The following is a 43213-nucleotide window of genomic DNA, read 5'->3' on the forward strand; positions in this document are numbered from 1 at the left end:
GGCCGACGTGGTGCTGAACAACCTGTTCAAGCAGACGCAGCTGCAGGATACCTTCGGCATGAACATGGTGGCGCTGGTGGATGGCAAGCCACGTCTGCTCAATCTGCTGCAGATGCTCGACTGCTTCCTCGCCCACCGGCGCGAGGTGGTGACCCGTCGCACCATCTTCGAACTGCGCAAGGCCCGCGAGCGTGGTCATATCCTCGAAGGCCTGGCGGTGGCCTTGTCCAATGTGGATGAGATCATTGCCCTGATCAAGGCGGCGCCGACACCGCCGGAGGCCAAGAAAGCCCTGATGGCGCGGCAGTGGCGTTCGGCTCTGGTGGAGGAGATGCTCTCCCGCGCAACGGCGGACAGTTACCGGCCCGATGGCCTCGCGCCGGAGTTCGGTTTGTCGGCCCAGGGATATCGCCTTTCCGATGCTCAGGCCCAGGCGATCCTGGAGTTGCGCCTGCAACGTTTGACCGGTCTTGAGCAGGACAAGATCGTTGCCGAATACAAGGAGGTGATGGACAACATTGCCGACTTGCTGGACATCCTCGCGAAGCCGGCGCGGATCACTGCGATCATCGTGGATGAGCTGACCCTCATCAAGCAGCAGTTTGGTGATCCCCGGCGCTCCGAAGTGGTGATGAACACCGCCGACATCAATATAGAAGACCTGATTGCGCCTCAGGACATGGTCGTGACCTTGTCCCATACGGGCTATTTCAAGCGCCAGCCCCTTACCGATTATCGCGCCCAGAAGCGCGGCGGCCGTGGCAAACAGGCGGCAGCGGTGAAGGATGACGACTTCGTTGACCAGTTGTTCGTGGCCAATACGCATGACCACATCCTGTGCTTCTCCAGCCGCGGCCGCCTCTACTGGCTGAAGGTGTATGAGGTGCCCGAGGGCACGCGCAATTCCCGCGGCAAACCCATCGTCAATCTGTTCCCGCTGCTGGAGGGCGAGAAGATCACTGCCGTGCTGCCGGTCAAGGAGTTCGATGAAGGCCATTTCGTGTTCATGGCCACGGCTCAGGGTACGGTCAAGAAGACGCCGCTCACCGATTTCTCCAACCCCCGCAAGGCTGGAATCATCGCCGTGGGGCTGGACGAGGGGGACTATCTGGTGGGTGTGGCCATTACCGATGGTCAGCACGACGTGATGATGTTCTCCGACGCAGGAAAGGCCGTGCGCTTCAGCGAGAACGACGTTCGACCGATGGGGCGCCAGGCCCGAGGTGTGCGCGGCATGATGCTGGAGGACGGCCAGACCGTGATTGCCATGCTGGTGGCGGGCGACGAGGAGCAGAGCGTGCTGACGGCCACCGAAAATGGCTTTGGCAAGCGTACGCCGATTGGGGAGTACACCCGCCATGGTCGTGGCACCAAGGGCATGATTGCCATCCAGACCTCGGATCGGAACGGGCGTGTGGTGGCGGCGACGCTGGTCACCGAGAAGGATCAGATCATGTTGATCACCACGGGGGGCGTGCTGGTGCGGACGCGGGTTGCCGAGATTCGCGAGATGGGCCGGGCGACCCAGGGGGTCACGCTGATTTCCGTGGATGAGGGCAGCACGCTGTCCGGTGTGCAGAAGATTCTCGAAGGCGAAGAGGAAGAGCAGGATGTTGCGGGTGACGAAGGCACCCAGCCCGACGCCTGAACCGACTGAACAAGGATTCACACGATGCGGATATTCAATTTCTCAGCGGGTCCGGCGGTCTTGCCGACCGCGGTTCTGGAGCAGGTGCGCGATGAACTGCTCGACTGGCACGGAACGGGCATGGGCATCATGGAGATGAGCCACCGGGGCAAGGATTTCTCCGGAGTCATCCACGAGGCCGAAGCCGACCTGAGAGCGTTGATGGGCATTCCATCCAACTACCGGGTGCTGTTCCTGCAGGGCGGGGCGACCCAGCAGTTCGCGCAGATTCCGATGAATCTCCTGGACGGCCGCTCGGCCGATTACGTCGTCACCGGCGCCTGGTCGAAGAAGGCTTACAAGGAGGCGCAGCACGTGGGCAACGTGCGGCTGGCGGGATCCACCGAGGGTGATGGATTCAGTCGCCTCCCTGTTGCCCATGAGCTGAAACTTGACCCCCAGGCTGCCTATCTGCATGTCTGCACCAACGAAACCATTCATGGTGTCGAGATGTTCGATCTGCCCGAGGTGCCTGCCGGGGTTCCCCTGGTGGCGGACATGAGCTCCCACATCCTGTCACGTCCGATGGACGTCAGCCGTTACGGGCTGATCTACGCCGGTGCGCAGAAGAACATCGGTCCGGCCGGCCTCGTCTTGGTCATCGTGCGGGAAGATCTTCTCGGCAGGGCATCGACGATCACGCCCAGCGTGATGAACTACGCGACCATGGCTGACAATGGTTCCATGCTCAACACGCCGCCAACCTTCGGAATCTACCTTGCCGGATTGATCTTCAAGAACCTCAAGGCCCAGGGCGGCCTTGCGGCAGTGGAGGAAGCCAATGTCGCCAAGGCGAAGCGCGTCTATGACACCATCGATGGCAGCGGCGGCTTCTATCGCAACCCGGTCGCGGTGGAATGCCGTTCCCGGATGAACGTACCGTTCACGCTGTCCGACCCTGCCCTTGATGCGGCGTTTCTGGCAGAAGCCGCAGAGCGCAAACTGGTGGGCCTCAAGGGGCACAAGTCGGTTGGTGGTATGCGGGCATCGATATATAACGCCATGTCCCTTGAGGGCGTGGAGGCCCTGGTGGCGTTGATGCAGGATTTCGCCGCACGCAAGGCGTGATCGGGCAGGGTTTTGGGTTCAGGAGAAGGCATGAACGAAGGGATGCTGCAGGAGCTCGGCGTGGTGAGAGAGCAGATCGACGCCATTGATGCGCAGATGCTGGCCTTGCTCAATCAGCGTGCCAGATGCGCTCAGCACGTTGGTGAGATCAAGGCCCGATATGGCGACGCGGGCTACATCTACCGGCCGGAGCGTGAGGCACAGGTACTGCGCCGGATCCAGGGGCTCAACACCGGCCCCCTTCCCAACGAAAGCGTCACCTTCTTCTTTCGGGAGGTGATGTCGGCTTGCCTGTCCTTGGAGACGCCGCTCGGGATCGCCTTCCTCGGGCCCTTGGGTACATTCTCCGAGAGTGCCGCGGTCAAGCATTTCGGTCATGCCGCCCGTCTTGCGCCCCAGGGCACCATCGACGATGTTTTTCGTGAAGTGGAAGCGGGCCATGCCCACTATGGCGTGGCGCCGGTCGAGAACTCCACCGAAGGTGCGGTTGGCCGCACCCTTGATCTGCTCCTCGGCTCGCCCCTTAAGATCTGCGGTGAGGTTGTGTTGCGCATTCATCAGCATCTGATGACGCGTGAGGTGGAGCTTGGCCGCATTACCAAGGTGTATTCCCATGCCCAGTCCCTGGCCCAGTGTCATGAGTGGCTGAACCGGTCGCTCCCCGGCGTGACGCGTGTTTCGGTGGGTAGCAATGCCGAAGCGGCGCGCCTTGCTTCCCAGGAGCCCGGAGCGGCGGCCATCGCCGGTGAGGCTGCCTCGGAGCGCTATGATCTGCCGCGCCTGGCGGAGAGTATTGAGGATGAGCCCAACAACACCACCCGCTTTCTGGTACTAGGGCGTCATGATGCGGGACGGACCGGGGCGGACAAGACCTCCCTGATCATGTCCGCAGCCAACCGCCCCGGGGCCGTCCATGAATTGCTGGCGCCTCTGGCCGAGGCGGGTGTGTCCATGAGCCGCCTTGAGTCCCGGCCCGCCCGTGCCGCCCTGTGGGAGTATGTTTTCTACGTGGATATCGAGGGCCATCGGGATGATCCGGCCGTAAAGGTGGCGCTGGATGCGCTGGCCAGCCGCGCTGCTTATCTCAAGATCCTGGGATCCTATCCCCAGGCTGTGTACTGATCCCCTGGAGTTGTCCATGAGTTTGTGTGATCTGGCGCCCGCCTACATCCGGGCGATCTCTCCCTATCAGCCCGGCAAGCCGATCTCGGAGCTGGCCCGGGAGATGGGGCTGGAGGAGGCGTCCATCGTCAAGCTGGCCTCCAACGAGAACCCGCTGGGCATCGGTGAGCAGACCCGGGCGGCCATTGAGTCGGCGCTGGCAGACATCGCCCGCTACCCGGACGGGAATGGCTTTGAGCTGAAGGACGCCCTGCGCCGGCGTTACGGCGTGGCCATGGACCAGATTGTTCTCGGCAACGGCTCCAATGACATCCTCGAGCTGGCGGCGCGGGCTTTTCTCGGTCCGGACCGGGAGGCCATCTACGCCCGCCACGCTTTCGCCGTCTACCCCCTTGCCACTCAGGCGACGGGTGCCCGTGGTGTCGAGGTGCCGGCGCAGGACTTCGGCCATGATCTGGATGCCATGCTCGCGGCAATCACCCCTCTCACCCGGGTGATCTTCATCGCCAATCCCAACAATCCGACCGGCACCTTCCTTCCCGGCGACAGGATCGAAGCCTTCCTGGGCAAGGTGCCCGCCGACGTGCTGGTGGTGCTCGACGAGGCTTACACCGAATATCTTGGGCCGGAGCAGCGTTACGACGCCATCGCTTGGCTCTCCCGTTTCCCCAATCTGCTCATCAGCCGTACCTTCTCCAAGGCTTACGGCCTGGCCGGTCTGCGGGTGGGCTATGGCCTGGGCAGCGCGGCTGTCATCGATCTGCTGAACCGTGTCCGGCAACCGTTCAATGTCACCAGCGTCGGCCTTGCAGCCGCAGCGGCGGCGCTTTTTGACAACGACTTCCTGGCGCGCAGCTACGCCTTGAACCGGGCCGGGATGACCCAGCTGACTGCCGGTTTTACCGCCCTAGGCCTGGAGTGGATTCCCTCCGCCGGCAACTTTGTCACCTTCAAGGTTGGCAACGGGGCCAAGGTCAATCAGGGCTTGCTGCGTCAGGGTGTCATCGTGCGCCCCATTGGCGGATATGGCATGCCTGAATGGTTGCGTGTGTCCATCGGCCTGGAGAGCGAGAACACCCGCTTCCTCGAGGCTCTGCCTGTCGCCCTCGGCTGAGTGAGGCCCGCCGTGCGCAAGATCGAGAAACTTGTGGTGTGCGGCGTTGGCCTGATTGGCGGGTCGGTTGCGCTGGCCCTGCGCCAGGCAAGGCTGGTTGAACGTGTGGTGGGCATCGGTCGCCGCCCCGGCCCCCTCGCCGAGGCACGGCAGCTCGGTGTGATCGACGAGATTTCCACCAACTGGGCCGAGGCCCTAGATGGGGCGGACATGGTCTTGCTGGCCATGCCCGTCGGCCAGATGGAGGCGGTGGCGCAGGCCATGGCGCCCCACCTGGGTCCGAATACCATCGTGACCGACGCGGGTAGCACGAAACGGGATGTGATCGAGGCGATCTATCGTCATCTGGGCGCCCATCTGGTCCAGGTCGTACCCGCGCATCCCATTGCAGGGGCCGAGAAAAGCGGGCCTTCCGCCGCCCGTGCCGATTTGTACCGCGGGCGCAAGGTGGTGGTAACGCCGCTGCCCGAGAATGCGCCCGAGGCCGTGTTGCGGGTGCGCGAGCTATGGGCCGCCTGTGGTGCGGTGCTGCACGAGATGAGCCCACAGGAACACGACCGTGTGTTTGCTGCGGTCAGTCATCTGCCCCACCTGCTGGCCTTCGGTCTGGTCCATGATCTGGCCGGCCGGGCCAATGCCGAGCAGCTTTTCAGCTACGCGGCGAGTGGTTTTCGCGACTTCACCCGAGTGGCGGGAAGTCATCCGGAGATGTGGCGCGACATCTGCGTGGCCAACCGCCATTCCCTTGTGGCCGAACTTGATGCTTACCTGTCCGAGCTGGCCTATCTTCGAGCGCTGCTCCTGGCAGGCGACGGACCCGCGCTCGAAGCCGTCTTCGACGAGGCCAGCCGGGCCCGTAACGAATGGGCCGACAAGGCTTTCCCAGCGACGCCTTCGGGCGAGTGATACAAGGATTTTTCATGGAATTCATTGATCTGCCGCCGATGCGCAAGGCCGCCGGCACGGTACGTCTTCCCGGTTCCAAGAGCATCTCCAACCGCGTCCTGCTGCTTGCAGCCCTGGCCGAGGGAGAGACTCTGGTCGAGGATCTGCTGGACTCCGATGACACCCGGGTGATGCGCAATGCCATCTCCGCCCTGGGCGTGTGCGTCATGGAGGAGGGGGCCGCGCTGCGCGTGGTCGGTTGCAACGGGCGCTTTCCCCAGTTGCGAGCGGATTTGTTCGTCGGTAATTCCGGGCTGAGCATCCGTACCCTCGTTCCGGCCATTGTCGCGTCCCTCTCCGGCTGCGGTGATGCCCAGGCAGAGGTGCGCCTGTCCGGCGTGCCGCGCATGCACGAGCGTCCCATCGGCGACCTCGTGGATGGTCTCAAGCAGCTTGGAGCCCGGGTTGTGTGGTTGGGGCAGGAGGGCTATCCGCCTCTGGCGCTGCAGCCTGCCGAGCTTGACGCCGATCGGGTCAGCGTGCGGGGCAATGTGTCGAGCCAGTTCCTCACCGGGCTGTTGCAGGCCGCGCCACTGGTGGCGCGGGACAAACCCCTCGTCATTGAAGTGGAAGGGGAGTTGATCAGCCGCCCTTACGTGGAGATTACCCTCAACCTCATGGAGCGTTTCGGGGTGCTGGTGCAGCGGGATGGCTGGAGCCGCTTCGTCGTGCAACCGGGCCAGCGCTATGTCTCGCCGGGCCGGATCTCGGTGGAGGGGGACGCGTCCACCGCCAGCTATTTTCTTGCTGCCGGTGCGCTTGGCGGCGGTCCGGTGCGCGTCGTCGGCGCGGGGCGGCGCAGCATCCAGGGGGATGTGAAATTCGCCGACGCCCTGGCCGTCATGGGTGCGGAAATTACCTGGGGTGAAGACTGGATCGAGGCACGTGCGCCGGCATCCGGTCGCCTCAAGGCCTTTGATCTGGATCTCAACCACATTCCCGACGCGGCCATGACCCTGTCGGTAGCCGCCTTGTTTGCGGACGGACCGTGTACGCTGCGCAATATTGGTAGCTGGCGGGTCAAGGAGACGGATCGCATCGCCGCAATGGCGGCCGAGTTGCGCAAGCTGGGTGCGACCGTGGACGAATTTCCGGAAAGCCTCCGCGTCATACCGCCGGAGCGCCTTCAGTCTGCAGTCATCGACACCTATGACGACCACCGGGTTGCCATGTGTTTCTCGCTGGCGACCTTGGGTGGGCCCTATGTGCGGATCAATGATCCCAAGTGTGTGAACAAAACTTTCCCGGAGTATTTCCAGACTTTCTCCGGCATTGCCACACCGGTTCCTGTCGTGGCCATCGACGGGCCGTCCGCGTCCGGTAAGGGAACGGTCGCCGCCCAGGTGGCCCTGGCCTTGGGCTTTGATCACCTCGACAGTGGTGCCCTCTACCGGATCGTGGCCTTGGCCGCCCTGCGTAAGGGCCTCGCCTTCGATGCCGAGGTTGAACTGGCTGCGTTGGCTTCAACGCTGCCAGTCCGTTTCCAGGATGATCGTGTTCTGCTGGATGGGGATGATGTCACGGACGCGATTCGCAGCGAGGCCTGTTCGGCGGGCGCCTCTCGCGTGGCAGCTCTTCCGGCGGTGCGGGACGCCCTGTTTGCCCGTCAAAGAGCTTTTCGCCGCGGGAGCGGTTTGGTTGCCGAGGGGCGGGACATGGGGTCGGTGGTGTTTCCCGACGCCGCCCTCAAGATCTTCCTGACGGCCTCGGCGGAGGCGCGTAGCGAACGCCGCTATAAGCAGTTGATCAGTAAAGGAATGACTGCTAGTATGGACGATCTCCTCAGAGACCTGCATGAACGGGATGCGCGGGATTCCCAACGCTCCGTGGCGCCTCTGAAGAGAGGCGAAGATGCTTTGCTGCTCGATACCTCCGAAATGACTGTCCAGCAGGCTGTCGATTTCGTTGTAGAACGGGCCTCAGTACTTCGCAATTAAGGTCTTTCGTGCCCGCCCGGGCACGGAAGGTTTGTCAACCAGGAGCCGTCTCGCGACGGTTGTAAGGTTCTTTTTCACATATGTCCACTGCCACCCCTATTTCCTTCGAGGAAAGCTTTGCCGCCCTGTTTGAGGAGTCCCTCAATCGCCAGGAAATGCGCGCCGGTGAAGTCATCACCGCCGAAGTCGTGCGGATCGACCAGAACTTCGTGGTCGTCAACGCCGGCCTCAAGTCCGAGAGCTACATCCCCATCGAGGAATTCCGCACCGATCGCGGCGAACTGACCACCGAAATCGGTGATTACGTTCAGGTCGCCATCGAGCAGCTCGAAGACGGCTACGGCGAAACCCGCCTGTCCCGCGACAAGGCCAAGCGCATCGCTGCCTGGAACGACCTCGACAAGGCACTCAACGACGCGATCCTCGTCAAGGGCATGATCACCGGCAAGGTGAAGGGCGGCCTGACCGTCATGGTCAATGGCATCCGTGCGTTCCTGCCGGGTTCCCTGGTGGACATGCGTCCGGTCAAGGACACCACCCCGTTCGAAGGCAAGGAATTCGAATTCCGCGTCATCAAGCTCGACCGCAAGCGCAACAACGTGGTCGTGTCCCGTCGCGCAGTGCTTGAAGCTTCCATGGGTGAAGAGCGTCAGAAGCTCCTCGAAACCCTCAAGGAAGGCACTGTCGTCAAGGGTATCGTCAAGAACATCACCGACTACGGCGCATTCGTGGATCTGGGCGGCATCGATGGTCTGCTGCACATCACCGATCTGGCCTGGCGCCGTGTCCGTCACCCGTCCGAAGTTCTCGCTGTGGGCGACGAACTCGAGGCCAAGGTGCTCAAGTTTGACCAGGAAAAGAACCGCGTCTCCCTGGGTCTCAAGCAGCTGGGCGAAGATCCGTGGGTCGGCATCTCCCGCCGTTACCCGCAGGGCACCCGCCTGTTCGGCAAGGTGACCAACATCACCGACTACGGCGCATTTGTCGAAGTCGAGCAGGGTATCGAAGGCCTGGTTCACGTGTCCGAAATGGACTGGACCAACAAGAACATTCACCCGACCAAGGTTGTCCAGCTGGGCGACGAGGTCGAAGTGATGATCCTCGAAATCGACGAAGATCGTCGTCGTATCTCCCTGGGCATGAAGCAGTGCATGTCCAACCCGTGGGACGATTTCGCCATCAACCACAAGAAGGGCGACAAGGTCCGTGGTCAGATCAAGTCCCTGACCGACTTCGGCGTGTTCATCGGCCTGGAAGGCGGTATCGACGGTCTGGTGCACCTGTCCGACCTGTCCTGGTCCCTGACCGGCGAAGAAGCCGTTCGCCAGTACAAGAAGGGCGACGAAGTCGAGGCCGTGGTGCTGAACATCGACGTCGAGAAGGAGCGCATCTCCCTCGGCATCAAGCAGCTCGATGGCGACCCCTTCACCAACTTCATCGCCACCCACGACAAGAACACCCTGGTGAACGGTACTGTTCGCAGCGTGGATGCCCGTGGTGCCGTGATCGGCCTGAACAACGACGTCGAAGGCTACCTGCGTGCGTCCGAGTTCTCCCGTGATCGCGTTGATGATCTGTCCCTGCTGCTGAAGGTTGGCGACACCGTCGAGGCGATGATCGTTAACGTTGATCGCAAGACCCGTGGCATCAATCTGTCCATCCGTGCCAAGGATCAGGTCGAACAAACTGAAGCAATGAGCAAGCTGGCGTCTGACAGCGCGTCGGCTGCCAGCGGCACCACCAACCTCGGTGCGCTGCTGAAGGCCAAGCTCAACGAGCAGAAGTAAGCGGTTCGGGCATGACCAAGTCGGAGCTCATCGCCCGGCTGGCGGAGCGTTTTCCCCAGCTGGTCGCGAAGGACGCCGAGTTCGCGGTTAAGATGATTCTCGATGCGATGACCGACGCCCTGTCGCGGGGTGATCGCATCGAAATCCGCGGCTTTGGCAGCTTTGCCTTGAATTACCGTCCTCCCCGCGTCGGGCGAAATCCCAAGTCGGGGGAGAAGGTTCAGGTGCCGGAGAAATACGTTCCGCACTTCAAGGCCGGCAAGGAATTGCGAGAACGCGTCGACATGATGGGGTAATCCCCTTGTCGGGCGTTTCCGGTTCCGGAGGCCGAAGGCTCGATCCTGAAGGCGGCGAAAGCCGCCTTCTTTTTTTTGTCCACGTCGGGGATAATTTCGGGCATGCGCGCGCTCATATGGGTCTTACGACTCTTCCTGTTTCTGTTGCTTTTCGGCTTCGCCGTCAAGAATGACGATGTCGTCGTTTTGCGTTTCTTTTTTGGAGCCCAGTGGCAGGTCCCGCTGGTTCTTGTCATTCTCCTGTTCGTGGTTGTCGGCGTGCTGATCGGTGTCACTGCAACCCTCACCGCCGTCTATCGTCAGCGCCGCGAAGTCGGGGTGCTGAGTGATCGGGATGCATCCCCGCCGGCCGACCCCCGCGCTCGGGTGCCCATCGCCCACGGTCCCGATTTGCCGGAGAGCTACTGATTCCATGGAATTCGAGCTGTGGTGGTTGTTGGCTTTTCCCCTTTTCTTTGCACTGGGTTGGCTGGCTGCCCGAATCGACATCAAGCACCTGGTCAAGGAGTCGCGGGCGTTGCCCCGTACCTATCTGACTGGTCTCAATTTTCTGCTCAACGAGCAGCCTGACAAGGCGATCGATGCCTTCATCGAAGCCGTCAAGATCGACAATCAGACAGTCGAGCTGCATTTCGCCCTGGGTAGCCTGTTCCGGCGGAGGGGGGAGACGGATCGCGCGATCCGCATGCACCAGAACCTCATCGACCGTGACGACCTTTCGGAGGATCAGAGACTGCAGGCCTTGTCGGAACTCGGCCTCGACTTTCTGAAGGCCGGGCTCCTCGATCGGGCGGAGGCGGTGTTCCTGCAGTTGAGAGGGAGTCGCCTTAACGATTTTGCCCTCAAGAATCTCCTCGATATCTATCAGCAGGAGAAGGACTGGCGCAAGGCCATCGAGACGGCCGAGGCACTTCCCGGACACGAGAGTGCTCTGTGGGAAAAGGAGATGGCGAATTTCCATTGCGAACTTGCATCGGCGGACATGGCCAACTCGCGGTTTGAGGAGGCGCGTTATAGCTTGATGCGGGCCTTGGAAACGAACCGGAAATGCGTGCGTGCGAGCATGTTGCTCGGCGATCTGCATGTTGCCCAAGGTGACGACCGGGCTGCGTTGGAAGCCTGGAAGCGCGTCGAGAGCCAGAACCCCGTCTATCTGGCCCTGGTGGCCGAACGGCTGATGGACGCCTATCGCCGTCTTGGTGAGCTTGATCAAGGAATGCAGCTACTGCGCAGCTATCTGGAGCAATATGCCTCCCTCGATTTGCTGGATGCCCTGTTCCAATGGGAGCTGCAGAAGGAGGGCCCAGTGGCTGCCTACCAGCTCGTGAGGGACGAATTGCGTCGCAATCCGACGCTCCTTGGGCTCGACAAGCTCCTTGAGGCCGCCCTGCTGACGGCGCCCCTTGAACAGCGCACGGACATCGAACTTGTCAAAGGTCTCGTGCATGGACACACCCGACGCGTTGCGCGCTACCGCTGCGACGCCTGTGGATTCAAGGCTCGGCAGTTTTACTGGCGGTGCCCGGCCTGCGGTGGGTGGGAGACCTACCCGCCCAAGCGTACCGAGGAGTTCGATCTGACGCCCTGAGTCCATCGGGCTTACATGAAGTCCGGTGCCCGTCTTGCCGGGGTGGGCAAGATTGAGCCGTGCCTTGAAGAAGCCGAAGAGTCCGGTCATCTTCGATGGGGGCAACCTTATTGATCTGCAATCATCCCGCGATGGGGGCACCTGTTTGAGCATTGGACGCCCCTGAGGCCTTCCGTGTCCGGGTATGCGGGGACGTCCGCAGGGTGCTTTTTTTCATCATGCAGGGAGTGATGGCCCGTTCAGTTTCAGGCTGTATCGTCCATCGCCGCAACCCCCTGCGCCGGCATTCGGTATTATCTTCCCATTCTCCAATCCGACATCCGGTGGATCGAAACATGGAATTCAAGACTCTCGAAGACTACGTGGGCCAGACCCCGCTGGTCAGATTGAAGCGCATCACGGCGGGGCGCAACAACGTGATCCTGGCCAAGCTCGAAGGGAACAATCCGGCAGGTTCGGTGAAGGATCGTCCGGCTTTGTCCATGATCCTTCGCGGTGAGGCCCGGGGAGATATCCAGCCTGGCCAGACCCTGATCGAAGCGACCAGCGGCAATACGGGGATCGCCCTTGCCATGGCCGCCGCGATCCGGGGATACGGCATGATTCTCGTCATGCCCGAGAACCAGAGCATCGAGCGCCGCCAGACCATGCGAGCGTTTGGTGCAGAGCTGGTGCTCACACCCAAGGAAGGGGGGATGGAGCTTGCACGGGACGTGGCGGAGCGCATGCGCGACGAGGGGCGGGGCGTCATCCTCGATCAGTTTGCCAACCCGGACAATCCCCAGGCCCATGTGGATGGAACCGGCCCGGAGATCTGGGAGCAGACCGGTGGCACCATCACCCACTTCATCAGCAGCATGGGTACGACGGGAACCATCATGGGTGTTTCCCGCTACCTGAAAGACCGGAATCCCGCCATTCGCATTATTGGCTGCCAGCCCACTGACGGTGCCCAGATTCCCGGCATCCGCAAGTGGCCGGAAGCCTATCTGCCCCGGATCTACGACAAGGCCAGGGTTGATCAGCTGGAATACGTGGCCCAGGCCGACGCGGAAGAGATGACACGGCGTCTGGCCCGGGAAGAGGGCATTTTCGCGGGAATTTCCTCCGGAGGTGCGCTGCATGTGGCCTTGCGGCTGGCCGAACAGGTCGAGAACGCGGTTATCGTATCCATCGTTTGCGACCGGGGCGATCGTTACCTGTCCACTGGCGTGTTCCCCGCCTGAAGATGACGATGGCTGCAACGCTTGTCTTTGATATCGAGACCATCCCCGATGTGCAGGGTATCCGTTCCCTGCACGGACTGCCCGACGAGCTAAGTGGCGAGGAAGTGGCCGAGTACGCTTTTCAGTTGCGTCGTGCATCCGGTGGCTCCGACTTCCTGCCACACCACCTCCAGCGCGTCGTCACCATCTCCTGTGTTTTGAGGGATGCGAACCAGTTTCGGGTCTTCTCCCTATCCGAACCCGAGTGCAGTGAAGGCGAGATCATCCAGCGCTTCTTCGACGGCATCGAACGTTTCACCCCTCAGCTGATTTCCTGGAATGGGGGTGGTTTCGATCTGCCGGTTCTTCACTACCGGGGAATGCTCCATGGGGTGTCGGCACCGCGCTACTGGGATCTTGGTGACGGGGACTATCACGACTCCCGGGATTTCAAGTGGAACAACTACATCGGGCGCTACCATACTCGCCACCTCGATCTGATGGACCTTCTGGCGCTGTATCAGCCCCGTGCCAATGCGCCTCTTGATGATCTGGCGAAGTTGATGGGCTTTCCGGGTAAGCTCGGAATGGATGGCTCGGCCGTATGGAAGGGCTATTGCGAAGGCCGGATTGGCGAGATACGTGATTACTGTGAAACCGACGTTGTGAACACCTATCTTGTTTACTTGCGTTTTCAGTGCATGCGGGGCGCTCTCGACAAGGTTGCCTGCGCGGCCGAGATCGAATTCGTCCGGGAGGCCCTTGGCCGCATTGATGCCCCCCACTGGAAACGATTTCTGGCGGCATGGCAGACCATCGGGTCAGTAAAATAAATCTAAGTAATCGTTGACAAACTATAGGGCTCGTCTATAATGCGGGCTTCTTAGGCGCGTAGCTCAGCTGGTTAGAGCACCACCTTGACATGGTGGGGGTCGTTGGTTCGAGTCCAATCGCGCCTACCAAACACCTGAGAAGGAAAGCGAATGTCTCGAACTTGCAGCGGCCAAGACAAGCATTGACGAGTCTGCTGTAAGGCGTTTTCCAAAAAGAAAAAGTGCGGCTCGTCCGCACTTTTTTTTTGCCCAGAATTTTTCCCCCGAGCGAGTCATCATGCCCAACATCACCTTGCCCGACGGTTCCGTACGCAGTTTTGAGCAGTCCGTGACGATCGCCCAGGTCGCCGCTTCCATCGGTTCCGGTCTGGCCAAGGCGGCCCTCGCCGGCAAGATTGACGGCAAGCTGGTGGACACCTCGTTCCTTATTGAAACGGATGTGGCGCTGGCCATCGTTACCGACAAGGATCCGGAAGGTCTCGAGATCATCCGTCATTCCACGGCGCACTTGCTGGCCTATGCGGTGAAGGAGCTCTTTCCGGACGCGCAGGTGACCATCGGGCCGGTGATCGAGAACGGCTTCTATTACGACTTCTCCTACAAGCGTCCATTCACGCCCGAGGATCTCGAGAAGATCGAGGCGCGCATGCTTGATCTCGCCAAACGCGACATCCGGGTTGAACGCAGCGTGCTGCCGCGGGATGAGGCGGTGGCCTATTTCAAGTCCATCGGCGAGCACTACAAGGCCGAGATCATCGCCTCGATCCCTGCGGACCAGGATGTCTCGCTGTATCGCGAGGGTGATTTTGTCGATCTGTGTCGTGGGCCTCATGTGCCGTCCACCGGCAAGCTCAAGGTCTTCAAGCTGATGAAGGTGGCCGGCGCCTACTGGCGTGGCGACTCGAAGAATGAGATGCTGCAGCGCATCTACGGTACCGCCTGGGCCAGGAAGGAAGAGCAGGAGGCTTATTTGCACATGCTCGAAGAGGCCGAAAAGCGTGACCATCGGCGTCTCGGCAAGCAGCTGGATCTGTTTCACTTGCAAGAGGAGGCGCCGGGCCTGGTGTTTTGGCACCCCAACGGGTGGACGGTCTGGCAGGCCGTTGAGCAGTACATGCGGGCGGTCTATCGCGACAACGGCTATCAGGAGGTGCGCTGCCCCCAGATTCTGGATCGCTCCCTCTGGGAGAGGTCGGGGCATTGGGAGCATTACAAGGCCAACATGTTCACCACCGAGTCGGAAAGTCGCGACTATGCGGTGAAGCCCATGAACTGCCCGGGTCATATCCAGATTTTCAATTCCGATCTGCGTTCCTATCGGGAGCTGCCCCTGCGCTATGGCGAATTCGGCGCGTGCCATCGCAACGAGCCGTCGGGGGCACTGCACGGCATCATGCGGGTGCGAGGTTTTACGCAGGATGATGGTCACATCTTCTGTACCGAGGATCAGATCGAGGCCGAGGTCACCGTCTTCAATGCCCTGGTGCGCAAGGTCTATGCGGACTTTGGTTTCAAGGATGTGGCGGTCAAGCTGGCCTTGCGCCCGGATAGCCGGGTGGGGTCGGACGAGGTCTGGGACAAGGCGGAAAATGCGCTGCGCGCTGCATTGCGTGCCAGTGGCCTCGAGTGGGACGAGCTGCCTGGCGAAGGGGCCTTCTACGGCCCGAAGATCGAATTCCATATCAAGGACGCCATTGGCCGTTCCTGGCAGTGCGGCACCGTCCAGGTGGATTTCTCCATGCCGGCCCGCCTTGGTGCCGAATATGTCGGTGAGGACAACGGCCGGCATACCCCGGTGATGCTGCATCGGGCGATTCTCGGCTCTCTCGAGCGTTTCATCGGCATCCTGATCGAAAACTACTCGGGTGCGCTGCCCTTGTGGTTGGCGCCGGTGCAGGCGGTGGTGCTGAATATCTCGGAAGCCCAGGCGGATTACGTCACGGAAGTCGTCAAAACCTTGCGCTCGCGTGGCTTCCGGGTTGAGGCCGATTTGCGCAACGAGAAGATTACTTATAAAATACGCGAACATAGCGTTCGTAAGCTGCCTTATCTGCTGGTTGTCGGCGACAAGGAAAAGGCAGCAAATGTAGTGGCCGTCCGCGCTCGGGGTAATCAAGACCTCGGTCAAATGTCCCTCGATAAGATTGTCGAGCGTTGGCAAGACGAAGCGAATTCGTTTGCCGGCACGGCCTGATATTTTTTGTTTTCATGGAGAATTGAACCATCGCTCAGGATAAGAAGCTGCGCATAAACGGCGAAATCAGTGTGCCGGAAGTGCGCTTGACGGGTGAGGACGGTGAGCAGATCGGCATCGTCACTCTGCGTGCTGCATTGGAAGCGGCGGAAGAAGCTGGCGTTGATCTCGTGGAGATTGCGCCCATGGCCAAACCCCCCGTGTGCCGCTTGATGGACTTCGGCAAGTACAAGTACGAAGAAGCCAAGCGCGCCCACGAAGCCAAGCAGAAGCAAAAGCAGATTCAGGTCAAGGAAGTCAAGCTTCGTCCGGGTACGGACGAGAACGACTACCAGATCAAACTGCGTAACCTGATCAAATTCCTGAACGAAGGTGACAAGGCGAAGGTGACCCTCCGTTTCCGTGGCCGTGAAATGGCTCACCAGGAATTCGGCATGCGTCAGCTTGAGCGCGTCAAGGCCGACCTCGAAGAAGTCGGACAGGTCGAGCAGATGCCGAAGATGGAAGGGCGCCAGATGATCATGGTCATCGCGCCGAAGAAAAAGCATTAAGGAAATTTCGGCGCCTCACGGTGCCGGAGCACGGCGCACAGCATAGTGCGCCGGAAACAAGTGGTGACGGGTTGTTGAAGCGTTTCCGGAAGTCGGAAGCCACCCGGGGCCATGTCATAAGCTGGAGTACTTCATGCCCAAGATGAAGACCAAGAGCGGGGCCGCCAAACGGTTCAAGGTCCGCGCTAGCGGTAGCATCAAGCGTTCGCAGGCGTTCAAGCGCCACATCCTGACCAAGAAGACGACCAAGAGCAAGCGCCAGCTTCGCGGCATGACTGCCGTGCACGCTGCGGACGAAAAGTCCATCCGCGCCATGATGCCCTACGCCTGATTTAGGAGAACGCAATGCCCAGAGTTAAGCGCGGTGTAACCGCACGTGCCCGTCACAAGAAAGTCCTCGATCAAGCCAAGGGCTATCGTGGTCGTCGCAAGAACGTATATCGGATCGCCAAGCAGGCGGTGATGAAGGCGGGGCAATATGCCTACCGCGACCGTCGTCAACGCAAGCGTCAGTTCCGTGCCCTGTGGATCGCCCGTATCAACGCCGCCGCGCGTGAAGTCGGTCTGACCTACAGCCGCTTCATGAATGGCCTCAAAAAGGCCTCCATCGAAGTGGACCGCAAGGTGCTGGCTGATCTGGCCGTTTTCGACAAGCCCGCTTTTGCGGCGCTCGCCGAACAAGCCAAGGCCCAGCTCGCTGCGTAATCCGACGCAGCACGAAAAAAGGAGGCCTGGCCTCCTTTTTTTTGTCCTGAACCCGGGATAAGACAGAAAAATGGATCAACTCGATCAACTCGTCGCGCAGGCTGAAATCGATTTTTCCGCTGCTGCTGATGGTGCCGCCCTCGAAACGGCCAAGGCCCGATATCTGGGCAAGGCGGGCTCTCTCACCGAACTGTTGAAGGGCCTCGGCAAGCTCGATCCGGAGGCCCGCAAGAGCGCCGGTGCCGAGATCAACAAGGCCAAGGCCGCCATCGAAGCCCTGCTCAATGCGCGGCGCGATGCGCTGCAGCAGGCCGCGCTCGAAGCCCAGTTGGCAGCCGAAGCGCTGGATGTGACCCTGCCTGGGCGTGGTGCCGGTGTCGGTGGACTGCATCCGGTGGTGCGTACCCTGGAGCGTATCGAACAGCTCTTCCGTTCCATTGGCTTCGATGTGGCCGAAGGCCCCGAGATCGAGACCGATTTCTACAATTTCACGGCATTGAACACGCCGGCCAATCACCCGGCCCGTTCGATGCACGACACTTTCTATCTCGAGAACGGTGAAGGGGTGATGCTCCGCACGCACACCAGTCCGGTCCAGATCCGCGCCATGCAGGCCCATGTGGAGGCCTACAAGGACCGCGACACCATGCCCGAGCTTCGGGTCATTGCGCCGGGGCGGGTGTATCGGGTCGACTCCGATGCCACCCATTCGCCCATGTTCCACCAGGTGGAAGGTCTGTGGGTGGGTGAGTCGGTGAGCTTTGCCGACCTCAAGGGCGTTGTCGCCGATTTCCTGCGCAGCTTCTTCGAGAGCGACGATCTGCAGGTGCGCTTCCGGCCGTCCTTTTTCCCGTTCACCGAGCCGTCTGCAGAAATTGACGTGGCCTTCATGAGCGGTGCGCTGAAAGGCCGCTGGCTGGAGATCGCCGGCTGCGGAATGGTGCACCCCAACGTGCTGCGTTTTGGCGGCATTGATCCTGAGCGCTATACCGGCTTTGCCTTCGGCATGGGGCCGGACCGCCTCACCATGTTGCGCTATGGCGTCAACGACTTGCGCCTTTTCTTCGAAGGCGATCTTCGTTTCCTCGGTCAATTCAGGTAAGCCATGCAATTCTCAGAACTCTGGTTGCGCAGTTTCGTCAGTCCGGACCTTGATTCGGACGCGCTGGGCCATCTGCTCACCATGGCAGGGCTGGAAGTGGAAGAGCAGGACGGCGTGGCCGCTGTGTTTTCCAAGGTGGTGGTTGCGCAGATCGTCGAGGCCGAAAAGCACCCCAATGCTGACAAGCTGCGTGTTTGCAAGGTGGACGCAGGGCAGGGCGAGTTGCTGCAGATTGTTTGCGGCGCACCCAACGCCGCCGCCGGCATCCGGATTCCCTGCGCCCTCGTCGGCGCCGACCTGGCGGGGTTCGGTATCAAGGCCGCCAAGCTGCGCGGCGTCGAGTCCTTCGGCATGTTGTGTTCGGCAAAGGAGCTCGGTATCTCCGAGGAGAGCAGTGGTCTGCTGATCCTGCCGGAGGATGCGCCAGTCGGTACTGATCTGCGTGAGTATCTGGCGCTCAATGACACCCTGTTTACCATCAAGCTCACGCCCAATCGTGCCGATTGCCTGAGCCTGACCGGCATCGCCCGGGAAGTTGCTGCCCTTACCGGCAGTCCGCTGAGCCTGCCGGCCTGCGACCCGGTGGCGGCAACCCACAGTGATATCCGCGCCATTGTCCTCGACGCGCCGGACGCCTGTCCGCTTTATTCCGGCCGGATCATCCGGGGTGTGGATGCCAAGGCGCCGACGCCCGAATGGGTGAAGCAGCGTCTGGCGCGCAGCGGCATCCGCTCCATCAGTGCCCTGGTGGACGTCACCAACTACGTCATGCTGGAACTCGGTCAGCCGCTCCATGCCTTCGACGAGGCGAAGCTGAACGGGGCGATCCACGTCCGCTTTCCGGCTGCCGGCGAGCAGGTTCTGCTCCTCAACGGCCAGACCGTGACGCCCGCCGCCGATACCCTGCTGATTGCGGATGAATCTCGCGCCTTGGCGCTTGCGGGCGTGATGGGGGGCGAAGACAGCGGGATCACCCTCGACACGACGGACCTGTTCCTGGAAAGCGCCTTCTTCGCACCGGATGCGATTGCCGGGCGTGCCCGTGCCCATGGTTTCTCCTCTGACGCCTCCTACCGCTTCGAGCGTGGGGTGGACTTCGCCTTGGCCACCAAAGCCATCGAGCGTGCCACCCGCCTGATTCTCGACGTTTGCGGCGGCCAGCCAGGACAGGTGGTGGAAGCAGTTGAGCCGGGCAAGCTGCCGGCCCGTGCTCCGATCCGCCTGCGTGCGGCCCGTGTGCGCCGTGTACTGGGGATTGCCCTGAGCGCCGATGCTGTGGCCGAGATGTTCGTGCGCCTCAGTCTCGATGTAGTCAGGGATGGTGAGGACTTCATCGTCACGCCGCCTTCCTACCGGTTCGACCTGGAGATCGAGGAAGACCTCATCGAGGAAATCGCCCGTCTCCACGGCTACGACAACATCCCGGTGCTATCGCCCCGGGGGCCGATCAGCATGCTGCCCCGTCCGGAATCCCGGCGTGACGCCATGTTCGTGCGGCGTCTGGTGGCTGGTCGCGAGTTCCAGGAAGTCATCAACTTTGCCTTCGTCGAAGAGGCCTGGGAGAAGGACTTCGCTGGCAACACCGATCCGGTGCGTCTGGCGAATCCGATTGCCAGCCAGATGAGCGTGATGCGCTCGACGCTGATCGGTGGCCTCGTCGCCAACCTGGCCACCAACCGCAAGCGTCAGACCAACCGGGTGCGCGTTTTTGAGATCGGACGCTGTTTTACCCGCAGCCCGTCGGGTCAGCCCGTAGACGGTTTCAATCAGCCTATCCGCCTGGCTGCGCTGGCTGGTGGCCTCGCCCGCCCTGAGCAGTGGGGTGAGGCCGGCCGCAGTGTCGATTTCTTCGATCTCAAGGCAGACCTCGAGGCGTTGCTCTTTCCGCGGGTTGCCGAGTTCGAGCGGGCGGTTCACCCGGCCCTGCATCCGGGCCGTTCCGCACAGGTCGTGCTCGAGGGGAAGTGCATCGGTTTCATTGGCGAGTTGCATCCGGTCTGGGTGCAGCGCTACGAGTTGGGTGCTGCACCGGTGGTTTTCGAGATTGAACTCGAGGCCTTGCTTGAGACCGTGACGCCCGCCTATCGGGAAGTTTCCCGCTTCCCCGCGGTGACTCGCGATCTGGCCCTCGTGGTGGAGCAGGATGCCGCAGCCGCACAGCTCCTGAAGGGGCTGCAGAGTGTTGCTCCTGCCATTGTTCAGCGCATCGAACTGTTCGACCAGTACCAGGGCAAGGGTATCGAGCAAAACCGGAAAAGCCTTGCTTTTCGGGTAGTTATGCAAGAAACTCAGAGAACTCTGGAGGATGCCGAAGTGGATGCCGTGATGACCGCCCTGACCCGCCACGCTGAGGAAAACCTTGGCGCCAAGTTGAGGGCCTGACCACCATGAGCATGACCTTGACGAAGGCAGAGCTTGCCGACTTGCTCTTTGAGCAGGTCGGCCTCAACAAGCGTGAAGCCAAGGATATGGTGGAGTGCTTCTTTGAGGAGATCCGCATGGCTCTTGAGCGGGGCGACTGCGTGAAGCTCTCGGGCTTTGGCAATTTCCAACTACGGGAGAAACCCCAGCGCCCCGGCCGCAACCCCAAGACGGGCGAAGAGATTCCCATTACTGCCCGGCGTGTGGTGACTTTCCACGCCAGTCAGAAGCTCAAGGCCAATGTGGAGCAACTGAGCGATGTTGCAAAGTGATCTTCCGGCGGCAGCCGATCTGCCGCCGATTCCCCTCAAGCGCTATTTCACCATTGGTGAAGTAAGCGAACTGTGCGGTGTCAAACCCCATGTGTTGCGGTACTGGGAGCAGGAATTCACCCAGTTGCGGCCCGTGAAGCGGGGGGGAAATCGACGCTACTACCAGCACCATGAAGTGCTCCTGATCCGTCGCATCCGCGAACTGCTATACCAGGATGGCTTCACGATCTCCGGTGCCCGCAACCGTCTTGACGAGATCGCAGCCCGCAAGCGCGAGGATGCCGAAGAGTCGGTCGGCCTGCGTGAGCAACTGGCTTCGGTGCGTGCCGAGATCAAGTCCATCCTGCAAGATCTGCAAAACTGACCGGTGCAGCCATCCGCGCTGTGCGTTTTCCCTGTCCGGGGCGATGCCTGACTGGCGTCGCCCCTTTTCATTCGGGCCTGATTTCATGACCTATTGTGTCAGCATGCTGCTGGATGCCGGTATGGTGTTCCTCTCCGACTCCCGAACCAACGCCGGTGTTGACCACATCAATACCTTCCGCAAGATGAGCATCTTCCAGCGCCCTGGAGAGCGTGTGCTGGTGTTGATGAGCTCCGGCAATCTGGCCATCACCCAGCAACTCGTCTCCATGCTGAGGGAAACCATGGCCTCCCAGGATGCCCGTGAAAATCTGTGGTCCGTGCCCAACATGTTTGAGGCGGCACGTCACGTGGGCGAGACCCTGCGGGAGGTGTTCCGCCGGGATGCGGAAGCGCTGCAGAACTTCGGCATTGATTTCACCGCGGCCCTGATACTCGGCGGCCAGATCGGCAAGGAGCAGCCGCGGCTGTTCCACATCTATGCCGCGGGCAATTTCATCGAAGCCACGCCTGACACCCCGTACTTCCAGATCGGCGAGTCAAAGTACGGCAAGCCGATCATCGACCGGGTGGTCAAGCGTCATACCAGTCTGGATGAGGCAGCGAAGCTGGCCCTGATTTCCATGGATTCGACGATCCGCTCCAATCTCTCGGTAGGGGTGCCCCTGGATCTCGCAATCATCAAGACTGACGAGCTTCAGATCTCCTCACATCTCAGTATTGATGCCAAGAACGAGTACTTCGCGATGATCCGTAATCGCTGGAGCGAGGCCCTTGGGCACGCGTTCGACGAACTGCCCAACCCGGACTGGCTGGGCAGGGGCGACGAGCTTCCCTGACCCCGGAGGCCCGTCAGGGCCTTACCAACCCTGCGCCTGCCGCCGCCCCTGCTCGCATTCGGTGCGGAACTGCAGGAACTGGCGCAGGCGTTTCATTTCAATCATTCCGCTCTCGGCGGCGGCCCGCAGGGCGCAACCGGGCTCCGAATCGTGCCTGCAGTCCCGGAAGCGGCATTGCCCGGCATAGGGGCGAAACTCCCGAAAGCTCGCTTCCAGATCCTTTCCACCCAGATGCACGAGCCCGAAGGTCTGCATGCCCGGGCTGTCGATGATGCCGCCACCTTCAGGGAGAGGGTAGAGACGAGCAAACGTCGTGGTGTGCTTGCCCGTATCCAATACCTCGGAGATCTCCCGCGTCTCCGCCCTGGCTTCGGGAATCAGCGCATTTGTCAGCGTGGATTTTCCCATCCCGGATTGTCCGACCAGCAGGCTGGTCTCGCCGATCAGGCGCGCCCGCAGGGTATCCACGTTGTCGAGGGCCGACATCTCGAGCACCGGGTAACCGAGGGCCGAGAAGGTGGCGAGGCGGCTGCGGGCATCGGCAAGGCCGGCGACGATGTCGGTCTTGTTCAGCACGATCAGCACCTTGAGGTTCTGATTCTCTGCTGCGCACAGGCACCGTGAGATGAACTCGTCACTGAAACTCGGTTCGGTGGCCACCACCATTACCACCTGGGTGGCATTGGCCGCGATCAGCTTCTGCCGCCAGGCGTCGGAGCGGTAGAGCAGGCTGCTGCGCTCCACCAGCTTGTCGATGACGCCCTGGCCCGGGCCCGTAGCGGCAATCTGGACCCGGTCGCCGCAGGCAAACAGGCTCTTCTTGCCGCGGGGAACACACAGCAGGATCTCGCCGGCGTCACTGCGGACCTCGTACTGGCGGCCGAAGGCGGCGATCAGGGTGCCGAAGGTTTTCACTGGCTTGCTGCCTGCAGTCGGGCAATGCGAATCGCCGCGGGGGGGTGGGAGTCGTACACGCTGGAGTAGAGGGGGTCAGGGGTCAGGGTCGAGGCGTTGTCCCGGTACAGCTTGACCAGGGCACTGATCAACTCGGTGGCCGGCGCCTGACTGGCTGCGTAGGCGTCCGCCTGAAACTCGTGCTTGCGCGACCACATGCTCATCAGCGGAGTCAGGGGAAAGGTGAATACCGGCAGCGCCAGGGCGAACAGCATCAGAGTCGGCGCGGTACCGCTGGCCTGCATGCCCAGGCCCTCGAAGAACCAGCTCTGGTTGGCCAGATGACCCAACAGGGCAAAGAACAGCAGGCTGCCGGCTCCAATCACCGCAAGGCGTTTCCACAGATGGTGATGATGATAGTGACCCAGCTCGTGGGCCAGCACGGCCTCTACCTCGGTGGGTGCCAGCTTGTCGAGCAGGGTGTCGAAGAAAACGATGCGCTTGGCCGCGCCAAAGCCGGTGAAGTAGGCATTGCCATGGGCCGAGCGCTTTGATCCGTCCATGACGAACAGGCCCGACAGGCGGAAGCCGCAGCGTGTCATCAGGCCTTCGATGCGGGCCTTGAGGGGGCCGTCTTCGAGGGGCTTGAACTTGTTGAACAGGGGGGCGATGAAGGTCGGATAGACCAGCAGCACCAGCAGGTTGAAGCCGAGCCAGAAGGCCCACACATATAGCCACCAGCGCTCGCCCATGGAGCCCATCAACCACAGCACGAAGGCGATCAGCGGCAGGCCGATCAGGGCCGCAAGGGCCACGCCCTTCAGTGTGTCGGCGATGAACAGGCCCGGGGTCAGGCGGTTGAAGCCGAAACGTGCTTCCAGGCGGAAGCTGCGGTAGAGGCCTAGGGGCAGGTCCATGAGCCATGAGACGCTGGCGACCAGGGCGATGAAGGCGACACCCTGGGCCAGGCTGCCGGCATCGAGGAAGCGGCTGGCCAGGTCGTGGAGGGCTTGCAGGCCGCCACCCAGGGTCAGGATCAGCAGCAGGCAGGTGGAGATGAAGAGATCGATCATGCCCAGCCGCACCCGTGCCACGGTGTAGTCGGCCGCCTTCTGGTGGGCGTCCAGGGAAATGCTGTCGGCGAAGGCGGCGGGTACGGCGCCCCGGTGGTGGCGCACATGCAGCATCTGACGCATGGCGAGCCAGAAGCGGAACATCAGGCCGGCAAACAGGGCAAGCAGGAAAACAGCGGAGAGTTGGCTGGAGGTCATCGGCGAGGGGCAGGGCAGGGGTGGCTTGAGCCGGGCACGGCGCCGGGCACGGCGCCGGGCATGGGCGTAGAATCGCGCCTTTACCAAAAAGCGGACCGATTATGGCACAGGACCAGAATCACCTCATCTGGCTGGACATGGAAATGACCGGCCTCAATCCCGACAGCGACCGCATCATCGAGATCGCCATGGTCGTCACCAACAGCAATCTGGATGTGGTGGCGGAAGGCCCGGTGGTTGCCGTGCATCAGCCCGATGCGGTGCTTGACGCCATGGACGAGTGGAACAAGAACACCCACGGCCGTTCCGGCCTGATCGACCGGGTCAAGGTTTCCACCATCGGCGAGGCAGAGGCGGAGCAGATCTACCTGGAGTTCATGAAACAGTACATCCCCTCGCGGACCTCGCCCATGTGCGGCAACTCCATCGGGCAGGATCGCCGCTTCATGGCCCGTTACATGCCGGCACTGGAAGACTGGTTCCACTACCGCAACCTGGACGTGTCCACCTTGAAGGAGCTGGCCCGGCGCTGGCGCCCGGATGTGTACAAGGGGCTCGAGAAGAAGGGGGCCCACCAGGCGCTGGCGGACATCCATGAGTCGATTGCCGAACTGCGTTACTACCGGGACACCTTCCTGAAGGTGTGATCCGCCCGGAGCGGGCCAACCCGGAAGGGGGCCGCAGTTGGAACACGGGGCGCCGAGGCGCCCCTTTGCGTGGACGTTCTCAACTGCCCCGCAACCACTTGCGGCTGCTCTGGGTGTCCAGCAGGTCCCTTGGTGACGCCAGGCCCTGGGCATTGGCTCGGGCCAGCGCGACCTGGAGCAACTGGGCCACGCAGAGCGCCTCAAGCAGCGCATCCCGGTGATCCAGCCGGTCGATCCCGAAGGCCCCCAGCCAGGCGTCCATGCGGGCCTGCCCGGTGGTTCGTTCCGGAAAGAGACTGGGCATCAGGACCATCAGATCGATCCAGTCGAGGTCGGGGGCGCTGCCCAGGTTCTGCTCAAGGGCGCGTTCGAGGGTACCCTGATTGAATGGCGCGTTGAAAACCACGACCGGTGAGCGGGCAATGAAGCGCACAAGGCCGATCATGGCATCCACCGGGGCGCTGCCGAGCTGGGCGCGGTAGGCGTCGGCAGGGTGCAGCAAGCCCTGGTTGATGGCCACGGCACCCACTGCCAGCAGCCGTTGACCACCACCGTCCATGGGGCCGGTTTCCGCGTTGATCACGACGTAGCGTGTTTCGTAGTGCGAGCGCGCCAGATCTGGCGGGGGCAACGCGATGATGGCATCCAGGGCCGCCCGCTGTTCGGGATCGAGGGCCGGGTTGCTCCCCGGCAGGAGTCGGGAGAGCCAGTTCATATCTGGTAGTCGAGCTTGAGTCGGAGTTGAATCTTGCGGGCCTGGCGAAATGCTTCCTTGAGGATGCGGCGGTCCAGCTCGTTGAGATCATCCGGCTTGACCCGGTTGTCTCCCGACGAGCCGTGATCGGTATCCAGGTGCTGATGACGCAGGCGCAGTAGCTGGATGAAGTGGAAACCATCGGCCATGGCCGCGAGCTCCTCGGCCGGCATGCCGATGCGTGAGCCGCCCTGACGGAGACGTTGCACCGTGCTGGTCGCGTCCACCCCGGTGCGCAGGGACAGGACACGGGCGGCATCCACGAAAAGGCGTGCACCGAACTTCTTGAGGTCGATGGTGCCGGGATGGCGGGCATCATCATCGGTGACGAAATCGCGGATCTTGCCCAGGGGCGGCGACACATCAAGGGCGTTGGTGGCCATGGCCTTGAGAAAGGCCGGATTGCCGCCGGTCATGGACAGCAGCCAGTGGCGCAGCTTGTGGGCCAGCTTCTCGTCGCCGTAGAGCACGCGGTAGTCGAAGAAGATGGTGGCGTTGAGCAGGGCCTCGGGGTGGGGTTCGCGGATCCAGGTACCGAACTTTTCGCGCCATTCGTCGAAGGTCAGGCAAAGCTCCGGGTTGCTGGCCATGATGTTGCCCTCGCACAGGGGGAAGCCACAGGCGGCGAGGTCGTTGTTCACATCCTTGGCAAACTCCAGCAGACGCAGTTTGAGGGGCTCCTTGTCGGCCCATTCGGGCAGGATGTAGAGAATTCCGTTGTCCTGGTCGGTGGACAGGGTCTGTTCGTGACGCCCCTCGGAGCCGAAGGCCAGCCAGGCGTACTCAACACCATAAAGGTCGTGGCGGTTGAGATTGAGTTCGATGATGCGACGGGTCAGGGCATCGTTGAGGGCCGAGATGAACTGGGTCAGTTGCTCGGCACCGATGCCCTGGGCCAGCAGGTTGAGCGCCAGCTGGCGGATGTCGCGGCTGGCCCGCTGCAGGGCCTGAACGTCGGCGGCACTTTCGATGCCCGAGCGGATCTGGCGCAGGCCGATGCGCTGCAGGGCAAACAGGTCGCGTTCCGAGATCACCCCCTTGAGCTTGTCGTCGGTATCGACTACCAGGATATGACGCACACCGTGGGTGGCCATCTCCAGTGCTGCGTCGTAGGCGCTGGCGCTGGCGTTGAGGGTGTGGGGCGGTGTCGTCATCACTTCGGCGATGGGGCGGGTCAGATCGAAGCCCGGCAGCACGATGCGCTTGAGGATGTCACTCTGGGTCAGCACGCCTACCGGCTTCTCGTCCTCTCCCGCCACCGCGAGGCAGCCGACGCCGGCTTCGACCATCCTCTCGAGGGCGGAGCGGGTGGCAAGTTCGGGGCCGACAAAAACGGGCGCCTTCTTGACCAGGTTGGAAAGAGACGTGGTCATCGTCTGCTGCTCGGCAGCCCGTTGCGAGAACTGGACCTGCAACTGCTCCCGCGACTGGTTGAGGAGGCTGGCGATGTAACGGGTACAGAAAAGCTGGAACGTGGGACTGAGTTCCTGCAGCTTGAGAAAATCGGCCGCCGGTAGCTGGAAGCAGTAGCTGTCCTCGACGGCGATGTATCCGTTGGTCGATGGACGGCCCGCCGAGATGGCGCCGATCGGGAAGCCTTCGCCCGGCCCCAGGGTCAGGGTTGAATATTCCGTGACCGAGACACTGCCCACTTGGCGAGCCTGCACCTTGCCGCGATAGACGATGTAGAAGAAGCGCGGCGGACCATCTTCGGGGATCAGTATCTCGGCTTCGGCGGGATAGAAGGCCGTGGCCAACCGCTCGCCCAGGAAGCGCAGAGCTTCCGTTTCCATCCGGTCGAAGGGGGCATGGCGCCGCAGGAAGTCGAGGTTGGTTCGGATCAGGGTGTCGGAGGCGGAGGTGTCCATAAACAGACCGATTGGCGTGAATCAAACGTCTGAATCTACCCCAGTGGTGCCCCCGTGTCATGATCTCGCGCAAGAAATCCCCAATCTTGCCGGCTGCGATCACGGCATTGGCTCCGATACAATCCACTGACCCCCCAACAGGAACGCCGCCATGACTGACACTCTGCTGCCCGCCGTTGAAATCGAGACCGGACCGTCCCCCACCCATGCCGTGATCTGGATGCATGGCCTCGGGGCGGACGGCCACGATTTCGAACCCGTAATCGACGAATTCGAAGCTGATCGCCTGCCCTTCACCCGCTTCGTGTTTCCCCATGCGCCAAGTCGTCCGGTGACCATCAACGGCGGTTATGTGATGCGAGCCTGGTACGACATCGTGTCGTCGGATTTCTCGACCCGCCGGGAAGATCCGGTTGGTGTGCGCGAGTCCGCGGCGCTGATCGAGGCCCTCATTGCCCGGGAGAACGCCCGCGGTATTCCCGACAGCCGCATCGTGCTGGCCGGTTTCTCCCAGGGTGGGGCGATTGCCCTCCATACCGCGCTGCGCCATCCCAGGCGTCTGGCCGGCGTGCTGGCCCTGTCCACTTACCTGCCGCTGGCCGATTCCCTCGCCGATGAGGCCGCGCCTGCCAACGCCAAGACCCCGATCTTCATGGCCCACGGCCTTGAAGACCCGGTGATTCCCTGCGATTTCGGCAAGGCCTCCGCGGATCTCCTGAAGGCGGCGGGTTATCCGCTGGAATGGCGCAGCTATCCGATGGACCACTCCCTGTGCCTTGAAGAGGTGCAGGATCTTGAACTTTGGCTGGCCCACGTGATGTCACGCTGACATCGCGGCGGGTGAATCAGAACGGGCGGCGCTTGAGCAGGTTGTTGCCGATGAAGCTCAGCACCGTTTCGTCCCGCTGATTGACGGCCAAGTAGCGCAGGCGGGCGATTCCCCGATCCGGCTTTGAACTGGAAGGGCGCACTTCGAGGACTTCCACGATACTGCGCAGGGTGTCGCCGGGGCGCACCGGCGCCAGCCAGCGAAGTTCGTCCAGACCGGGCGAGCCGATACTCGACTGGCTGAAGATGCCGGTCTGGATGAACAGTCGGAAGCAGATGGCGATGGACTGGAAGCCGCTGGCGATCAGCCCCCCGTAGGGTGACTCGGCGGCCGCGTTCACATCCAGATGGAAGGGCTGGGGATCGTAGCGGAAGGCAAAGTCGATGATCTCTGCCTCGGTGAGGGTCATGCCTCCGCTGGTGAAACGGTCGCCGACGATCAGGTCGTCGAGGTAACGGCTTTCCATGCTGCTGTCTCCTGTGGGCTTGTTCGTGCCCGCATCATAGTCGACAGCGGTCGAGGCGCGGATCGCGGTGTCAGGGGCGCCGCTCACGCTCGCTGGGCGCTTCCATCTTCTCGTTGTCGCCGACCGACAGCCAGGCCAGCAGGCTTGCGTAAAGCAGCGACGGTGCGACAGGTTTGATAATGAAGTCGCTCATCCCGGCGTCGAGGCAGCGCTGACGATCTTCCGGATAGGCATTGGCCGTGAGGGCGAGGACCGGCACCTGCTTCCAGCCATCAAGGCGGCGCAGGCGGCGTGTCGCCTCCATGCCATCCATGCGCGGCATCTGCATATCCATCAGCACCAGGGCGTAGTCCTGCGTGCAAGCCATGCGCAGGGCCTGCTCGCCGTCTTCGGCCACGTCCACCTCAAGGCCGACTTCCCTCAGAAGGTGGGTGGATACCTCCCGATTGATCGCTTCATCTTCCACGAGCAGGATGCGGGCGCCGGCGTGACAGCGGCGCAAATCCTCCTCGGCCCCACCTCCTGGCGGCAGGGCGACGGGGACAACATGATCTGCGGGCTCCAGGCGCACCGTAAACCAGAAACGGCAGCCGCCCTCCGGTGTGCTGTCCACTCCGATGTCGCCTCCCATCAGATTCACCAGGCGTTTGCTGATGGCCAGCCCAAGGCCGGTTCCACCGAATTCGCGGGTGATGGAGTTGTCCACCTGCTCGAAAGCCCTGAACAGGCGCGCCTGATCCGTTTTGGCGATGCCCGGGCCGGTGTCTTCCACCTCGAAGCGAAGTACCAGGGCAGGGGTGTCGCCGGGGGGCTCATCCACCGGGAATGCCCGGATCGTGATCGTGCCCCGGGAGGTGAACTTGACGGCATTTCCCGCGAGATTGAGAAGCACCTGGCCCAGTCTCAGCGGATCGCCGAGAACGGGCGTCTCCGCGAGCTGCGGGGCCATTTCCGTGATCAGATCGAGTCCTTTTGCGTGGGCGCGGGCGTCGATGAGATTGATCAGGTTTTCGATCACCGTGCCGGGCTGGAAGGGAATCTTGTCGAGATGCATGCGTTCCGCCTCGATCTTGGAAATGTCGAGGACGTCATTGATGATCGCCAGCAAATGCCGGGCCGCGCCCGCGATCTTGGCCAGTTGTTCGAGGGTTTTTTTATCGTGGGTGTGGCGCCGGATCAGATCGGTGAGACCGATGATGGCGTTCATCGGGGTGCGCAATTCGTGGCTCATGTTGGCAAGGAAGGTGCTCTTGGCCCGGTTTGCCGTGATGGCAAGATCCTTGGCCGTGGTCAGTTCATCTTCCCGTTCGTCGATGCGGTCCAGCAGGCGATTCACTCCACGCACCATCAGATCCAGCTCGCTAGTTGTGCCACTCACCGGGATGCGTGTCCGCCCGCCCGCACTGCCATGGCCGATAGTGTCGATGGTTTGGGCAAAACGGGACAGTGGCCGGATCACATAGCGGGACAGGGCGAGGAACAGCAGCGTCAGGCACAGGGCCAGCGCACAGAGGGCAATGGCGGTGGCAATGGCCAGCAGTTCATTGCGCTGGCGCTCCACGTGCTCGCGTGGAAAGCCCACCACGGCCGTAGCCAGGCCCTCGCCCGATACTCGCCTGACCGGCTTGAAGGCGGCAAAGACGCCATCGGCGGCGATCTCGACGCTGCCTTCCCCTCGCCCCAGGGCCGCCAGCAGTTCTGATGGCAGCGCTTGGGTGTCGGGCCCGCCCGCGCCGCTGTGGAACACGACCCGCCCGTCCGGGCCGACGATCATGGCAAAGGCCAGGTCCGGGTTGTCGCGTACGGCCTCGGCACACTGTTCGTCGAAGCCCTGGAGGTTGTCCAGTTCTATCCCCAGCGACAGAACCCGTTCCAGCTGGGTGGCCAAGCCTTTGGCGATGGCCTGGGTGCGGGAGAGTTGGGAATGCAGCAGTCGGTCATGGAGGAAATAGCCTGACACGCCGACCGCCGCAAAAATGCCAAAGAGAAACACACTCCCTGCGATCAACAGAATACGGGCGCGCAGGCCGGGTGAGTTCATCCGTCGTGCTCCCAGGGGAAGTGGGTGATGACCTCGGAGGACAGTAGCAGGGAAGACTTCACGCCCAGCCCCAGTTGCTTCGCCCGAGCCAGATTGATGACCGGGTGGCCCTTGACCGCGGATCGGATCGGCAAGGCCGAGGGAGGCGTGCCCTCGACGAGGATGGCGCGGGCCAGACGGCCGGCTGCCCGGCCCTGCTCCAGTTCGGAGATGGCCATGGAGGCCAGCACCCCGTGATGAACCCGATCCACCCAGAAGCTGATGTCAGGCAGGTGGCTGTTCAGGCAGGCCCATTTCTGAACTTTCTGGTAAGGCACGTTGGTGCCGTCCGTGTCGGCCAGCGCAAAGATGCCCAGTTGAACGACGGCATCCGCGACCGCCGGGTAGGATTGGAGGCGCGCCTTGAACTCCGCAAAGCTGCGTACCCGATCGACCACGCTCAGGCTCACCCCGGGCAGTCCTGATACCGTCGAGCGCATGCGTTCGATGATCGGTGGCCACTGGGGGCCCATGTCCGACAGGGCGGCAAGCCGCAGGGGGCCGGGAACGAGGTTCTGCAGCAAGCGTACCGATTCGACAAGGTGTTCGCGTTCGAGCACTCCGGTGACGTTGTTGGCCGAGTCCAGCCCATGCTCGGCGGGTGTCTTGTTGACCCCGCTGAACACACAGGGCAGGTGCTGACCGATCAGTGGACGCACCACAAACTCCATGGCGTCGTCATCGGATACATACAGTAGCTGGGGCTGCCACGCCTCAATCAGGGCGAGGGCCTCGCCGCCCTTGCGCGCCTTGGCCTCCCGGCTGCTGTTGCGTTTTACATCCATCTGAAAAACCTGGAACTCTGCCGGCAACTTGCCAAGGCCTTCCTTGAAGCCCGCGAACTGGCCGTCGGTCCAGCGCCATGGCGAGTCGAAGCTCATGACATGGAGAATGCGTCGGGGCAACCCCGCAGCCGGAGCGGCACTTGCCGGGCGTTTGGCCAAGGTGACCAGCGCCGCCGTGCCAAGGGCTGCGCCGATGAAGTGGCGACGTCGCGAAGAACGCATGGGCGGGGGGCTGCTTCAGGCGTCGACCTGAACCCGGGGCGGGCCCGCGTGCATCCGGCCGATCACTGCCGCGTCAACAAAACCGCCCGCCCGGAAGCAGGCCAGTACCTGCTCAACGCTGCCCGCATCGCAGGCCACCAGCAACCCGCCGCTGGTCTGGGCATCAGCCGTCAGACTGCGTTGCCATGCTTCCACCCCGGCGTCGAATTGCACGGCGTCGCCGCAACTGGCCAGGTTGCGACCGATGGCACCCGGGCCGATGCCCTGTTTCGCAAAGGGGATCGCTGCGGGCATGACCGGCAGGGCTCCGGCCGTCACCGTGGCGCCCAGACCCGCACCGCGACACAGTTCGAGCAGATGTCCGAGCAGGCCGAAACCGGTGACGTCGGTGAGGGCGTGGACCCCCGGCAACGCGGCGAGGGTCGGGCCGACCGTGTTCAGACGGGTGGTGGTGGCGATCATCTGGGCATAACCCTCCGCGTCGAGAAGCCCCTTCTTCATGGCGGAGCCCAGAATGCCCACACCCAGTGGTTTGCCCAGGATCAGCGCATCTCCATCCCGGGCATCGCGGTTGCGCTTGATGACATCCGGGTGCGCGAGGCCCAGGGCCACGAGGCCGTAGATCGGCTCCGGCGAGTCGATGCTGTGCCCGCCGGCCACAGGGATGCCGGCTTCGGCGCAGACGCTGGCACCGCCTTCCAAGATGCGCCCGATGGTTTCCACGGGCAGGACATTGATAGGCATGCCGACGATGGCCAGGGCCATGATGGGCGTCCCGCCCATGGCGTAGACGTCCGACAGGGCATTGGTGGCGGCAATGCGTCCGAAGTCGAAGGGGTCATCGACGATGGGCATGAAGAAGTCGGTGGTGGCGATCAGTGCCTGCTGATCGTTCAGGCGCCACACTGCGGCATCGTCGGCGGTTTCGGTGCCGACCATCAAATTGGCGAAGGGCTTCGCTGCCGGCATGCGGGCCAGCATTTCGTTGAGCACGGCGGGGGCGATCTTACAGCCGCATCCGCCGCCATGAGACAATTCAGTGAGTCGCAAAGCGGTTTTTGTCATCTTCATTCCTGTCATTTCGTCCGTATTCCACGTGGCCAGCCATCCTGCTCCCTTTTCCGCAACCGTTGACCAACTCGGTGATTTTGACAGCATTATCGACGTGCGCTCGCCATCGGAGTTTGCCGAAGATCATGTTCCCGGTGCCATCAACTGCCCCGTCCTGGATGATGAGGAGCGGGCCCGGGTGGGTACCCTCTACAAGCAGGTTTCCCCCTTTCAGGCGCGCAAGTTGGGGGCGGCGCTGGTATCACGCAATATCGCCAAGCATATCGAGAATCAGCTCTTCGACAAGCCGAAGGGCTGGAAGCCGCTGGTGTACTGCTGGCGCGGGGGGCAGCGCAGTGGCGCAATGACCCTCGTGCTCGGTCAGGTGGGTTGGGCGGCGCGGCGCCTGGAGGGTGGCTACAAGGCCTTTCGCCAGCGCGTACTGGATGATCTCGAGACGCTGCCCCGTAGCCTCGAATTGAACATCCTGTGTGGCCCCACCGGCAGCGCCAAGACGGCTGTGCTGGAGGCGCTGGCCGATCGCGGCGGGCAAATTCTTCATCTGGAAGCCCTTGCACGTCATCGCGGTTCGGTGCTGGGAGGCGAGACCGATGGCCTGCAGCCCGGCCAGAAGGCCTTCGAGACGGCTTTGTGGGCGGCGCTCACGGCACTTGATCCGGCGCGCCCCGTGTGGTCCGAGTCGGAAAGCCGACGCATCGGGCGCCTGCATGTGCCGGCGGCCCTCTTCGAAGCCCTGCGCAATGGGCGCTGCACACGCATCGAGGCGCCCCTGGCGGCACGGGTGGATCACCTGGTGGAGCGCTACGCCCATCTGATTGCCGACCCGGGCGCTTTTCGAGACAAGCTTGCCCGTCTTGTTCCCCAGCACGGGTACGAGCGTGTGGCAGCCTGGCAGGCGCTTGTGACCCTCGGTGCCTGGCGCCAGCTCGCCACCGAACTGGTGAATGATCATTATGATCCAGCCTACCGCAAGGGCGGGGAGGGGCTTTACCTGCAGATCGGCGAGGCCTGCCCGCTGGTTCTCGAGGCCCTTGATGCGGATGCGCTGGCCAGGGCTGCTGCAGGGCTTCCGATCTGATCGGCGGATCCTGTCAGGTGCCGATCCCGGCCAGCGTCAGGTCCAGGGCATCGGCCAGATCGAGGGCCAGCCCCATGCTTTCCGGTCGCATCTCGCGGGTGGCCTGTTCCGTCTTTCGAGCCAGTGCCAGCAAATCGTGATCCATGATGTTGCCCGCCGAGCCCTTGATCATATGGGCAAGGCGGGCGACGCCGACCGAATCACCGCGTTCCACGGCCAGACGAAGTTCGCCGGGAACCGCTGCGTAGGTGTGGGCGAACACCCCCAGCAGTCGTTCGACAAACGCCGCCCGCCCCGCATAGCGGCTTTCGAGTTGGTCGCGCTGGATCATCCGCGGGTCTGGCGTGAAAGGCGGGGGCTCAAAGCACCTCCGCCGCGTGGTCGGCGAGGCGCGAACGTTCGCCCCGCTGCAAGGTGATGTGGCCGGAATGGGGCCAGCCCTTGAAGCGGTCCACCACGTAGGTGAGGCCCGACGAGCCCTCGGTGAGATAAGGGGTGTCGATCTGGGCGATATTGCCCATGCACACCACCTTGGTGCCCGGGCCGGCGCGGGTGATCAGCGTTTTCATCTGCTTCGGCGTGAGGTTCTGGGCTTCATCGATGATCAGGAACTTGTTGATGAAGGTGCGCCCGCGCATGAAATTGAGGGACTTGATCTTGATACGGCTGCGGATCAGGTCACGGGTGGCGGCGCGACCCCACTCGCCGCCTTCGCCGGTAGTGCCGTTGAGCACGTCCAGGTTGTCTTCGAGGGCGCCCATCCAGGGGGCCATTTTTTCCTCTTCGGTGCCGGGCAGAAAGCCGATGTCCTCACCCACCGGCACGGTCACACGGGTCATGATGACTTCCGAGTAGCGTTTGGCTTCGAGCACCTGGGTCAGGCTGGCGGCCAGGGTGAGCAGGGTCTTGCCGGTGCCGGCCTGCCCAAGCAGGGTGACGAAGTCGATCTCCGGGTTCATCAGGAGATTGAGGGCGAAGTTCTGCTCCCGGTTGCGGGCGGTGATGCCCCACACGTTGTTCTTCTGGTGGGAATAGTCGATCAGTGTTTCAAGGGTGATGGTCCGGCCGGCCTTCTCCTTCACCCACGCCTGCAGGGGCTGCTCGCCATCCTGGTAGATGAACTCGTTGATCAGCAGGTCGGCGGTATCCGGGCCTTTGAGACGGTAGTAGGTATGGGTGTCCTGCTTCCAGGATTCGATGTCCTTGCCATTGGCTTCCCAGAAGGCCGCGTCGATCTCCTTGGTGCCGGTGTAGAGCAGGTCGGTGTCTTCGAGCACCTTGTCGTTGAAGTAATCCTGCGCAGCCAGGCCCAGGGCGCGGGCCTTGATGCGCATGTTGATGTCCTTCGACACCAGGATGACCGGGCGCTTGCGGTCGAACTTCTCGAACAGGTGCATCACCACCGCCAGGATCTGGTTATCGCCCTTGGCGGTGGGCAGGGCAGCCGGTAGCTGCACGTTGATGGCTTCGGTCTGCAGGAACAGGCGGCCGCTGGCGAGCTGGCTGGAGGGACCGACGAGGCTGATGCCATCGTCGATGCCTTCCGGGCAAGAGCCCACGATCTCGTCCAGGCTGCGGCTGGCCTGACGGGCATTGCGGGCCACTTCCGACATGCCCTTCTTGTTGGAGTCGAGCTCCTCAAGGGTCATCATCGGCACGAAGATGTCGTGTTCTTCGAAGCGGAAAAGGCTCGTCGGGTCGTGCATCAGCACGTTGGTGTCGAGGACGAACAGCTTGGTGGAGGCAATCTTGGACTTCGCGGGGCGTCGGGTGGCCATGGTCGTCGGTTTTCTCGGCTGTCGTGGGAGAGGGCTTTACAGGGTCTTGATGTAATCCAGTACTTCCTGGGCGTGTCCGGGCACCTTCACACCGCGCCACTCACGGCGCAGGACACCCGCCGCGTCGATGACGAAGGTGCTGCGCTCGATGCCACGTACCTGCTTGCCGTACATGTTCTTCATCTTCATCACGCCGAACAGCGTGCAGGCAGTTTCGTCCGGGTCGGAGACCAGGTCGAAGGGCAGGGCCTGCTTGGCGCGGAAGTTGTCATGGGACTTGAGGCTGTCCCGGGAGATCCCCAGCACGATGGTGCCGGCGGCGAGGAACTCGGGGTGCAGATCGCGGAACTGCTGGCTTTCGGTGGTGCAGCCGGGGGTGCTGTCCTTGGGGTAGAAATACAGCACCACCTTGTGCCCCTGGAGGGCGGAGAGGGTGATCGTCTGGTTGCTGGTGGCGGGAAGGCTGAAGTCGGGGGCGGCCTGGTCGAGCATGGTGTCTCCGGAAAAGGTTTCCGGAGACAGCCTAATCCCAAGGCGCGGGGCTGGCAATCCATCCCGCGGAAGAATGGCCGCCTTGCTTGTTTACACTGGGTCGAAGAGCAGCGCGGCGGCCACCGTGCGATGTTCTGCAACGAGGATGTTGTAAGTGCGGCAGGCCGAGCCCAGGTCCATCACTTCCAGGCCGATGCGGGCGGCCATCAGGCTTTTCATCAGGCTCGGGTGGGGAAAGCGCTGCTTCACGCCGGTGCCGAGAATCAGGATCTCGCAGCCCAGCCCGGCCAGGTGCTCGAAGGCGGCCTCGTCGAGGGTCGCGAAGCCGCCCTGGTGCCAGTCGGGCTCGATGCGGTTGGGCATCACGATCACGCTGGATTCGTGGCGGGTGGTGCCGACCATCACGTGGGTGGCGTCATAGCGGGCGATGGTGTTGTACTGGTCGCTCTTGTCGAGGTGGAGTTTCATGGGCGGATCTCTGTGGTGGCGGGACGCTGATTTGCCCGGTCCGGGTGGCTTGGGTAACATTATAGCTTTGCGTCTTCACGCATCTGCCGGTCGAGCGTCTGCCGGCAGCAGGGGGTTGAGGCCCCGACCATGAGCCGTCACGCCAAACTGCGCGTTGTTTCGAAGCCCGCCGCCGAGAAGCCCGCACCCACCCGCAAGGAAACGGAAAGCACCGTGGAACCCATTCGCAAGTCCGACAAGCTCGCCAACGTCTGTTACGACATCCGTGGCCCCGTGCTGCAAAAGGCGAAGCAGATGGAGGACGAGGGCCACAAGATCATCAAGCTGAACATCGGCAACCTGGCCGCCTTCGGTTTTGATTCGCCCGAAGAAATCCAGCTCGACATGATCCGCAATCTGCCCAATGCGGCCGGCTACTCGGACTCCAAGGGTATCTTCGCGGCCCGCAAGGCGATCATGCATTACACCCAGCAGAAGCACATCAAGGGTGTGACGCTGGAGGACATCTACGTGGGCAATGGCGTCTCCGAGCTGATCGTGATGGCCATGAACGCGCTGCTCAACACCGGCGACGAAGTGCTGGTGCCGGCGCCCGACTACCCGTTGTGGACCGCTGCGGTGAGCCTGTCCGGTGGCACCCCGCGCCACTACATCTGCGATGAAGCCAACGAGTGGCTGCCCGACCTGGACGACATCCGCGCCAAGATCACGCCGAAGACCCGCGCCATCGTCATCATCAACCCCAACAACCCCACCGGCGCCCTGTACCCGGACGAAACCCTCAAGGCCATCGTCCAGATCGCCCGCGAGCACGGCCTGATCATCTACGCCGACGAGGTCTACGACAAGGTGCTCTACGACGGCGTCGTGCACACCTCCATCGGCTCCCTGTCGGAGGATGTCCTCACCATCACCTTCAACGGCCTGTCCAAGAACTACCGCTCCTGCGGCTACCGGGCTGGCTGGATGGTGGTATCCGGCGACAAGCGCCCGGCAGTGGACTACATCGAAGGTCTCAACATGCTGGCCTCCATGCGCCTGTGCGCCAACGTGCCGGGCCAGTACGCCATCCAGACCGCCCTGGGTGGCTACCAGAGCATCGACGATCTGGTGGCCCCGGGCGGGCGCATGCGCCGTCAGCGCGACTTGGCCTATGAGCTGATCAACGCCATCCCCGGCGTCAGTTGCGTCAAACCCAAGGCCACCCTGTACATGTTCCCGCGGCTTGACCCCAAGGTCTATCCCATCGAGGACGACCAGCAGTTCATCGCCGAACTCCTCGAAGAGGAACGGGTGTTGCTGGTACAGGGCACGGGTTTCAACTGGCCCAGCCCCGATCACTTCCGCCTGGTCTTCCTGCCCCATGAGGACGACCTGCGTGACGCCATCGGTCGCGTTGCCCGCTTCCTGGCCAATTACCGCAAGCGCCACGGTACCTGAGCACACCCGGGCGCGACCTTTGTCGCGCCCTTTCCATTTTCAACACCGAAACTCTCACCTGAACCTCTCACTTCCCAAAAGACCATGAAACCCATCAATGTTGGCCTCCTGGGCATCGGCACCGTCGGCGGTGGCACCTTTACCGTTCTCAAGCGCAACGAAGAAGAAATCACCCGCCGTGCCGGCCGGCCGATCCGCATCACCGCGGTGGCCGACAAGAACCTGGAACTGGCGAAGAGCGTAGCCGGCAGTGGCGTGCGCCTGACCGACGACGCCTTCTCGGTGGTGACCGACCCCGAGATCGACATCGTCGTCGAGCTGATCGGCGGCTATGGCGTGGCCAAGGAGCTGGTGCTCAAGGCCATCGAGAATGGCAAGCACGTGGTCACGGCCAACAAGGCCCTGCTCGCCGTGCATGGCAACGAGATCTTCGCCGCTGCCCAGAAGAAGGGCGTCATGGTGGCCTTCGAGGCCGCCGTGGCCGGTGGCATCCCCATCATCAAGGCCCTGCGTGAAGGCCTCTCCGCCAACCGCATTCAGTGGATCGCCGGCATCATCAACGGCACTACCAACTTCATCCTGTCCGAGATGCGCGACAAGGGCCTGCCCTTTGCCGACGTACTCAAGGAAGCCCAGCGCCTCGGCTACGCTGAAGCCGACCCGACCTTCGACATCGAAGGCGTGGACGCCGCCCACAAGGCCACCCTGATGGCCTCCATCGCCTTCGGTGTGCCGGTGCAGTTCGACAAGGCCTACGTGGAAGGCATCACCAAGCTCGAAGCCGCCGACATCAAGTACGCCGAGCAGTTGGGCTACCGCATCAAGCTGCTGGGCATCGCCCGCCGCCGTCCGCAGGGCATCGAGCTGCGCGTGCATCCCACCCTGATCCCCGAGAAGCGCCTCATCGCCAACGTGGAAGGTGCCATGAACGCCGTGCTGGTGCAGGGCGACGCCGTGGGCGCCACCCTCTACTACGGCAAGGGTGCCGGCGCCGAGCCGACCGCCTCCGCCGTGATCGCCGACCTGGTGGACGTGACCCGTCTGCACACCGCCGATCCGGAACACCGCGTGCCCCATCTGGCCTTCCAGCCCGACCAGATCACCGACGTGCCGGTGCTGCCCATCGAAGAGGTGGAGACCAGCTACTACCTGCGCCTGCGTGTGCTCGACAAGCCGGGCGTGCTGGCCGACGTGACCCGCATCCTGGCCGACCAGTCCATCTCCATCGACGCCATGCTGCAGCGTGAGCCGGAAGAGGGCGAGTCCCAGACCGACATCATCATCCTCACCCACCTGACCATCGAGAAGAACGTGGACACGGCCATCGCCAAGATCGAGAGCCTCGACTCGGTGACCCGCCCGGTGATCCGGCTGCGTCTGGAAAACCTGTAATTCCCGGGTTTTCAGCGTTTGCCAGAGCCGCCTTCGGGCGGCTTTTTTTTGCCTTCGTTGTGGGCGAAAACCCGATCCAGATCAAGGAAAGGCCCAGGGCGACACGGCACACTGACGATACCCGACAAATTCAGTCGGACTTTCTCGAGCCCCAGGAGCCGTCATGCAAACCATCCACGTCTGCAACCACACCACCCCCGAAGCCATCTACCCCTTTGACGCTCGTGGCATTGCCAAGCGCTTCCGCCACGCCGCCATCTTTGGTGCGCTGGATGCCCTGGTGCCGGGCGAGGTGATGCAGTTCTGCAACGACCACGACCCGCTGCCGCTGCTGGGGCAACTGCAGCAGCGTTATGGCGACAAGCTCGCCATCACCTATCGCCAGCGCGAGCCGGGCGCCATCGTCATCGACTTTGCCCGGGTCGGCTGAAGCGGCCTAGAGGCGGGCGTTGCGCACGTAGGCCCGCGCCTCGTGCCGGAACAGCAACGCCGTGATGGGGGGCGGCTGATCACACTGGTCAGTCGCCCCTGCCCGTTTGCCCTCCGAAGGGTGTCCGCCGTGCGAAGGCCGATCCGCAACCGGTACGCGGGCCGCAGCCGGGACGGCGCGGGTGGGGTAAGGTCTACCCGCAGGCGGCGGGGGGCGAGGGCGCATCCGGGGTGGATGGTTTCCTGTCCCCTGATCCGTTTCTTCCCGGCGGGACAGAACGAAAGGACGAGGGCCGTGTTGATCTATCTGGGGTGTTGCGCCGTGCTGGCCTTTGCACTGGCGATCGCGCTGGCCCTGCAGGGTGTTGCGCCGGCTGCGGCGGCCCACGCGGCCTTTGCTGTCGGGGCCATGCCGCTGGTGTTTGCGGCGATGGGGCATTTTGTGCCGGTGCTGACCCGCAGTGGCGGGGCCGTCGGCGTGGTGCGCCGGATTCCCCTGGTGATGCAATGGGTCGGCCTGCTGGCCCTGGGCGCCCTGGGCGGGTGGTTACCGGGCTGGGTGCTGCACGGGGCACTGAGCATGGGCCTGGTGGCGACCGTGGTCTTCCTGGTCTGGGTGCTGGGCAAGGGGCGGCGTGCCCTGGGCAGGCCGCACCCGGGGCTGGCCTGGTATGTCGCCGCCCTCGGCTGCCTGATCCTGGCCCTGCTCGTCATTGGGGCCGGGCTGGTGTGGCCGCCTGCCTACCCCCTGGCCCGGCTGGCGCATCTGCACCTGAACACCCTCGGTTTCATCGGTCTGAGCGCCATCGGCACTTTGCATGTGCTGATGCCTACCGCCCTCGGTCGGCCCGATTCCCTGGCGGCCGCGCGGCTGACTCGCCAACTGCCGTGGACGCTGGCCGGCATCGCCACTGCGTCCGTGGCGGGGGGCCTGCCCTGGCTTGGGCCGGTGGCGGCGGTCCTGGTGGGCGGTGTGGTGGTGGCAACGCTGGTCGGGTGGTGGAGGGCCCACGGTTGGGCACGTCTGTCCGGCGATGGTGCGACGGCCTCCCTGCTGGTGGCCAGCGTTGGCTTGGTCGTTCTCTGTGGGGCCGGTGCCCTCCACGGGCTCGCGCTCATGCCCGGCCGGCCGGCCGTGGCCGGCTTCTTCGCCGGCTTCCTGCTGCCCCTGGTGACCGGGGCGCTGTCCCAGCTCTTGCCCGTGTGGCGTCATCCCGGCCCGGTCACGCCGGCCCGCACCCGGCTGCGCGAAATTCTGACGCGCCAGGGGCGTATCCGGGCGCTGCTCTTTCTGCTTGCCGGGCCGCTCCTGCTGGCGGGGCAGGCCTCCGGTGTGGCCCTGGCCGCGCTCGGCGTGGCCCTGTTTGCCCTGCCCTTGTTGCGCGGGCTGGCTGCGCGGCCTTCCCGCAGCGTGTGAAGGCCCAAGCGACCCGGTCGCCAAGGGCCGCGCTGCCTGTGCTATCTTCCAAGGCCTTCCGTTTTCAACTCGGCGAGAACCATGCGCTACATCTCCACCCGCGGCCAGTCTGCCCCCCAATCCTTCTGTGACATCCTCCTTGGCGGTCTGGCGCCGGATGGCGGCCTGTATCTGCCGGAGCGCTACCCGCAGATCAGCCGCGCCGAGCTGGACGCCTGGCGCACCCTGTCCTACGCCGAGCTGGCCTTCGCCATCCTGTCGAAGTTCATCGATGACATCCCCGCCGCCGACCTGAAGGCCATCTGCGACAAGACCTACACCGTCGAGGTGTACGGCTACGTGCGTGATGGGGCCAGGGCGGCCGAGATCACCCCGGTGCACTGGCTGGAGCCGGGCCGGCTTGGCCTGCTGGAACTGTCCAACGGCCCGACCCTGGCCTTCAAGGATATGGCCATGCAGCTACTGGGCAACCTGTTCGAGTACGTGCTCGACAAGCGCGGTGAGCAGATCAACATCCTCGGCGCCACCTCCGGCGACACCGGCTCGGCGGCCGAATACGCCATGCGCGGCAAGCACGGCGTGCGCGTCTTCATGCTCTCGCCCCATGGCCGCATGAGCGCTTTCCAGCGCGCCCAGATGTATTCCCTGCAGGACGACAACATCTACAACATCGCCGTGCGCGGCATGTTCGACGACGCCCAGGATGTGGTCAAGGCGGTCTCCAACGACCACGCCTACAAGGCCAAGTACAAGATCGGTGCCGTCAATTCCATCAACTGGGGCCGGGTGGCCGCCCAGGTGGTGTACTACTTCAAGGGCTATTTTGCCGGCACCGGCAGCAACGACGAGACGCTGGACTTCGTGGTGCCGTCGGGCAACTTCGGCAATATCTGCGCCGGCCACATCGCCCGCCAGATGGGCCTGCCGGTGGGCCGCCTGATCCTCGCCACCAACGAGAACGACGTGCTGGACGAATTCTTCCGTACCGGCGTTTATCGCCCCCGCAACACCGCCGAGACGCACGCCACCTCCAGCCCGTCCATGGACATCTCCAAGGCCTCCAACTTTGAGCGCTTCGTGTTCGACCTGGTGGGCCGTGACGGCGCCAAGGTGCGTGAGCTGTGGAGCAAGGTGGACGCGGGCGGCGCCTTCGACCTGTCCGGCTCTGCCGAATTCGCAGGCATCGGCCAGTACGGCTTCACCTCCGGCAGCAGCAACCACGCCGACCGTCTTGCCACCATCCGCCGGGCCGACAAGGACTACGCCACGGTTGTCGACACCCACACGGCCGATGGCCTCAAGGTGGCCCTGGAGCTGCGTGATCCGGCCGTGGCCACCCTGGTGCTGGAAACCGCTCAGCCGGCCAAGTTCGAGGACACCATCGTCGAGGCCCTGGGCCGCAAGCCGGCGCGCCCGGCGGGCCTGGAGAACATTGAGGCCCTGCCCCAGCGCGTCGAGGTAATGGATGTGGACGCCGAAGCCATCAAGGCCCTGATCGCCCGAGTGGTCGATGCCGGCTGATGCCTGAGCGCCCGCGCCCATGAAAAATGGCCCCGGACATCCGGGGCCATTTTTTTGGTCTGTGGGGTCGGATTCATTCGACCGCGGACTTTAAGCATCGGCTTGCCGCTCATCGGCGGGAGGGGATCGAATGAATTGGCTATGTTCGCGTTAAGTGTGGAAAGCGCTTTCGCTTCGACAGGTAAGGCTTGAGCTCTTGCTTACGGGCTTTCCGTTGCGTGGCGTTACATCGGCCGGGAATTCGCCCCGGCGGGCGACCTTCTTCTTTGCTTCGCCAAAGAA

The 43213-nt window shown here is 62.9% G+C and carries 41 protein-coding genes and 1 tRNA gene (1 of these 42 only partly in view); 30 read left to right on the forward strand and 12 right to left on the reverse strand.

What is annotated here, in order from left to right; genetic code table 11:
- The 22 genes from gyrA to J0L98_RS04740 all read left to right on the forward strand — a co-directional run.
- Window positions 1-1648: the 3' portion of a DNA gyrase subunit A gene (gene gyrA, locus J0L98_RS04635; RefSeq protein WP_296401900.1), read on the forward strand. It extends 935 nt beyond the left edge of the window; the window shows 1648 of its 2583 coding nt (coding positions 936-2583); the start codon falls outside the window, past its left edge; the stop codon is at window positions 1646-1648.
- Between the two features lie 24 nt (window positions 1649-1672).
- Entirely contained in the window at window positions 1673-2755 is a 1083-nt protein-coding gene (gene serC / locus J0L98_RS04640; protein ID WP_296410363.1) for a 3-phosphoserine/phosphohydroxythreonine transaminase, read from the forward strand.
- Between the two features lie 30 nt (window positions 2756-2785).
- Window positions 2786-3877, forward strand: a complete 1092-nt coding sequence (gene pheA, locus J0L98_RS04645) for a prephenate dehydratase (RefSeq protein ID WP_365954219.1) — start codon at window positions 2786-2788, stop codon at window positions 3875-3877.
- Between the two features lie 16 nt (window positions 3878-3893).
- Window positions 3894-4991 (forward strand): histidinol-phosphate transaminase, encoded by a 1098-nt coding sequence (gene hisC / locus J0L98_RS04650; RefSeq protein ID WP_296410364.1) that lies wholly within the window; start codon window positions 3894-3896, stop codon window positions 4989-4991.
- A 12-nt stretch (window positions 4992-5003) separates the two neighbouring features.
- Window positions 5004-5897 (forward strand): prephenate dehydrogenase/arogenate dehydrogenase family protein, encoded by an 894-nt coding sequence (locus tag J0L98_RS04655; RefSeq protein ID WP_296410365.1) that lies wholly within the window; start codon window positions 5004-5006, stop codon window positions 5895-5897.
- Window positions 5898-5911: 14 nt separating this feature from the next.
- Entirely contained in the window at window positions 5912-7873 is a 1962-nt protein-coding gene (locus J0L98_RS04660) for a bifunctional 3-phosphoshikimate 1-carboxyvinyltransferase/cytidylate kinase (RefSeq protein WP_296410366.1), read from the forward strand.
- Between the two features lie 80 nt (window positions 7874-7953).
- A complete protein-coding gene (gene rpsA, locus J0L98_RS04665) occupies window positions 7954-9660 on the forward strand; it encodes a 30S ribosomal protein S1 (RefSeq protein ID WP_296410367.1) in 1707 nt (568 codons plus the stop codon).
- Between the two features lie 11 nt (window positions 9661-9671).
- On the forward strand, window positions 9672-9956 hold the full coding sequence (locus J0L98_RS04670) for an integration host factor subunit beta (protein ID WP_079434022.1): 285 nt from the start codon (window positions 9672-9674) through the stop codon (window positions 9954-9956).
- A 102-nt stretch (window positions 9957-10058) separates the two neighbouring features.
- Complete coding sequence (locus J0L98_RS04675) at window positions 10059-10364, forward strand: lipopolysaccharide assembly protein LapA domain-containing protein (protein WP_296410368.1); 306 nt, start codon at window positions 10059-10061, stop codon at window positions 10362-10364.
- A 4-nt stretch (window positions 10365-10368) separates the two neighbouring features.
- Window positions 10369-11544, forward strand: a complete 1176-nt coding sequence (lapB, locus tag J0L98_RS04680) for a lipopolysaccharide assembly protein LapB (RefSeq protein ID WP_296410369.1) — start codon at window positions 10369-10371, stop codon at window positions 11542-11544.
- A 335-nt stretch (window positions 11545-11879) separates the two neighbouring features.
- The gene (gene cysM / locus J0L98_RS04685) at window positions 11880-12770 is read left to right on the forward strand and encodes a cysteine synthase CysM (protein ID WP_296410370.1); all 891 of its coding nucleotides are present in this window, start codon (window positions 11880-11882) and stop codon (window positions 12768-12770) included.
- Between the two features lie 8 nt (window positions 12771-12778).
- A complete protein-coding gene (locus J0L98_RS04690) occupies window positions 12779-13582 on the forward strand; it encodes a 3'-5' exonuclease (protein WP_296410371.1) in 804 nt (267 codons plus the stop codon).
- 52 nt (window positions 13583-13634) lie between these two features.
- Window positions 13635-13711, forward strand: a tRNA-Val gene (locus tag J0L98_RS04695).
- Window positions 13712-13859: 148 nt separating this feature from the next.
- Window positions 13860-15776 carry a threonine--tRNA ligase gene (gene thrS, locus J0L98_RS04700; RefSeq protein WP_296410372.1) on the forward strand — a complete coding sequence of 639 codons (1917 nt, stop codon included), beginning with the start codon at window positions 13860-13862 and terminating at the stop codon, window positions 15774-15776.
- A 29-nt stretch (window positions 15777-15805) separates the two neighbouring features.
- Window positions 15806-16327, forward strand: coding sequence for a translation initiation factor IF-3 (gene infC / locus J0L98_RS04705; protein ID WP_324460026.1), 522 nt, complete (start codon window positions 15806-15808; stop codon window positions 16325-16327).
- Window positions 16328-16460: 133 nt separating this feature from the next.
- Window positions 16461-16658 carry a 50S ribosomal protein L35 gene (rpmI, locus tag J0L98_RS04710; protein ID WP_169145625.1) on the forward strand — a complete coding sequence of 66 codons (198 nt, stop codon included), beginning with the start codon at window positions 16461-16463 and terminating at the stop codon, window positions 16656-16658.
- Between the two features lie 14 nt (window positions 16659-16672).
- On the forward strand, window positions 16673-17032 hold the full coding sequence (gene rplT / locus J0L98_RS04715) for a 50S ribosomal protein L20 (protein WP_141349527.1): 360 nt from the start codon (window positions 16673-16675) through the stop codon (window positions 17030-17032).
- Window positions 17033-17102: 70 nt separating this feature from the next.
- A complete protein-coding gene (gene pheS, locus J0L98_RS04720; protein WP_296410374.1) occupies window positions 17103-18134 on the forward strand; it encodes a phenylalanine--tRNA ligase subunit alpha in 1032 nt (343 codons plus the stop codon).
- 3 nt (window positions 18135-18137) lie between these two features.
- Window positions 18138-20516: a phenylalanine--tRNA ligase subunit beta gene (pheT, locus tag J0L98_RS04725; protein ID WP_296410375.1), complete on the forward strand. Its 2379-nt coding sequence runs from the start codon at window positions 18138-18140 to the stop codon at window positions 20514-20516.
- Between the two features lie 5 nt (window positions 20517-20521).
- Window positions 20522-20827, forward strand: a complete 306-nt coding sequence (locus J0L98_RS04730) for an integration host factor subunit alpha (RefSeq protein WP_296401913.1) — start codon at window positions 20522-20524, stop codon at window positions 20825-20827.
- Entirely contained in the window at window positions 20814-21191 is a 378-nt protein-coding gene (locus J0L98_RS04735; RefSeq protein WP_296410376.1) for a MerR family transcriptional regulator, read from the forward strand. The genes J0L98_RS04730 and J0L98_RS04735 overlap by 14 nt, the downstream gene beginning before the upstream one ends.
- A gap of 85 nt (window positions 21192-21276) precedes the next feature.
- Entirely contained in the window at window positions 21277-22029 is a 753-nt protein-coding gene (locus tag J0L98_RS04740; protein ID WP_296401915.1) for a proteasome-type protease, read from the forward strand.
- Between the two features lie 21 nt (window positions 22030-22050).
- On the opposite strand, the gene rsgA is transcribed toward J0L98_RS04740, so the two are convergent.
- Together rsgA and J0L98_RS04750 are read right to left on the reverse strand one after the other, a co-directional pair.
- Window positions 22051-22944: a ribosome small subunit-dependent GTPase A gene (gene rsgA / locus J0L98_RS04745; protein ID WP_296410377.1), complete on the reverse strand. Its 894-nt coding sequence runs from the start codon at window positions 22942-22944 to the stop codon at window positions 22051-22053.
- Window positions 22941-24194 carry a M48 family metallopeptidase gene (locus J0L98_RS04750; RefSeq protein WP_296410378.1) on the reverse strand — a complete coding sequence of 418 codons (1254 nt, stop codon included), beginning with the start codon at window positions 24192-24194 and terminating at the stop codon, window positions 22941-22943. The genes rsgA and J0L98_RS04750 overlap by 4 nt, the downstream gene beginning before the upstream one ends.
- 101 nt (window positions 24195-24295) lie before the next feature.
- Here J0L98_RS04750 and orn point away from each other — a divergent pair, with 101 nt between their 5' ends.
- Window positions 24296-24841: an oligoribonuclease gene (orn, locus tag J0L98_RS04755; RefSeq protein ID WP_296410379.1), complete on the forward strand. Its 546-nt coding sequence runs from the start codon at window positions 24296-24298 to the stop codon at window positions 24839-24841.
- Between the two features lie 79 nt (window positions 24842-24920).
- Here the strand turns inward: orn and J0L98_RS04760 are convergent, their stop codons facing one another.
- Complete coding sequence (locus J0L98_RS04760) at window positions 24921-25556, reverse strand: 3'-5' exonuclease (protein WP_296410380.1); 636 nt, start codon at window positions 25554-25556, stop codon at window positions 24921-24923.
- Complete coding sequence (locus J0L98_RS04765) at window positions 25553-27463, reverse strand: DUF294 nucleotidyltransferase-like domain-containing protein (RefSeq protein WP_296410381.1); 1911 nt, start codon at window positions 27461-27463, stop codon at window positions 25553-25555. The genes J0L98_RS04760 and J0L98_RS04765 overlap by 4 nt, the downstream gene beginning before the upstream one ends.
- 151 nt (window positions 27464-27614) lie before the next feature.
- Here J0L98_RS04765 and J0L98_RS04770 point away from each other — a divergent pair, with 151 nt between their 5' ends.
- Window positions 27615-28292 carry an alpha/beta fold hydrolase gene (locus J0L98_RS04770; RefSeq protein ID WP_296410382.1) on the forward strand — a complete coding sequence of 226 codons (678 nt, stop codon included), beginning with the start codon at window positions 27615-27617 and terminating at the stop codon, window positions 28290-28292.
- 16 nt (window positions 28293-28308) lie between these two features.
- Here J0L98_RS04770 and J0L98_RS04775 read toward each other — a convergent pair whose 3' ends face one another.
- From J0L98_RS04775 to selD, 4 genes are all read right to left on the reverse strand, one after another.
- Window positions 28309-28758: a MaoC family dehydratase gene (locus J0L98_RS04775; RefSeq protein ID WP_296410383.1), complete on the reverse strand. Its 450-nt coding sequence runs from the start codon at window positions 28756-28758 to the stop codon at window positions 28309-28311.
- A 70-nt stretch (window positions 28759-28828) separates the two neighbouring features.
- Window positions 28829-30799: a response regulator gene (locus J0L98_RS04780; RefSeq protein ID WP_296410384.1), complete on the reverse strand. Its 1971-nt coding sequence runs from the start codon at window positions 30797-30799 to the stop codon at window positions 28829-28831.
- The gene (locus J0L98_RS04785; RefSeq protein WP_296410385.1) at window positions 30796-31845 is read right to left on the reverse strand and encodes an ABC transporter substrate binding protein; all 1050 of its coding nucleotides are present in this window, start codon (window positions 31843-31845) and stop codon (window positions 30796-30798) included. Before J0L98_RS04785 ends, J0L98_RS04780 begins: the two co-directional genes overlap by 4 nt.
- Before the next feature lie 15 nt (window positions 31846-31860).
- Window positions 31861-32910, reverse strand: coding sequence for a selenide, water dikinase SelD (gene selD, locus J0L98_RS04790; RefSeq protein WP_296410386.1), 1050 nt, complete (start codon window positions 32908-32910; stop codon window positions 31861-31863).
- Here selD and mnmH point away from each other — a divergent pair.
- Window positions 32885-33994, forward strand: coding sequence for a tRNA 2-selenouridine(34) synthase MnmH (mnmH, locus tag J0L98_RS04795; RefSeq protein WP_296410387.1), 1110 nt, complete (start codon window positions 32885-32887; stop codon window positions 33992-33994). The two genes, selD and mnmH, sit on opposite strands and share 26 nt — an antisense overlap.
- Window positions 33995-34007: 13 nt before the next feature.
- Here mnmH and J0L98_RS04800 read toward each other — a convergent pair whose 3' ends face one another.
- The 4 genes from J0L98_RS04800 to J0L98_RS04815 all read right to left on the reverse strand — a co-directional run bounded on the left by J0L98_RS04800 (window position 34008) and on the right by J0L98_RS04815 (window position 36732).
- Window positions 34008-34325 (reverse strand): Hpt domain-containing protein, encoded by a 318-nt coding sequence (locus J0L98_RS04800; RefSeq protein WP_296410388.1) that lies wholly within the window; start codon window positions 34323-34325, stop codon window positions 34008-34010.
- 28 nt (window positions 34326-34353) lie between these two features.
- Entirely contained in the window at window positions 34354-35772 is a 1419-nt protein-coding gene (locus J0L98_RS04805) for a PhoH family protein (protein ID WP_296410389.1), read from the reverse strand.
- 36 nt (window positions 35773-35808) lie between these two features.
- On the reverse strand, window positions 35809-36264 hold the full coding sequence (locus J0L98_RS04810) for a peroxiredoxin (protein WP_296410390.1): 456 nt from the start codon (window positions 36262-36264) through the stop codon (window positions 35809-35811).
- Window positions 36265-36354: 90 nt separating this feature from the next.
- Complete coding sequence (locus tag J0L98_RS04815; RefSeq protein ID WP_296410391.1) at window positions 36355-36732, reverse strand: Mth938-like domain-containing protein; 378 nt, start codon at window positions 36730-36732, stop codon at window positions 36355-36357.
- 213 nt (window positions 36733-36945) lie between these two features.
- Here J0L98_RS04815 and J0L98_RS04820 point away from each other — a divergent pair, with 213 nt between their 5' ends.
- The 5 genes from J0L98_RS04820 (at window position 36946) to thrC (ending at window position 42931) form a co-directional block, all read left to right on the forward strand.
- A complete protein-coding gene (locus tag J0L98_RS04820; RefSeq protein ID WP_296410398.1) occupies window positions 36946-38172 on the forward strand; it encodes a pyridoxal phosphate-dependent aminotransferase in 1227 nt (408 codons plus the stop codon).
- Between the two features lie 84 nt (window positions 38173-38256).
- The gene (locus tag J0L98_RS04825; protein ID WP_296410392.1) at window positions 38257-39564 is read left to right on the forward strand and encodes a homoserine dehydrogenase; all 1308 of its coding nucleotides are present in this window, start codon (window positions 38257-38259) and stop codon (window positions 39562-39564) included.
- Between the two features lie 163 nt (window positions 39565-39727).
- Window positions 39728-39994, forward strand: coding sequence for a DUF2249 domain-containing protein (locus J0L98_RS04830; protein WP_296401931.1), 267 nt, complete (start codon window positions 39728-39730; stop codon window positions 39992-39994).
- Between the two features lie 294 nt (window positions 39995-40288).
- Window positions 40289-41410 carry a hypothetical protein gene (locus J0L98_RS04835; RefSeq protein ID WP_296410393.1) on the forward strand — a complete coding sequence of 374 codons (1122 nt, stop codon included), beginning with the start codon at window positions 40289-40291 and terminating at the stop codon, window positions 41408-41410.
- Between the two features lie 81 nt (window positions 41411-41491).
- Window positions 41492-42931 (forward strand): threonine synthase, encoded by a 1440-nt coding sequence (thrC, locus tag J0L98_RS04840; protein WP_296410394.1) that lies wholly within the window; start codon window positions 41492-41494, stop codon window positions 42929-42931.
- Window positions 42932-43213: the final 282 nt, after the last annotated feature.

This window comes from Zoogloea sp. (genome assembly GCF_017302315.1).
In the GTDB taxonomy this organism is placed as follows: domain Bacteria; phylum Pseudomonadota; class Gammaproteobacteria; order Burkholderiales; family Rhodocyclaceae; genus Zoogloea.

Excerpts from the sequence above, each read along its gene's own strand:
- pheS (WP_296410374.1), top strand. The coding sequence starts at position 17,103 with ATGGATCAACTCGATCAACTCGTCGCGCAGGCTGAAATCGATTTTTCC.
- J0L98_RS04825 (WP_296410392.1), top strand. The coding sequence starts at position 38,257 with ATGAAACCCATCAATGTTGGCCTCCTGGGCATCGGCACCGTCGGCGGT.
- J0L98_RS04815 (WP_296410391.1), bottom strand. The coding sequence starts at position 36,732 with ATGAAACTCCACCTCGACAAGAGCGACCAGTACAACACCATCGCCCGC.
- J0L98_RS04740 (WP_296401915.1), top strand. The coding sequence starts at position 21,277 with ATGACCTATTGTGTCAGCATGCTGCTGGATGCCGGTATGGTGTTCCTC.
- J0L98_RS04830 (WP_296401931.1), top strand. The coding sequence starts at position 39,728 with ATGCAAACCATCCACGTCTGCAACCACACCACCCCCGAAGCCATCTAC.
- J0L98_RS04735 (WP_296410376.1), top strand. The coding sequence starts at position 20,814 with ATGTTGCAAAGTGATCTTCCGGCGGCAGCCGATCTGCCGCCGATTCCC.
- J0L98_RS04660 (WP_296410366.1), top strand. The coding sequence starts at position 5,912 with ATGGAATTCATTGATCTGCCGCCGATGCGCAAGGCCGCCGGCACGGTA.
- J0L98_RS04800 (WP_296410388.1), bottom strand. The coding sequence starts at position 34,325 with ATGATCCAGCGCGACCAACTCGAAAGCCGCTATGCGGGGCGGGCGGCG.
- lapB (WP_296410369.1), top strand. The coding sequence starts at position 10,369 with ATGGAATTCGAGCTGTGGTGGTTGTTGGCTTTTCCCCTTTTCTTTGCA.
- J0L98_RS04690 (WP_296410371.1), top strand. The coding sequence starts at position 12,779 with ATGGCTGCAACGCTTGTCTTTGATATCGAGACCATCCCCGATGTGCAG.
- thrS (WP_296410372.1), top strand. The coding sequence starts at position 13,860 with ATGCCCAACATCACCTTGCCCGACGGTTCCGTACGCAGTTTTGAGCAG.
- rplT (WP_141349527.1), top strand. The coding sequence starts at position 16,673 with ATGCCCAGAGTTAAGCGCGGTGTAACCGCACGTGCCCGTCACAAGAAA.
- J0L98_RS04730 (WP_296401913.1), top strand. The coding sequence starts at position 20,522 with ATGAGCATGACCTTGACGAAGGCAGAGCTTGCCGACTTGCTCTTTGAG.
- selD (WP_296410386.1), bottom strand. The coding sequence starts at position 32,910 with ATGACAAAAACCGCTTTGCGACTCACTGAATTGTCTCATGGCGGCGGA.
- hisC (WP_296410364.1), top strand. The coding sequence starts at position 3,894 with ATGAGTTTGTGTGATCTGGCGCCCGCCTACATCCGGGCGATCTCTCCC.
- pheT (WP_296410375.1), top strand. The coding sequence starts at position 18,138 with ATGCAATTCTCAGAACTCTGGTTGCGCAGTTTCGTCAGTCCGGACCTT.
- J0L98_RS04770 (WP_296410382.1), top strand. The coding sequence starts at position 27,615 with ATGACTGACACTCTGCTGCCCGCCGTTGAAATCGAGACCGGACCGTCC.
- J0L98_RS04810 (WP_296410390.1), bottom strand. The coding sequence starts at position 36,264 with ATGCTCGACCAGGCCGCCCCCGACTTCAGCCTTCCCGCCACCAGCAAC.
- orn (WP_296410379.1), top strand. The coding sequence starts at position 24,296 with ATGGCACAGGACCAGAATCACCTCATCTGGCTGGACATGGAAATGACC.
- serC (WP_296410363.1), top strand. The coding sequence starts at position 1,673 with ATGCGGATATTCAATTTCTCAGCGGGTCCGGCGGTCTTGCCGACCGCG.
- J0L98_RS04675 (WP_296410368.1), top strand. The coding sequence starts at position 10,059 with ATGCGCGCGCTCATATGGGTCTTACGACTCTTCCTGTTTCTGTTGCTT.
- J0L98_RS04760 (WP_296410380.1), bottom strand. The coding sequence starts at position 25,556 with ATGAACTGGCTCTCCCGACTCCTGCCGGGGAGCAACCCGGCCCTCGAT.
- pheA (WP_365954219.1), top strand. The coding sequence starts at position 2,786 with ATGAACGAAGGGATGCTGCAGGAGCTCGGCGTGGTGAGAGAGCAGATC.
- J0L98_RS04775 (WP_296410383.1), bottom strand. The coding sequence starts at position 28,758 with ATGGAAAGCCGTTACCTCGACGACCTGATCGTCGGCGACCGTTTCACC.
- rpmI (WP_169145625.1), top strand. The coding sequence starts at position 16,461 with ATGCCCAAGATGAAGACCAAGAGCGGGGCCGCCAAACGGTTCAAGGTC.
- J0L98_RS04670 (WP_079434022.1), top strand. The coding sequence starts at position 9,672 with ATGACCAAGTCGGAGCTCATCGCCCGGCTGGCGGAGCGTTTTCCCCAG.
- J0L98_RS04780 (WP_296410384.1), bottom strand. The coding sequence starts at position 30,799 with ATGAACTCACCCGGCCTGCGCGCCCGTATTCTGTTGATCGCAGGGAGT.
- J0L98_RS04765 (WP_296410381.1), bottom strand. The coding sequence starts at position 27,463 with ATGGACACCTCCGCCTCCGACACCCTGATCCGAACCAACCTCGACTTC.
- cysM (WP_296410370.1), top strand. The coding sequence starts at position 11,880 with ATGGAATTCAAGACTCTCGAAGACTACGTGGGCCAGACCCCGCTGGTC.
- J0L98_RS04785 (WP_296410385.1), bottom strand. The coding sequence starts at position 31,845 with ATGCGTTCTTCGCGACGTCGCCACTTCATCGGCGCAGCCCTTGGCACG.
- J0L98_RS04750 (WP_296410378.1), bottom strand. The coding sequence starts at position 24,194 with ATGACCTCCAGCCAACTCTCCGCTGTTTTCCTGCTTGCCCTGTTTGCC.
- thrC (WP_296410394.1), top strand. The coding sequence starts at position 41,492 with ATGCGCTACATCTCCACCCGCGGCCAGTCTGCCCCCCAATCCTTCTGT.
- J0L98_RS04805 (WP_296410389.1), bottom strand. The coding sequence starts at position 35,772 with ATGGCCACCCGACGCCCCGCGAAGTCCAAGATTGCCTCCACCAAGCTG.
- rpsA (WP_296410367.1), top strand. The coding sequence starts at position 7,954 with ATGTCCACTGCCACCCCTATTTCCTTCGAGGAAAGCTTTGCCGCCCTG.